This window comes from Pseudoalteromonas rubra, assembly GCF_000967655.1.
In the GTDB taxonomy this organism is placed as follows: domain Bacteria; phylum Pseudomonadota; class Gammaproteobacteria; order Enterobacterales; family Alteromonadaceae; genus Pseudoalteromonas; species Pseudoalteromonas rubra_A.
In genome coordinates this window covers 57672-115342 of sequence record NZ_JXYA01000002.1, presented here as the reverse complement: position 1 = coordinate 115342, position 57671 = coordinate 57672, and the positions used below count along the sequence as shown (strand labels likewise).

The window sequence follows — 57671 nt, the reverse complement described above, 5'->3', positions numbered from 1 at the left end:
TTAAAGACATGATCAAAGACTCTGAGCAGACACTACTGCGCGTTTTACACTACCCACCAATGACAGGTGACGAAGAGCCGGGTGCTATTCGTGCAGCAGCACATGGCGACATTAACCTATTGACTGTTTTGCCAGCTGCGAATGAGCCTGGTCTGCAAGTGCAAAGACAAGATGGTAGCTGGTTAGACGTGCCTTGTGATTTCGGTAACCTGATCATCAACATTGGTGACATGCTGCAAGAAGCGTCTGGCGGTTATTTCCCATCAACTATTCACCGCGTGATCAACCCAACCGGTAAGGCCAGTGACAAGTCTCGCATCTCGTTGCCATTGTTCCTGCACCCACGACCGGATGTGGTTTTGTCTGAGCGTTACACTGCAGACAGCTACCTGCAAGAACGTCTCAAAGAGCTGGGTGTAAAATAAATACAGCTTGTTTATTGCATTGGGGCATGACCAATTAGCCGGATAAATTGGCTGTGAAATGGTCTTAGCGACAATGAAGACGTCATAAAAAACGGTGCGAAAGCGCCGTTTTTTGTTGCTAAAAGAGGCTTATTTCGTGTTTATTTCTGGTTTTGGATAATTTTAGGGCTAGCGATAAAAAAAGGACAATATTCAGGTCCTTGCAAAAATTTTTCTGACAATTAAGCAAAAGTGTGCAATATTAAAATTTTTCACACTGAGAAAAAATAATAAAAAACTTAATGACAACGCTGTCATTTGTTGTGTAACATCAAATCAACATGACTGAACACCGGTTGCCTTTGAATGAGGAGGCACCAATCACAACTTTTAGGGGTCGCTACATGATGGCTAAACAGGTTGAACATGACCAGTTATATATAGGTATAGATGGTGGGGGGACGAAATGTCGTGCCACCATATACTCTGCAATACATGGCGTACTAGGCACTGGTCTTGGCGGTCCTGCGAACCCGCTGCACGGGTTTGAAAGAACCTTAGAGTCTATCATGGTCTCAACTCAGCTGGCGTTGCAGGACGCAGGGCTTAGGGTTGAGCAAGTTCACGAGCTCAATGCAGGCTTAGGCCTTGCCGGCGTTAACCTGCCAAGCTTATATGACAAAATCATGCGCTGGGATCACCCGTTTAAACAGATGTTTCTGACCACTGATTTGCACACGGCATGTATTGGTGCTCACGAAGGCGAAGATGGCGCAGTGATCATCACCGGAACTGGCTCCTGCGGGTTTGTGCTGGTGGAAGGTAAAAGTGCCAACTATGGTGGTCATGGCTTTGCACAGGGCGACATTGGCAGTGGCTCCTGGATGGGCCTGGAAGCGGTTAAAGCGGTATTGTTAGACTTAGATGAGCTTGGGCCAAATACGGCGTTGTCAGCGGTTTTGCTCAAGCACTTTAATACGAATACGGCCATGGGCATTGCCGAACAAATGGCGGGGCAGCCTTCAAGCAGCTACGCCAAACTGGCCCGTTATGTGCTGGATGCAGCAAAAGCCGGTGATGTAATTGCACTGGAGATTGTTAAAACCGGCGCTGACTACATCAGCCGACTCGCGCGCAAGTTACTGCAGCAGAATCCGCCCAGACTATCTATGATTGGCGGCTTGTCGGAGCCGCTAAGCGAGTGGTTAGACCCACAAGTGGCAAAACAAGTAGAACTGCCAAAACAACCACCCGAAATGGGCGCTATCTACTTCGCCATGCAGAGTATTCGACGTCAATCAGAACATTTGGTGTAATACATGAACAGATTTATAGCCAGCCGTTTGTTTGACGGCACCCAGTTTAAAAACGACGTAGAGTTTGTTGTCGACAATGGCCAGCTTCGTTTTGAATCACACCCGTCAGGTAGTGACATCACACGCCTCGAGGGCATAACCGCACCTGGTTTCATTGATGTTCAGGTAAATGGCGGCGGCGGTGGCTTTTTAAATGCCGATCCATCACTATCTTGCCTGACGACAATCGTTGCAGCCCATGCAAAGTTTGGCTCAACCGCCTTAATGCCAACGCTCATTACGGATCAGATAGCCGTTATGGAGCAGGCGGCAGATGCAGTTGCCCAAGCGATTGCAGGCAAAGAGCCCGGTGTGGCGGGGATCCATTTTGAAGGCCCGCACCTGTCTCATCCCAAGAAAGGCACACACAGCGAGCAGTTTATTCGCCCAATCTCAGAGCGCGAATTTGCCATTTATGGCCGTGAAGATTTAGGCATAAAAATGGTAACGCTGGCACCTGAAACCGTACCGCTGAGCGATATAAAACGTCTGGTCGAGCTGGGTGTGAAAGTATCCATTGGCCATTCAAATGCCAATTTTGAAACCACCATGGCCGCACTGGAAGTGGGGGCCGATGGCTTTACGCATCTGTTTAATGCCATGTCGGCGTATACCTCCCGTGAGCCGGGTGTGGTGGGCGCTGCACTGTGGGACGATAACGCCTGGTGCGGTTTGATTGTCGATGGCCACCATGTTCACCCGGCGTCGGCCAAACTGGCTATTCGCAGCAAACAACGTGGCAAAGTCATGCTGGTAACCGATGCAATGCCGCCAGTTGGCACGGATGATCAGGAGTTCGATTTCTTTGATGGTCGCAAGGTGATCCGCACCGGTGACAGGCTAAATTCAACCACAGGCGAGCTGGCAGGCAGCGTACTGGATATGGCCAGTGCGGTGCGTAACAGCGTCAATACGCTGGATGTCACCTTATCAGAAGCATTGCGTATGGCCTCTTTATATCCGGCTCAGTATTTGGGCCTGACTAACAAAGGGCGCCTGCTTGATGGCGCGGATGCCGACTTTATTGTGCTCGACGACAACCTTGATGTGTTGCAGACCTTTATTAACGGGCAACGCGTATAATTTTCCCTGGGTAAAAAACCCCGCTGCAGTTTAGCGGGGATTTTTTGTTTGTGTAGGTAGTAACTATGTCAAATAATAAGAAAAGGCTGGCATCGCTCGATGCCTTGCGTGGCATGGATATGTTCTGGATCCTTGGTGGTCAGTCCATATTTGCCGCATTGTTTGTATTAACCGGCTGGCAGGGTTGGAAGATATTCGAAGCGCAGACGCTACACAGCGCCTGGCATGGCTTTACTTTTTATGACTTAATTTTCCCCTTATTCATCTTTTTATCTGGTGTCGCAATGGGGCTCAGGCCCAAGCGCATTGATCACTTGCCACTGGAAGAGCGCAAGCCCATATACATCAAAGCGATTAAGCGTCTGGGTTTACTGTGCCTGTTTGGGGTTTTGTATAATCATGGCTGGGGCACAGGTATACCGGCTGATTTAGGTGAGATCCGCTATGCCAGTGTACTTGGTCGTATCGCCATCGCCTGGTTTTTTTGCGCCATGCTGGTGTGGCATTGCAGCCTGAAAACGACGGCGCTCACGGGTGTTGGAATATTGCTCGCGTACTGGGTGTTGCTGTGCTTTATCCCCGTGCCTGGTGGCAGTGCAGGGGAGCTTACGCCGGCAGGTAGCTGGAATGCTTGGGTAGACCAAGCGTTGCTGCCCGGTATCACTTACCAGGACCGCCCGGTTGACCCGGAAGGGATTTTGTCTAGCTTCCCGGCGATTGTGAACGCCATTGCCGGTGTGTTTGCCGGGCAGTTGATTGCTCAGACAGATAAACTCGGTCAGTGGCAGGTGGCAGGGCGTTTGTTCGTTGCTGGTATCATTAGTCTGGCTTTGGGCTGGTTGTGGGACCTTCAGTTCCCGGTAAACAAAGAACTGTGGACCAGTTCTTTTGTACTGGTGACTGTCGGCTGGAGCGCCATTTTCCTTGCTGTTTTCTTTACGCTGGTCGATATACTCAACGGCCAGAAGCTGGCTTATCCCTTTGTGATCATCGGTGCCAACTCCATTATCATTTATCTGGCATCAAGCCTGGTAGATTGGGCCTTTATCAGCCGCAGTGTGTTCGGTGGCATCATCAATGCGGTGCCAGAGCACTGGCAGGCTTTGATAAGCGTTTGTGCCTTACTGGCGGTCCAGTTGCTGGTATTACACTGGATGTACAAACGTAAGATTATTGTGAGCGTATAGCGCATGGATATTTAGAGGCTTGCGCCTTGTCAGACTTTTAAAAATGGCCTGCTCAGCAGGTCATTTTTATTTTGGCCATAAAAAAAGTACATTTTTTTATCACTTTTACTTTACAAGCGCGTTTTTTTCTCTAATAATGACAGCGTTGTCATAATGGTAATAACCTAAACAGTGTATCCCAGTTAGGTTTTGATCTGACCTTGTTTTGATTGCACGCAGAGCAAGGCTCAGATCCCATTTTTCCTGTTTGTTCACAACCTTGAGCCTTACATTATGCAAATAGTCATTCTAAAAAACGCAGCTGAAGTTGCAGCATATGGTGCCGATATTTTCACTCAGCAGTTAGCACGTAACCCAGGCTCTGTACTTGGACTGGCGACAGGATCAACGCCAGTTGCTTTGTATCAGGAGCTGATCCGTCGCAACCAGGCGGGCACGGTAAGCTTCAGCAAAGCCAAAACATTTAATCTGGATGAATACCTGGGCCTGAATGGCGAACACCCGCAAAGCTATCGTTATTTCATGAACGAGCAGCTGTTCAATCACATAGATATCAATAAAGAAAATACCCATGTTCCGCCGGGTGATGCTAAGAACCCAATTGAAGCCTGTAAAGAATATGAAGCCCGGATTAGCGCCGCCGATGGCATCGATGTTCAGCTGCTGGGTATTGGTCGTAATGGCCACATTGGCTTCAACGAGCCTTCGTCCGGTCTGACATCGCGTACTCGGGTAAAAACCCTGACTAAAGCCACTATCGACGATAACGCGCGGTTTTTCGCAGCGGATGAATACCAGCCACACTTGTCGATCACTATGGGGATCGGCACGATTTTAGACGCCCGCAAAGTGGTCTTACTGGCAACCGGTGAAAATAAAGCCGATGCGGTACACGCCATGATTGAAGGCCCACTGACCGCCGCTTGCCCGGCATCAGCATTGCAAATGCATCGTCATGCGGTGATTGTGCTTGATGAAGGCGCTGCCAGCAAACTCAAAGACATTGAATTTTACAAGCACATTGAAGCTGAAAACCAAAAGCTTCAGGAATATCTTGCCTCTCTGTAGTGTGTGATCACACTGTAGTTCAAGCCCGTAAGGGCTTTTTTTTTGCCGCAAAGCTATTGGCATTCGGGCCAGCTATGTTAGCGTGTCGTCATAGAACAAGAAAAGGATAAATGTCTTGCTGCATTACACGCAAATGAACCTCAACAGGGCTTCGGCTGAACGAAAAGACCCCAACTGGTTGCTTGGCCAGTACGGTGAAAAAAGCCGCTGGTTGCTGATATGGAATAACAAAAATTTGATTGTAAGCAACGAGCGCCAGCTGGCTTTGTTGTCGCAATCACAGGTTGACACGCTCGACCGCGCCGAAGCCGTGTTTTTAGGCATTGACGACACACATAGCTACTTTGCACTCGACGTCAGCGAAGTGGAGCAGGAGCTGCTTCAGGGCTGTATTGATGTCAGCTTTGACGAGCACACCTTTGAGCAGACCTTCCATTTTGAAGACATGCGCACAATTGGCCCAAAGCTGGACGCCGAGCTGGCGTCGGTAGGCGTGCTGGCGCGCGGGCTGTGTTACTGGCATAAAACGCATCGTTTCTGTGGCCGTTGTGGCAGTGCAAATCGCCCTGTGGAAGCCGGACACGCGCGTTTGTGTAACGATAAAGCATGTCGACACATGACTTTTCCACGCACCGATCCAGCCGTGATCATGCTGGTCACGCACACCTTCCCCGATGGCATTGAGCGCTGTTTGCTGGGTCGTCAGGCGCAGTGGCCCGAAGGCGTTTTCTCGACGCTGGCGGGGTTTGTTGACCCCGGTGAAACCCTGGAGCGGGCCGTGATCCGCGAAGTAAAAGAAGAAGCCGGGGTTGAGGTTGACCAGGTGCGCTACCTGACCTCGCAACCCTGGCCCTTTCCGTCGTCTATTATGCTAGGCTTTATAGCAACTGCAAAAAGCACCGACATTTTTGTTGAGCAGGACGAACTGGAGCAGGCACAGTGGTTTTCCCGTGAAGACCTCGACGGGTTTGCCGAGTGGGGAGACGATGTACCTGGCTACAAGCTCACCCGTCCAGACTCTATCTCCCGGTACCTGGTTGAATACTGGCGTCAGCAATGATGCACTAAGTCCAAAATTGAGCACATTATGAAGAAGAATACTAAACTGGTGGCCGCTGGCCGCAAAACCCAGTACACCAAGGGCGTTGTTAATCCGGTGGTGCAGCGCGCATCGACCGTTGTTTTTGATTCTGTCGCTGATATGCAGGAAGCCATTTCCGAGCGCGGCAAACGCACCTTATTTTACGGCCGTCGTGGCACCAATACGCATTTTGCTCTGCAAGACGCCATTATGGAGCTTGAAAATGGCGCCGGTTGTGCGCTGTATCCGTGTGGTGCAGCCGCTATTTCGCAGGCGCTGTTGTCTTTTTTGAAAACCGGCGACCACCTGCTCATGGTGGATACTGCGTATGAGCCAACACGAGATTTCTGTGACAAAATCCTGGCAGGACTGGGGATCACCACAACCTATTATGATCCACTGATTGGCGCTGATATCGAATCGCTTATTCAGGACAACACCAAAGTGCTGTTCCTGGAATCACCGGGCTCTATCACGATGGAAGTGCAGGACGTACCCAGCCTGGTCAAAGCAGCCAAAGCGAAAGGGGTGATCACTATGCTGGATAACACCTATGGCAACGGCTGGCATTATCGTCCGCTGGAGCATGGGGTAGACATCAGCATTCAGGCTGCCACTAAATACATAGTGGGCCACTCCGATGTGATGATGGGCGTGGCCGTGGCGAACGAAACCCTTTGGCCGACGCTGCGCGAAAACTCTTACCTGCTTGGCCAGTGCACCTCAGCGGATGATGCTTATCTGGCATTACGTGGTTTGCGGACCATGCCGATGCGCCTGCAACAGCACGAGAAATCGGCACTGCAAGTGGCTAACTGGCTGGCGGGCCATCCGCTGGTCGACCATGTGCGCCATCCGGCGCTCAAAAGCTGCCCCGGACATGAATTCTTTAAGCGCGACTTTAGCGGCAGTAATGGTTTGTTCTCTGTGGTAATGAAAGAAGGCCACCGTAAAGCCATTAACCGTTTCCTCGACAGCCTGCACCACTTTAAAATGGGCTTTTCCTGGGGCGGCTTTGAAAGCCTGGTAACGGCGAATGCCAGTATGGCGCCGCTGCGCAGCACCACCGGCTGGCAGTACGGCCCGGTGATCCGCTTACACATAGGTCTGGAAGATGTGGAAGATTTGATTGCCGACCTGGAGCAGGCGCTCAAGGTGTATCAGGAAAGTTTGTAACAGCAAGGGCGGTGAGCAGTCACCGCCTTTTTTATACCCGTTACAGGCTCTGGGCGTAATGATATAACGCTTTGAGTACCGCCAGGTTCTTTTCATTCCCTTCGTGCTCGTACACCAGGTTTTCCAGCGTGATCATAAAGTCCTGAGCGTTAATCGACGGGTTGTCTTCTCCATGCATCAGTTTATTCTGACAGTATTTACGCCACTGTTCCAGCTCGCTGGCAGAGAGGCTCTCGGGCCAGTTTCTGGCACGATAACGAAACAGCAGGGTGTGGAATTTAGGGTCTTCAAACTCCAGGTTTAGCGAGCCTAATTCATGCGGTGGCGCTTCGCGTACAATGGCCAGCTTGGCTTTGTCGGCTTTACTGATAAAGCCATTATAAAGCTGATAGTCGGGGTTAGTGGTGTCACTGAAATCGCCCTGATCGTTGAACACCTCTGCAACTTTGTCGCGAAGCTCCGGGTGCGATTTCAAAATTTTAAGATTAGCCAGACACTGCTCACGATCAATCCCCAGGCGGGCTGCATTTTCGGGCAGCAAAGTTTTCGCCGGTGCTAATATCGGACATTTGTTCAGGTGAACCAGTTTCAGGCCAACCGGCAGTTCATCTTCGCCCAAATCGTTGTGTTTGGTGTATAAGCGCGCACGCAATTCTTCCACCGACAAGTCCAGCAGTACTTGCGGATCGTCGGTCAGGTTAAAACACACCACGGCATTTTTGTTCACCGGATGAAAACTCATCGGTGCAATCCAGCTGGTACACCCCTGGGTAGCCGGAATACGCGAAGAAGTATGCACCAGAGGCTGCATGTTAAACACATCAATCAGCTCTGCCAGTGCTTTTTTACCGCGCAGTGAGAAGAAAAACTGATACAGTTTCGGTTGTTTTTCTTTGATAAGCTTTGCCAGTGCAATGGTTGCGGTGACGTCGCTCAGTGCATCGTGGGCATCGGCGTGCTCAATGCCATTGGCCTTGGTCAAATCTTCCAGGCGAAAGCTTGGCGTGCCATCATCTTTTTCTGGCCACACAATGCCTTCAGGGCGCAGCGCATAACAGGCACGTACTAAATCAATGATGTCCCAGCGGCTGTTGCCATTTTGCCATTCGCGCTCATAAGGGTCATAAAAGTTGCGATACAGGCTGTAACGGGTCACTTCATCATCAAAACGAATGCTGTTATAACCGGCCACACAGGTATTGGGTTTACTGAATTCGCGATGGATCTTGGCCATAAACTCACTTTCCGGCAATCCATGTTTCAGCGCATGCTGCGGCGTGATTCCAGTTACCAGGCAAGCCTCCGGCTGAGGCAAATAATCCGCCGCCGGACGACAATATTCAATCAGCGGCTCACCTATTATATTCAGGTCCAGGTCGGTACGGATCCCGGCAAACTGACTCGGCCGGTCCTTCTGCGGGCTGGCCCCCCAGGTCTCATAATCGTGCCAGTACATTGTCGGGATATTATCAGTTAATTCTTGTGTCGCCATCAGGCTATAAATCCTATTTCAATCAACCTGTTATTCTTATTCAGTGCAGCAGGCTGCTGTTCAGAGTTTGCTGTTTTTAAGCCCAAGTGTGTATACCACTGTGTGTACCGCACGCAATCAGTGTGTACGAATGCGTATTCAGCTAAGGCTTGTACAAACTCAAAAGTCTGGAAATCTAAGTCGTTACGTTATTGTCTCATAGTGATGGGTTGGGAGTAAACGGAAGAGGATTGATTCAGAGTTACTGTATTTGCCTATTCTCAAGAATAGAAATCGCTTCATTCAGCCCGTTAATTAACTCGTAAAGTGCTCCTCTGATCAATCTTCCTGTTTTCACTTCTCGTTCTCGCTTCAAAAAAATAACAAGGTCTTTGAGCGCAGGGAGTTCTTTTTGGTCTTTAACTGGGTTATTTTCTATTCGATATCTGTCCACTATGAAATGTAAGAATTGATTGATATTTTGGGCATCCCATTGTGTGATAGCTTGCGCAAAGAGTTCGAGGTCAAAAACATGAAAGAATGGTTCACTTTGAATATCAGACCTTGCACTTTCGTAGGCACTTTTCCAATCCATACGGAAGGCTTCCTCAAGCTTTTTCAGTAGGTTACTCTTGTTGCGAGCATATACCTTGTTGAGTACTTCGTTAAATTGAGGACTTACCATTAGACTCGAATAGAATCTAATGTCAAGAACAGATTCCCGGTCGACAGTATCCAGATTTATCACTCCATCCATCAACACTCTATCCAGAACTTTCTTGGAAGTGCTCTCTATATCACTGGGGGGGAGGTATCCCTTTTCGTGAAGCAGTAAAAATCGATCACAGCACGTTAGCCAATCAAACCAATTTAAGCTCGTACCTTTGAAAAGAAGCTTTTCAACCTCTTTAATTGCAAGCTCAAAGTCATCTTCTGATTTGAACGAGTAAATACTTCCTGTTCTATAGATGTCGAATGGGTGCCTGATTCTTGGGAGGCTGAAATAAGTAATGTACTCTTTATCAGTTAAATCAGGAATTACGTTAGTAAAGCAATATTGGGCAAAACTCCAATTGATAGGAGAGTGAAGAAATAGAGAATTGAGTTGCTCATATAAATCATATTGATGCTGTTCATCTTTGGTAAGTTCTTGCTTCTCATCCTTGTTGCCAGTAGCTGTCTGATATGATTCCAGCATACTACGCACAGTCCACTTTGTTGCATTCTCTTTGATGGATAGAAGTGTATCAAGGTCAAGTTTGTGACTGTAGCAGAAGAGAGAAATTGTAACTATTTGTTGAGCTATAATTTCAGTTGTTCGGTCTTCGATTATCTCCTCAATGTCCTTGAGCTTGTTATTTAACTTTATGGTTCGATTAATCGCGCGTTGTATTACTCGCAAGTTTGCCGCATCAAGCTTCTTAGCACCTGCCTCTTGCAGGGTCTGGAATAAGGCTTGTTTGAGAGGTGTATTTAATTTTCCTTCATAAATTTCTTCAACAATACTAAGCAGCTCATCAGTCGTTCTTGTCAGTTTGATTACGTCACTGAATACTTTCTCTACTTTAGCTTTATCTTCAAGAGCTTTGGAATTTGCTACAACTATCACTTTAATGCCGTTATGCTCGGCAAATCGCAAGCAGCTACCCATTATGGTTTCTAGCAATTTCTTATCGCTCAATCGTTCCAAATCATCCACTACAAGAGTGAAGTTGGTCATATCCTCTAAAGCTTTTTGACGTACATACTTGCTGACACCTGATATAGCGCCCTGAATCAAGCCCGATGCGTTACTATCTGCACCAAAAAACTTTGCGACTTTTCCAGAGTATTTTTTAGCACTTTCAAAATAGTCAGAGGTTTCGGCATTGTTCGATATATGCAGAGAAATTACCTTGTCCTGGAATTCCGAAACACTACTTATCCCAAAAGCTGAAATGTAATGATAGTCTCCAAAGGTGTTTTCGTCTGATTTAATCATCGGTCGCAACTCATTCTCAATCAAGTGAGTTTTGCCAATACCCCAGTCACCATCAAGTAACACGATGGGCGGGTGACTGGTTTCTTTTAACTGCTCTATGATTTGACGTGTTGTTTGGCTTGTCATGGTTACTCGCATTTAGTTTTTGATAGACGCCGACGGACTACCCCATACCAAAGAAAATTGGGTCAGGCACACTACTATATCGTCCTTTCATGCCATTAAGAGCCTTGGCTACGGGATTGTTTGGCTTGTCTTGAAGTCGATTTATGAGTATATTTATATCCCGAAATTAACATTAAGGAAAAGATGTGGCAAATAACAACAATAATATACTCACTTCTTGGTTACTCTAGTGCGCTCGTTCCCAATTCCTCGATAGATTTTCACTGGCATTTAACGTCAGAGAATGCAGAACTAGTGCGATTTGGCTCCTTCTTGTCGGGAAGGATAGGTTGAGTAAGTTAACATGCTATTAAATTTGAATGATTAAAATTAATTTGGTGTGTTGGCTATTTATCAATAAGATGGGCAGGTGATGGAATCATCAAAAAGGGGTCGTCTTCTGGGCAGGATCATTGAAGACTTCCAGAGGTCGATCCGGCCTATGAGGCAAGAGAGAAAAATGTCTCAAAAAGAATTAGCAAAAAAAATGGCAGATCCCGTCGATCAGTCGACGATTTCAAACTGGGAAAGCTGTAAAACGCCGATGACACTTGAGCAGGCACTTGATGTGCTTATGATATTCGGTAAAAACTGGGATACATTTTTCAGTGTTCTTTCGTCAAAGGTTCATGAGAAAAACACAAAAATTACTCATTGCACTATTGAAGATAAGTGCAGTGATGAAAAGGGAAAGGTCGAATAAAAATGATATCAGATACAATACTTTTGCTAGTTTTGTTACCTGCTTTGTTAATAGCATGGAAAGATGCAAATGCAAGGTGGCTAATGATGACTTTGTTAGGTATACAGATTTTAGATATGTCCATGTATCAAGTTGCTATAACTTGGGTACATCATTATTATCTTTGGTGTTTAGCCTTAAACTTATTGTTCATCATTGTTGTTTTAGGCCGTAAACAGTGGGCTGGAGCTGCTTATTCCTGTTCAAAATTACCTTTCTTTAAAGAAGTAATCTTAAAGTACAATTTGACCACACTTGAATGTGCTCTCATTCTTATGTACATGTGCAGCGGAGTTGTTTGCGCTCTTGTATGGATAGAAGTTCAATTGTACTCCTTTAAAATAATCACTACTCCTTATTTATATCATTATGTTTTTACCGCTGCGCAATCAGTGATCCATGCTTTGGAAGTTTGTGCTGTTGCCAGCTACATAACCAGATTACGTGATCAACTTAACAATGGAGCTCTACATGGAAATCATTAACGAAAAACTCTTGTCTCTAGTTTCTGGCGGTGCAGGAGGTGGAGAAGGCAAGCCGGCACTTCCTGCTAGTATGATTTTGCCACCACCACCCGTTGAAAAAACTGATGACTAGCAATCTTTAAGCATTGCCTTAAGGTATGAATATTTTAATATTTATGCTCGGCAAGTTGCATCAAAGCTTTATAAAGGGGCTATTTTAGGCAAGAGTAGTCAGGTTTGTTATACCAATGTGTGGTGATAGGGAACTCGACGCACATAGTCACTAAAGCCAGGGGCAAGACAACATTCTGAACATTGGAGGTCTATATGCAAGTAATACCAAGAAGCGAGCTGAACAAAGTGCATGGTGGGGCTGGTGGTAATGAAAATAAGCCGCCTCTTCCGCAACAGTGAGAAGTTAATAGGTACATTGAAGAATCAGTGAGTATGGGTCTGTCTGTTTGACTGAGTTCACACTGCGCAATCGCCTTTTTACTAAAGAGTCAGTCGCCCGGCTGACTCTGCTTTGTAAAAGATCACCGTGGACCAATTTACTAATGCAATATTGCGTTAGCTCCCCATATTGTCTTTCAAGCTCCCTGGTTATCTAATTCACCATACCAAGCGCTCTAATCAGTATCATTCCATCTTGCGCCAAATCCGAACTAAAGCGCGGCTTTGCACCTCAGTATTAGACTAAGGTCGTAGAGTATGTTGCCTGTATGATTTTTGTTCTCCCTGTTACTCTGAGAGGGCAGGTCATCAACTCGTTAATCGTCGGCGCGGCCTGTGTTTGCCGACCAATACAACATGGAAAAGGTAATGAAATATAAAAATTTATTAATGGCGCTGCCGTTGCTTGGTGCAATGGAAGTAGCGCTTGCGGTAGACTGTAGTAACTTAACTGACTGGCAGGCTCAGAGCGTGTACACCAAAGGGGACTCGGTTACTTATCAGTCGGTAAGTTATACCGCCAAATGGTGGACTCAGAATCAAAACCCCGCCAACAACTCGACCACTTATGCTGTGTGGAATAAGGATGGCAACTGTGACGCAAGTGAGCCGGTGCCACAAGTGACGGTGACCTCTCCGAGCAACAACACGAGCATTATTATCGGAACACCCATCGACTTGGCTGCATCCGTTTCTCATCCGCAAAATATTGCCATTGAGCGGGCGGAGTTCTTTATTGATGGTACGCTGATCGCGACCGACAATACCGCGCCATATTCTGTGCCCTGGCAAGCCCAGGGGTTAGGCAGTCATCAGTTGCAAGTGTTTGCAGTTGATGCAGCAGGTGGCAGGGGAGAGTCCAGCGCTGTTAACTTTACTGTCGCTGCAGATGACTTCCCACCGGGTGATCCGAACTTCAAAATTGTTGGCTACTTCCCAAGCTGGCAGGGGGCGGTCAGTGATATTCAGTTTGATAAGCTCACCCATATTAATTATTCATTCTTACTGCCCAACGCGGATGGCACACTTCAGCCGCTCGAAAATTTAAGCAAAATGACAGCGCTGGTAAATTCTGCCCACGCCAACAACGTTAAGGTTGGCATTGCCATTGGTGGCTGGAATGGTGGGGATGACAGCGCATTTGAAACCTTTGCGGCGTCGGCACAAGGTCGCGCGACATTTGTGCGTGAAGTAATGGCCTTTGTAGAGCTGCATAACCTGGACGGGGTAGATATGGACTGGGAATATCCTGATCCCGGCACCTCAGCCAATAACTACGCGCTGTTGATGAAGGAGCTGAGCGTTGAGCTGCGTGCTCGCGGTAAGTTTCTGACTGCGGCTGCGGTGGCGCTGGGTTATACAGGCGGCGGCGTACTGGAGTCGGTTTTCCAGGATATCGACTTTCTGAACCTGATGGCCTACGACGCCAACAATGCTGATCATGCATCTATGCAGTATGCCAAAGACTCCATTGCATACTGGCAGAGCCGTGGACTGAGCAAAGAGAAAACGGTGCTGGGCGTGCCTTTTTATGCACGTCCAACCTGGAAGAGATATCGGACCTTGGTGCAGGAAAATCCGGCGAATGCCTGTCGGGATAGTGATGGCACCAGTTACTACAACGGTATTCCAACCATCCGTGCCAAAACCGAATATGCGAAGCTCAATGCCGGTGGGATCATGAACTGGGAGCTGTCTCATGACAGCAAAGGTCCGGCTTCAATCTTAACCGCAAAGTGGGAAGTCGCAAACGGGTTAGCACCAAGCTATACCTGCCAGTAGGGCCTTTATAATCACACAGTTCAGCAGCTAAACCGGCTGCTGAACTGATTTTCACTTAGTAAAATTGCTTCAGCACGTCCATATCTGGCAGCAAAGGCAAGTTAGCCAGCCGGTTTTGCCAGTGCTGGATAACCTCGGGTATCTCTTCGTAATGCGGGAGCAGCAAATAGCCGCCCAGCAGCACCACGCCTAACTGCAATATGGAGGCTAACGGTGCGCTCGTTGCAACCGGCTTGAGCGCGCTGCCAAATGAGGCTTTCAGCTCATTGTTGTTTATGTCTACCGCGTAACATTCATCCAGAATGAGGTGGGTTAGCATGCCGAAAATAACCATTACGCCACACAGCAGAGCAAAAGGCAGTGCTTTACCCACATATAAGGCAAGATTAACCGCGATGACGGCAAACATGATCACAGACAATAGCGAGTGGCTTGCACCGCGGTGAATGGTGTAGCTTTCAAAGAGTGGTTTCAGGGCGTACATAAATAACAGATACACGCCTAGGCCAGACAGCCAGATGGTGGTCAGAGAATTAAATTCAACCGCCAGAGGCAGGCCGATCGCGCTGCACAATGCAAATATAGAAAACAAGCTGTTGAGTGAGCGAGACTTATCGGCATCGAGATCTGGAAGCAGCCCGGCCAGCGCGCCGAGGATAAATAACACTAACATATCGCCCATACCGGCAAGATTGGTTGCCAATATCACAGATGATGCGCCGGCACTGACTACCACGGATGCTTTAAAATGAGTTGCAAAATTGGCCACTACATACCTTTTTGAATAAATGGAGACTACATCAGCCACACTTTTCCTCTGCGGCTGCTCTATCACCCTGATCATAATGGCATTTTAAGCCCATGCCTAGCCATAAAAAAGCTTAGTTATAACGATTGCCACAGCAGCGTAAACCAGGCAGCAAACAGGCTAAGGCTGCTAGGGCAAACACCAGTGTGCTCATTTTGAGGTTGTGACCGATAATGTGAACATAGCAAGCGAGAAATTTAAGTCGGTTTTACAGCTGCTAGGCAATCACCATAGCCGTACAGATAAGCATGTCGAGAATAATAGTAATTTAGTATATGTTTGTGGTGATTACTCTGTTATAAAAGTATTAAATGCTATTGCGAGTAATGCAATTATGAATACGCACCTGACCCTGGCGGCTTTTTGCTTGACCACTTTGGTTGCCTGTGGCGGCGGCTCGTCGGAAAGCAACTCAACCGCGAGTGACACCACATCAAATACAACGACAGACTCACAGACTTCTTCGCAATCTGGCGGCAGTGCCACTGAGCCTTCATCGGAGCAAGGAGGTAGCGAAGATCCACAAGCGGGGGATGGGGGAGAGGGCGAAGCGCCTGAGCCGCAAAACACCCCGCCTGAGGTAGTCGTCGATATCACTCAACCTGAGGTGGTAAAAGGCGCGCCATTGACCTTGTCTGCTAATGTGGCGGACTCCGAAGATACGACTTTTAGCTACCTCTGGCGGCAAGTAAGCGGACCCGAAGTTGCGCTGGGCGATGTTACGGGGCCAACCCTGACAGTGACTTTGCCTGACACTTACCAGGCTGCGGCGGATAGTTATCAGTTTTCAGTTACAGTGACGGATCCTCAGGGCGCTGACACAACCACAATGATTGACGTAGAAGCCAGTAATGCGATGTCACCCAACCAGGCCGCGATGCTTTTGCACCAGGGCACAATGGGGCCAACACTTGAAGAGGTGAATGCAGCCACGGGGATCAGTGAAACGCAGTGGCTGGATGCGCAAATGGCGCTACCAGCGACCTATCACTTACCGTTATTGGAGAATTATCCAGACAGAGATACGCCTTATCAGATAAACCGGATTGATGCCTGGTGGAAAGCAACCCTGAATGCAAATGACCAATTAAGGCAGCGGGTGGCTTTTGCCTTAAGTGAGATACTTGTGGTCTCGGATGCAAACAATGCGCTCAAAGGCGAGCCTGAGGGCATGCTGGCATATTATGATCTCTTACTGGAACATGCATTTGGCAATTACCGGGCGCTGTTAGAGGCTGTCACCTTATCGCCGGTGATGGGCACCTACCTCAGCCATCTTGGCAATGAAAAAGCGGATCCTGAACGTAACATACGGCCCGATGAGAATTACGCACGAGAGGTCATGCAGTTGTTCACCATTGGGTTGGATATGTTGGATCAGGACGGCAGTATTATGCAAGGCGACAATGGCCAGCCAATCGCAACCTATTCTCAGCAAGAGATAACCGGGTTTGCACGTGTGTTTACCGGCTGGACGTTTGCTTATTCGGCGCGCTGGGACCGCCCGAGCCGCAATTATAGTTTGCCCATGCAGGCCTTTCCCGCATACCACTCTGAACTCGATAAGACGTTGCTCAATGGTGAAGTCATCCCGGCCGGCGTAGGGCCAGAAGACTCTATGCAGCTCGCACTGGACAACTTGTTTAACCACACCAATGTGGGCCCGTTTATCAGTAAGCAGCTTATTCAGCGTTTAATTACCTCCAACCCAACGCCACAGTACGTAGAGCGAGTAGCAACCGTATTCAATGACAATGGCAGCGGTGTGCGAGGCGATTTAAGTGCTGTGATCCGCGCCATCTACCTTGACGACGAGGCGCGCCGTTATGGCTCAGTGCTGGCATATCAGGGCAAAATTAAGGAGCCTTTACTAAAAGGAGTTCAGCTTTGGCGTACATTGAATGCGCACAGCGAAGCGGGTAACTATTTTACCTGGAACCTGGATGACAGATATGGTCAGGGCCCGATGCTATCGCCTTCGGTATTCAATTTCTTCAGGCCAGATCACCAACCGGCGGAGCTCAGTGAGCAGGGCCTGTTCGCCCCGGAACTTCAGATAGCAAACGATGCCGCGATGATAGGTACATTGAACCAGCAATATGGCGATCTTATCTGGCGTATGGCTGAGCGTCACGACACCTTAAATCCTTCGGCAATCTATCTGTACGGCCAAAGTGACATCAGTTTGCTCAAAACAGGTGGTCTCAGTGCGCTACTCGACAGGTACAATCTGTTGTATTTTGCGGGCAACATGTCACAGGCAAGCCGGGATGCGTTCATTGAGCTGGACCAGTACTTTGCCAATAAAAGTGCAGCAGACAGAGTCGGACAGCTTTTGTTTATGGTGTCATTATCACCCGAATTTAACGTGCAGTATTAGGAGCCAGACATGATGAATAAAAGCAGAAGAGAGTTCTTATCATTATGCCTGAAGGGCGGTGTATCGGCGGCGGCGTTGACCAGCTTGCAGCTTCAGGCACTGTCGGGCAGTGTTGAGCAGCGCAGTTTTTCGGACTATAAAGCCCTGGTATGCGTGTACCTGTACGGCGGAAACGACTCCATGAATATGCTGGTCCCGCTGTCGGGCGAGCAACGCAGCTGGTACGAAGCAAGTCGGCAAAATTTGGCGGTGCAAGAAGCAATTTCGCTCTCTACCGCCAGTGAATTTGAAGGCGGGGTTGGTCTACATCCGGCTATGGCGCCTTTACAATCTTACTTTGATCAGCAAAACCTGGCGTTTGTGGGTGGTGTAGGTACGCTAATTGCGCCCACGTCATTGGCGGCGTACCAGGCCAAAAGTGTACCGCTACCGCAGCACTTGTTTTCGCACAATGATCAGCAGGCAACCTGGATGCATGGTCAGGAAAAGCAAACGCTGAATACCGGCTGGGGAGCAAGATTGTTAGAGCGCCTTGAGCAGGGCAACGTATTTGGTAGTAACATCACCATAGATGGGGCTAACCCCTGGCAAACCGGCACGAACACCAGTGCATTTGCCCTGAGCAAAAGTGGAGTCAGTAAAATTAATGCGCTGAGTGGCTATGAGCCAAGGGTGGAGCATGTCAGGCGTGTTATGCAAACCTTGTTTAGCCAGGCTTCACACCCTTTGGCATCGGCTTATGCCAGCCGATTAAGCGGGTCTATCGAGCATACCTTATACATGAACACCCTGCTGGAGCAGGCGCCAACCTTAACCACGGAGTTTGGCGAATCGAGCCTCTCAGCCCAGTTAGCTGCGGTGGCAAAAACCATCAGTATTCAGTCACAGCTCGCTGCTCAGCGGCAAATTTTCTTTGTGTCTATGGGTGGTTTTGATACCCATGACAACCAGGAGTCGACGCATCCTGCGTTACTGGGTGCGTTAGCAAACAGCCTGGGAGAGTTCCAAAATGCGCTGACTGAGCTGGGAGTGGCCGAGCAGGTCAGTACATTTACTATGTCAGACTTTGGCCGCACTCTTACCTCGAACGGCGATGGCACCGACCATGGTTGGGCGGGTAACCAGTTGGTGCTGGGTGGCGCCGTTAAGGGGGGCGATTTACATGGTGCCATGATGGCGCAGCGGCTGGATGGCCCTGATGATGTCGGCGGTGGACGACTGATCCCGGCCTACAGTAACGAGCAATACTTTGCCCCGCTTGCACGTTGGTTTGGTCTTGCCGAGAGTGAACTGACGGATTTATTCCCGAACCTCAGCAACTTCGATGCACAGGCGCTCTCTTTATTTAAGGCTTAGCCTGTGGTTTGTCTTGCGTCCCAGTCATGTTAGATTACCTCGTGAAATGTCACGAGGTAATCTATGTCTTCTGTAATTGCACAATTTTTAAATGATCCCCGCTTACTGCTCAACGCCGTTGGCGAGGGCATTTATGGCTTTGATTTGTCCGGCAATGCTGTTTTTATCAACCCGGCGGCTGAAAAAATGACCGGCTGGTCTGCTGATGATTTGCTCGGCAAGAAAATCCACCAGTATCACCACCATAGTTACGCAGACGGCACACCTTACCCCGCCGATCATTGCCAGATCTATCGTACTATGTTTGACGGGCAAACCCGTCATGTCACTGATGAAGTATTCTGGCGCAAAGATGGTAGCTGCTTTGCGGTGGAGTATACCTCGACACCTGTGTTCAAAGAGGATCAGATTGTTGGTGCGGTCGCGATATTTCGCGATATTTCAAAGCAAGTTGAGGCCGAGCGGGCATTGCGGGATGCGCTTGAGCAGGTTCAGACGCTCTCCGAGCAGCTAAAAGAGGAAAATAGCTACCTGCTGGCAGAAATTAACGAAGACTGGCAAGACTCCGGCCTGGTTGGCCAGAGTCATATATTTCAGACCATGCTGGAGCAAATTAAGCTGGTCAGCCAGACCGACAGTACCGTGCTGATCCTGGGTGAAAACGGTACGGGTAAAGAGCTGGTTGCGCGCAACCTGCACCGACTGAGTTTACGCAGTACCCAGCCGTTTGTGCGGGTTAACTGTGCGGCCTTTTCACCGAGTTTATTAGAATCCGAATTATTCGGCCATGAAAAAGGCGCGTTTACGGGCGCCAATGAAAGGCGCAAAGGGCGCTTTGAGCTGGCCCATCAGGGCACCTTGTTCTTAGATGAAATAGGTGAGTTACCTTTAGAGGCGCAAAGTAAGCTGCTGAGAGTATTACAGGAGCAGGAGTTTGAACGTGTAGGCGGCAGCAAAACAATATCGGTGGATATTCGCGTCATTGCTGCAACTAACCGGGATCTGTGGCAGATGGTTGAAAAGGGCGAATTCAGGATGGACCTGTACTACCGGCTTAATGTCTTTCCTATCAAAGTGCCGGCGCTCAGAGAGCGGCTGGAAGATATACCCTTGTTATGTGCCAACATGCTGTCCCGGCTTAATGCCCGGCTGGGCAAGCAATTACGCGGCATTGCCAAGTCATCGCTGGCGAAACTCCAGGCCTATGACTGGCCCGGCAATATCCGGGAGCTGCAAAATATTCTCGAACGTGAAGCCATTTTAGCCAGCGGCAGAACACTGCGGCTGACGCAGGCGCTGGCTGCTAATGTGGGTGAGGCGGCGGTGTCTCAGGATCTGTCGCTTGCCCATGCCCAACGGGAACACATAATATCGGTACTGGAGCTTTGTCAGTGGCGGGTTGCCGGGGAGCAGGGCGCAGCGGCATTGTTGGGTATGCCAGAAAGCACTTTGCGCTCAAAGATGAAGAAGCTAAATATACAGCGAGAACGCGATATATAGCGAGTGTTCGTGATATGTCGCGACTTCGTGTTTTAGTGTGATTTATAAATTCAACAAAAACATATAGTTAAAAACTTTCAGTTTGGTCTGAAACTTGCAAATTGATAAGTGTGTTTCACTGACAATAAGCAAGTATTATGAAGTTCGATATTAAAGAAGAAGATATGATCATCAAGCCCTATAAGCAGGATGGGCCGATCTATATCCGTGAGCAAAAGGGACCCTTCCAGCAGATCCGTCGCTATCTGGGCTGGTTCCTGATGCTGGTTTTCATTGCCATTCCCTGGATCCCCTACAAAGGCCAGCAGGCCGTATTGCTGGATGTGGCTTCTCAGCAGTTTCGTATTTTTGGTGTTACTTTATTACCGCATGATTTCATGATCCTGGCCTGGGTATTTATGGCTGGCGCATTTGGCTTGTTTTTTGTCACTAACTGGCTGGGCAGGGTATGGTGTGGCTACACTTGCCCACAAACGATTTGGATGCTGATGTTCACTTGGGTTGAACATCGGATCGAAGGGACTCGAAACCAAAGGATTAAACTGGATAAAAGCAACTGGGATGGTAAAAAAGTCTCCAAAAAACTGGCCAAGCACGCGGTGTGGTTGCTGATCTCTGTGTTTACCGCGACGTCTTTTATGGCCTATTTTGTACCGGCCAAAACGCTATATACCGAGATGTTTACACTGCAATGGTCTGGCCTGGTGAGCTTTTGGGTGTTTTTATTTGCATTTTGTACCTACGGGAATGCCGGCTTTTTACGTGAGAAAATGTGTAATGTGGCCTGCCCCTATTCACGTTTTCAGTCGGTGATGTTTGATAAAGATACCTTAGTTGTCTCTTACGATGCTGCACGCGGTGAAAACCGTGGCCCACGAAAACGCAAGGCAGATCATAAAGCCATGGGGTTAGGCGATTGTGTTGACTGTAATTTATGTGTTGAGGTGTGCCCGGCGGGGATTGATATCAGAAATGGCCTGCAATACGAATGCATTAACTGCGGCCTGTGTATTGATGCCTGTGATGAGACCATGAACAAGTTTGGCTATGATACCGGGCTGATTAAATATACCAGTGAAAATACGCTGTCGGGCAAAAAGACTAATCCGTTCAGGTTAAAGCTGGTCGGTTATGCCGCCTTATTTGCAGTGATAGTGGTGACTATGGTTGTCTGGGCCATGAATCGCACGCCCATCGAAGCTTCCGTTATTCGCGACAGAAATGCTCTTTACCGCGTGAATTACGAAGGGCTGGTAGAAAACCCTTATACCCTGAGCATCATCAACAAAACCCAGCAAACGCTTCATTATCGCATCGGGATCAGTGGTATAGAACATGCCAGCTTATCAGCGCCGGATTCAATTAAAATTGAGGGCGGACAAATGCTACTGGTGCCGGTGACTGTGACTGCAGACGGCTACGATTTAAGCCGCACAGCAACGCCGCTCAACTTTGTGGTAACGGCTGAGGAAGACGCCAGTATCACGATAGAAAAAGAAAGCTATTTCTATAAAAACCGTTAACAGAAGGCTATTTTTGCTCTTTTGTTGTGGGCACCTCATTGCTGAGTAACCTGATGTCAGTAGTGAGGTGCCTGTTAAGCTTTCGCCGTAAGTGATCTGGCAGCCATTTTAACATAATACGCCGGTATTCAGCCGTTGCCACCAGCCGGGGTAAAGCATCATCGAAAACCGTAACTGCCTGTCTACCTTGAGCGTTTTTGGTGCAGCCAATGTAGCCTTTGGCAACCAGTGGCACACCGGCCAGAGAGACTTGGATCAAATCGTCTGAACCAATACGTTTGCTCAGATAATAGTGCTCACTTGGGTAGCCCAGGACCAAGTCAACGCGTTTTTTGATGAGCATGTTGGTCAGGCTTTGCAATGTATCCCATCCGGGGCGCACAACCACCTGGTCGGGAGGTAAGCGAGCGATGAGCTGGTCTAGCTTTTCACCATAGGAACGACTTTGTGCAACGCCCAGCGTGAGCTGATGCTTTAACATGAGCTCGACAAGTGACACGGCTTGATGAATATCCAGCCCCAACTTTTGCACTGTCTCTTTACGAAGTGCCAAACCGGGCGAGAGGCCAACGGTGGCATAACGCTTTGTATAGGTTATATGTTTTTTTCTTTGGGCGGTTTTATACAGAGAAACCATACAGTATGCGGTGTCGCTGTGACTTAATTCGTGGATTGCGCGACTGGCGGGAAACCCCTGACGCTGAAAAGCCAGGTGGGGCAGCTGGGCATGAAGCAACGAAATTAATTGTTCATCCCGACCTTCGCCTTCATCTCTGTCTGCATAGATATAATAGGGTGGAAAATCTAACGTGATCCACGATATGACAGGCGCACTGCTGTGAGCATAACTCAATGAACTCAAATACGTTAACAACAGCAAAATAAGTCTCACGTACTTCTCCGCCAACACCTGTTAACTAGTGAGTTTAGCAAAGGTGGCAAAAAAGCCGAGTATATGGTCACTTTGGCTTAGTATTTAAGGGAAAAGATGCAGTGTGACTTTTGCTTTTAAATTATTTTTACAAATGGTAATGGTTTGCTACATTTTAGGGAGCCCCTTCTCAGTGTGCACCATTAAAAAGCATGGAAAGACAAACTGAGTTACGCTGCAACCGGTGCACTTTTCGGTTAAGATAGGAGGTTGGCGTAACGATTAATACAATAAATATTGTGGAAATAAGAGAAGACAATCATGGTTACGCTTATCGTCAGTGATATATTCGGTCATAGCGACTACCTGGAAGACTTTGCACAAAGTCTGGACAGCGATTGCAAAGTCAGCTCGCCTTATGGCGAATTCCAGGCTAAAACACACCTGCCTGAAGCGCAGGTCTATCAGGCCTTTGTTGATGAAGTTGGCCATGACGCCTACATGCGAAAGGTGCTCGATGACATCCTGGCATATCAGCCGGAGCTGATCATTGCGTTCAGTGCAGGCGCTGTGGCTGCCTGGCGTGCTTTGTCTGCCATTGCACTAAAGAGCTCCGTAAAGCTCATCGCATTTTACCCCGGCCAGATCCGCAACTTCTTACATCTGAACCCAGGTTGTCGGGTAGATGTATTTTTTCCTTATCAGGAAAGCCACTTTGACATTGTCCCCGTGATGGAAATACTGCAGCAGCAGCCTAATGTTGAATGCTTCCGCACACGGTATGAACATGGTTTTATGAATCGTTTGTCCGAGCATTACGACAACGACGCCCATGAGCACTATCTGGCAAGGTGTCAGGGAGAAGTTGAGCAGCTGGCTAAGATCAAATTTAACTATCGACGTATCAAAGATGAACTAAACTTAGTGTCATCTTAATCATTGCGGGTATTTAACACCCCGGTTATCGGTCATGGAAGTACAACCTTAGGTTGTGAAGTGGTGGTTGCTGATAGCGCAAGGGCAGTGGTAACAAGTTTTTCTTGGTGCCGCTGTGTTTCTGTCGCCGCATATTACCACCGCTTTATAGAAGGAGTTTTCTATGTCTGAAAAACTGACTATCCCTTATCGCCATTTTTTGGGTAACCCCATCGCAAAACCGCCCTGCAGAATGCTCAATGCAATGATGTATGGATTCTTTTTAAAAGGGAAAATAGAGAAAATACAGGCGTTTTTTGATGCTACATTAAACTCCGTACCCAATGAAACCAATAGCTATAAGGCGATTTCTTCCCATTGCCTGCTGACATTCACCGACATCGAGAATATCGCTTCTAAGGTGCCTCCCTTTAGCAATTACGGTTACATGCAAGAAACGGATATCATTATTTGGGTGCCGGTTGCAGAGGTGTGCAAGAACACCAATCGTATGACTCATCTTTACTGGTATCCAGCATTTATCACCGTTAATAACATCAATGCCTTGATCAACGGGCGTGAAACCTGGGGTTATAACAAATACCTGTGTCGTTATGAGATGCCTGCGGATCGCCGTCATGCGGATCATTTTTCACTGAGCCTTGAGACATTCCAGCCCTACGATCCCAATAAAAAAATGGCCTGGTATGAGTTACTGTCAATTGATCGGGTGGCTGATGACGATACCTGGTTTGAGGAGGCGGTAGAAATCAGTAAGGAAGTGGCTGAGCTATTGCATGAAAGTGCCAGTGAAATCGACATCAGCAGCGAGTTTATTAAGCAATTACTGACCGGCTTTACCAATCCCATGCTGGACCAGATCTTCTTTAAACAATTCCCCGATGGCTTTGCCACTAACAGTGTATACAGTGCGGTTGTTCACTCGCCTTCAGAAGTGAAGAAGCTGCACAAACTGGGTTTTTTGAAAGACGAATATAAAGTCACCATTAACCAGGTTGCTGCATTTCCGCTAGAGGACATGTTTGGGATTGCAGTGGGGGAGCAGTTTGCAAAACTGCCTTACTATTTGTGCATGGACTTTGATCAGGACGGGGCACATGAAATCGTCAGAGCGGACTTGGGGTAGGGGCCATTATGAGTAAAGAAAAAATTGCGATTCTGGGTGGTGGCGTATCTGCCATGACGGCCGCTGTTTACCTCACAGAAAAAGAAAACTGGCAGCAAGAGTACGATATTACGGTTTATCAGCTTGGCTGGCGCCTCGGTGGCAAGGGCGCCAGCGGGCGCAACCCGGATTTCCATGAGCGTATTGAAGAGCATGGCTTGCACGTTTGGTTTGGTGCTTATGTTAACTCGTTTCGGGCCATTGAGACCGTCTACAATAATCTTGACCGGCCCAGTTCAGTGCCTATTGCGACCTGGCAACAGGCATTGAAGCCACACAGTTTTGTGGTGTTGCAGGAGTTTATCGACAACGAATGGGAAACCTGGCCAGTAGACTTTCCTTTGATCCCTGGCAATCCGGCTGACGGTACACTGGATCTGCACTTCTGGCAGCTGATCCAAATGACCATAGCCTGGCTGCATAAGTGGATTGACGGACTGGAAGACGAAGTGGCGGCGGCACACCGGGAAATTAAACTGCAAACCCGAAAACGGCGTGACCGTGGTTTGTTACAGCACCTTGCTAGCGAAATCACTTCAGCGTTTGATAGCCTTGAAGACAAGGTCTCGGACTTTTTTGACAGTGCACAAGATGAGGCCAAAGAAATTTGGTCGACACCCAGACTATTGATAACCCAACTGCATGAGTTGCTGAACCTGCGCGCGGCAGACAAAAACTTGTCTAACAGTCGTGACCGACTGGTGACCTGGTATATAGTGCGCAAACTTAAACGCTGGCTCAGAGCCGAAGCGCGGGATTTGCTGGATGATCACCCGGGCATCCGCCGCTTGTACATTTGCGCTGATCTGGCCATTGCGATGCTCATTGGTTTGCTTCGCGATCATGTCCATTCCGATGGTTTTGAAGCAATCAATAAATATGATTTTAAGGCCTGGCTGAAGCGCAACGGTGCGGATGAAAAGTATGTAGTGGAGTCGGCCCCGGTACGCGGTTTTTACGATCTGGTTTTTGGCTATGTGGATGGCGATTTTGACAACGGCAACGTTGAAGCAGGGGTAGCCTCGCTGGCGATGTTGCGGTTGATGTTATGTTACCGTGGCGGCGTGATGTGGAAAATGCAGGCCGGTATGGGCGATATTATTTTCTCTCCTATCTATGAGCTGTTGGCAAAGCGCGGCGTAAAGTTTGAGTACTTCCATCAGGTCGATGAACTCATACCTGCGTCTGTGGCTGGGCAGTACGTCGTTGACGAGATTGCCATGACGCAACAAGTAAAGCTGAAAAATGGCCATTACGACCCGTTTGTTGATGTCAAAGGCTTACCCTGTTGGCCAGACAGGCCCAACTATGAGCAAATTGATGACGCGCAGGCTGCGCTGTTACTACAACATAACGTGAACCTGGAATCTTTCTGGAGTAACTGGCCTGCACTTTATGAGGCTGAGTTTGGCGCACCATTGCCAAAATTGTCGCTTAAACGAGGGCGAGATTTCGATAAAGTGATTTTCGGTATCTCTGTCGGTGGGCTGGAACACTTATGTCCACAGTTATTAGCATTGGACAGCGCGCTTCGTTTACAAAGCAGCGAAGTTAAAACCGTTGCTACGCAGGCATTTCAGTTATGGCTTAACCAGACAGATGAGCAGCTCGGCTTCAATTACACGCCACCGAGTGAAGAGCGGCCTATCCTGAGTGGGTTTTCGCAGCCTTTTGATACCTGGGCCGCCATGTCTAACTTGCTGCCACATGAAGATTGGCCTACAAATGGGCCAAAAAATATCGCCTATTTTTGCAGTGCATTTGGGTGCGCAGAATATCCACCCAGCAGCAAACACGGTTTTCCGGCAGAGCAAAAAGCCAAGGTGAAAGACAATGCCATCAATAAGCTGGCAACGGAAATGAAACCGTTATGGCCAAACGCCTACAATGCCGCGGATCAGTATAACTGGAACACACTTTATGACGACAGCACTGCGCAGGGAGAAGCGCGATTTGACAGTCAATACTGGCGTGTCAATGTGGACCCGAGTGAACGGTACGTGTTGTCTGTCGTTGACAGTAGCCAATATCGGTTGCCGACCGATGGCACTGTGTTTAAAAACCTGTATCTGACTGGCGACTGGATTAGCACAGGGGTTAACGCCGGATGTGTTGAAGCGGCAGTGATGGCCGGTATGCAGACCTCCCGGGCAATTTGTGGATTGCCGGAAAATATCAGTGGTGAGGACGGCTTTAAACCGGATTAACCCAAAGTGCGTTATTGGGGCGTTCGCCGTTCGGCCAACTCAGTCAGCTAACTATTGATATAATAGATAAAAGACCTTCAATTTTATTGGAGGTCTTTGCATTTCGACTATACTCAAACAAGCACAAGCGTGAAGCAGAATAAGAGCATGGATATGTTTAAACTCTCAGCGATATCAATTTCATTAATTACAGTATTTTTCTCTCCCGTAAGTGTTTTTGCAAATGATGAAGGTATGGAAGTCATCGAAGTGTATGCGCAAAAACGTAAACAAACCTTAGAGGAAGTGAGTATCTCAATTGCCACACTCAATGGCGACAATATTACCCGTCAGGGCATTAAGGACGTCAGTGAAGTGAGTGGCTATGTCGCCAACTTTAAAATTAGTCAAAATGCAGCCGAAGGTACACCGCCTGCGTTGAACATTCGTGGTGTGGGCTTAATTGACTACAACACCGCTAACACCTCGCCCATTGCAATGTATATTGACGGCAGACCTGTTGGTTCGGCAAATAACCAGATTGCGAATTTGTTTGATGTCGAGCAAATTGAAGTACTCAAAGGGCCGCAAGGCACCTTGTTTGGCCGTAACAGCACAGGTGGTGCTTTACTTGTCAGAACCAAGCGCCCGGAAGACGGCAATTATGGTTTTATTAAAGCGGGTGTTGGCACCGATGAGTGGCGCCGGGTACAGGGAGCCTATAATGCGCGGGTGAATGAGCAAAGTGCACTGCGCTTTTCTTTTAACCATACCGATTATGAATACACCAGCTATAACGTATTTGAACCCTCACCGGAAGCCGGCCTTAAGCAGCAAGACGCTCGACTCAGTTATTTAGCTGAGTGGGACGCTTTTTCACTGTATGCCAAGCTTGAATACGGTCACTGGGATGGGATTGTTCAGCCTGTAGGCAGTATCGGTATTTTTAAAGATCCGGTCAACGGAGTGCGTTGTACGCCTGCTGAGGCTGGGGGCCCAGGCTGTTATGACGCGTTTGGTTTCAATGATGGTAGTTCGGATTATTGGGCCGTCAGCGTCAACAATGATTCGCCACATTTGTCAATTTATAAAGGCTGGACAGTGCAGGGAGACTGGCAAATATCAGACAGCCAGCAATTAACTTACATCAATGGTTTTAACCGTCTGGACAGGCGCCATGCCTTTAACTGTGATGGCAGTCCTGCTCGATTATGCGAAGGGGAGCTCGGCCTTAAAAATGAAATACTCTCCAACGAATTGAGGTATAGTAGCGCCCTTGATAGCGACCATTTAACGCTGGGCTTGTTCCATATTGAAGAGCGCATCTACCAGGATAATTTTAATGACATTTTACGCGACATGCGTGGCCTGTTGGACACTTCTCTGACTAACACTTTTTTCTATGATAACGAAATTATCGTTAAGTCTGTGGCGGCGTTTGCGCAATACGAGTGGCAGCTTAACGATGCACATCGCATTACCGTGGGGCTGCGTTACAGTGATGAAACGGTTGAATACGACTCAATTTCTCGACTGAATACCGTGTTAGATATTAATCAGCTAGAGGGGGTCACCATTCCATACTACCAGGTAATGGGTGAAGTGAAAGATGATGGCCTGTCAGGTCGTGTTGCCTGGAATTATCAGCACTCAAAGTCTCTGATGCTGTATTATAGCCTGGCCAATGGTACCAAAAGTGGTGGATATAACGGGGGGCTGCTGGCCACCGGTGAACAAGCCAGAATGGCCGACTACGACCCCGAAGAGCTCTATGCGCATGAGATTGGTGCGAAGTACAATAACGCCGATAACTTGTCGTTAAATGGTGCCGTATTTTTCTATGATTACAGCAAGCAACAGGTATTTATGAACCAGGCGTCAACTACTCCTGGTGCTCCACCGCTGCAATTGCTGGAAAATGTAGGTAGTTCAACAATCTACGGCGCAGAGCTGGCTATGCAATACAAGCTCAGTGAGTCAGTTAAGTTCAGAGGTGCGGCGGGGTACATACCAGAAGCCGACTTCGACGAGTTTATTGATCCCGTGGGCAATGTACTTACAGACAATCGTTTGCCTTTCACACCGAAGTGGAACATCAATAGCGATATCACTTACTCTTTACCTCTTGGGCGCGCAGAGCTGGTTTCAACCATAGGGTTTGAATATCAGTCGGAATATTACTTCGACCAAAACCAAAATGCCTATGCGATGCAGTCCGGGTATACCTTGTGGCGCGGTAGCGTGCACTATGAACAAGGAGACTGGCGTATTGGGGTATGGGGAAAGAACCTGTTTGATAAAGAGTACAGTCATTTAAAATTTGATTTGAGTGCTTTTCTGGGCATGCTGGAAGACTTTAAAGGAGAGGGGAGACGCCTTGGGGTGGATGTTTCGTATCGATTTTAGCCAGGCACTTGCCCTAGGCTGTCACAATTAAGGTCTCAAATGGGTAGTGTAAGACTATTAAGTGCCGTGCTGCTGTGCCTGTGTACTTTTTTTGCGAGCGCCAGTGTGTACGTGTTTGATGGCTCAGAGCGTGGGCAGAATCTGCATGACGTCGGATTGGTGCTGTCGGCTCAAAATAATGCGCGTTTTCCGGATAATTTTGCCCAGGTTGAACAATGGGCAAATACCCATCCGGAGCAGACCAAACGCGCACTGTTTTCTGGCCGATATTGGCTGGTGACAGAAATTGAAAACCACTCCAGGTATCAGGACCTGGTGCTCTATCCGTATAATACGGTGCTATCTAATGTTGAAACCCGGATTTACTCACAAACGGGGGTAGAAAGATTCTTTACCGGGGGGATGCATGCAAATGAGTACCCCTTCCACTATGGCAATAAGATCCATTTGTTACCCAAACAACGCTACTTCATCGTAACTTTGTTTGAAAGCGATTACTTTTATACGCCCATTAAGCTGGAGCTGGTCCCGGTCAAAGAGTTTGAGCGGCAGGTTACCTTTGATAACCTGCTTATGTCGCTGTGTTTTAGCGTTGGTATCGTACTTGGCTTGTATAACTTACTGATTTATATCGGCTCTAAAGAAATGACACACCTGTACTATGCCATGTTTGCCGCAACCTGGGTGTTCGCCTGGAGCCACTTCTTCCATATTTCGGATCAACTCTTTGGCTTTTATTCAGCCCATTTGCACTGGCTGGGCTTTGCGCTGACGCCGATAACCAATGTGTTGTTTTATAACCAACTGCTTAAGCTCAAAGAGACACATCCTGCATTGTCCACGGCGTCGCTTTGGGTTGGTGCAATCGGCGCAATTGGCACACCGTTTTGTATTTTGTTTCCCGGGTTTGGCTTTTTATGGGCAACATTAGCCACAGGCTCTGCGTTATGTATGGGCCTTTACGTTGGCGTGCTGCGCCTGATGGAAGGCTTTAAACCGGCACGCTATTTTGTTTTGGCCTATGTCTGCATGGCCATACCTAACATGGTTGGAAATTTCACTAATCTTGGTTTACTCCCGCCTATCGCGGTCAACCTTTACTTAATTGGGCTGATAGGTACGGCTCTGGATGCTCTATTACTGGCATTCGCGGTGGCTGATAAATACCGGCTCACGAATGAAGAAAACATAGAGCTGAATAAAAACCTCGAGGCTAAGGTACTCAAGCGGACTTATGAGTTAGAGCAGTTGGCGTCGGAATTACGCGACGCCAGTGAAGCGAAAAGCCGTTTTCTGGCAAATATGAGCCATGAGATCCGCACCCCGATGACGTCCATCATTGGTTATGCAGATGGCATTATGCTGGGTGATATCAAACCTCACGAACGCAATCATGCAATTTCAGTGATTTTACAAAACTCTCGCCACGTCCTTGGTTTGATTAATGACATTCTTGATATGTCTAAGATAGAGGCAAATCGCCTGGAAGTGGAGCTCATCGAGGCGAACCTGTTTCAATCTATTACTCATGTTGAATCATTGCTGGGCAAGCAGATCAAAGACAAAGGCCTAGAGTTTGAACTGAATTATCATTTTCCGCTGCCAGATTATATTGTGATTGACCCAACCCGGCTGCGGCAAATACTGCTCAACCTGACATCAAATGCGCTTAAGTTTACCTCTGTGGGTAAAATATCCATCGATGTTAGTTGTACGCAGGAAACGCTGTCGGTCCGGGTTCAGGATACCGGGATTGGCATGACGTCTGCGGAGCAAAAAGAGCTGTTTAATGCGTTTCATCAGGCCGATTCGTCCACTACCCGAAAATATGGCGGCACGGGTTTAGGTCTAAACATCTCGAAAAGCTTAGCGCAGAAGCTGGATGGTGATATTACGGTAGAAAGTGAAGTAGGTTCAGGTACAGCGTTTACTTTGTCTGTGGGTCTATACACAACGCAACGCACTAAATGGCTGAACACCTTCTCGGAAATTCACCAAACTGAGGAGCCCGGTAAAGAGGCTGAGAGTTTTGAGTCCGAATCATTAAAAGGCGAGGTGCTGCTTGCCGAAGATCATGTGGATAACTGTCGACTGATCACGCGTATTCTGGAGCGAATGGGGCTCAGTGTAACGGCAGTAGAAAACGGCCAGCTTGCCGTACAAGCGGTACTAGATGATGAATTTGATCTGATCCTGATGGACATTCAGATGCCGGTGATGGATGGAGAGCAGGCGTTTAATTTTATCCAGGCAACAGGTTGTACGGCACCAGTCATCGCGTTAACGGCAAATACCATGAGCCATGAAGTTGAGCGCTATCTCAAGCTTGGTTTTACCGACCACCTTGCTAAACCGATTGACAGAGCTGAGTTTGCCAAAAAAGTCAGCCACTATCTGAATATCACCGTTGAGGACGACCTGGCTTTACCGGATGAAGAGTTCTCCATGCTGAAATCCCAGTATATCGCCGGACTCCATGAACAACTGGTGCAATTACAAAATCAGCTTAAGTACCACGATTTTGACGGACTGGCACGCTCAATACACGCGCTTAAAGGCACATCAGCGATGTTTGATTGTCATGATATTTATCAGACGGTCACAAAAATCGATACGCTGCTGAAAGAAAAAGACTATGACAAAGTTGAAGAGCCAATGGCTGAGCTATTTGAACTGATACACATTGCAATTCAGCAGTCTGAGTGTAATCAGGCTATCTGAACGGTGAAAGGCACATCAGCGATGTTTGATTGTCATGATATTTATCAGACGGTTACAAAAATCGATACGCTGCTGAAAGGAAAAGACTATGACAAAGTTGAAGAGCCAATGGCTGAGCTATTTGAGCTAATACACATTGCAATTCAGCTGTCTGAGTGTAATCAGGCTATCTGAATGGTGAAAGATAGCGTGTTCGGATACAGTCTGCTGGGCTTAATTGTAATAAGTTGTTCGATATTTGTTCTTTGACGATGACAGTTTTTTATTCTGGAAAAGTCAATAAACTGTAATCTAATCACTACACTAGTCAAATTTGTTAAATCTAAATGAGAATACATGCTTTTACTGGTTTTGTGTAAAAGCAGGAACATCAAAGGGTTAGCTGCAAAAGGTAAAACATATTTTCACACTTCAGGGTCGCTGTTTTTTGAGCTACGGGTCTTTTTGGCTTACCTTTAAAGCGGGTTAGACAACAAGGTATGCAACTATGAAAACATATATTCCTTATCTTTTACTGGCATTACTAGCGGGGTGCTCGTCATCGGACAATGATGAGCCTGGCAACACCAATACACAGGGCCAGCAGCAATCACCTTCAAATGACGATTCGTCCAGTGATACACCATCAGGTGATGGCACAGACAATAGCAGTGATAATACGGATTCTGGCGATGGCAATACCGACTCTGGTGATAATGGCTCGGATGACAGCGGCGATCAGAATGAACCAGATGATTCGCGCGGCGCTTATTTCCCCCGAGAGGTCATGGCATCCTCACCCTTTGGTGACAGTAGCAATGAAGTCGATCGTGGCTTTGGGTCAAGGCCTGCCGTAGAGTATGGCCCCGCTGTTCCTACGTATTTGTGGTCGACGCAAAGAATTGGCCGGATCCTTAACGGTACAGTACCTTTGCTGGATGTGTTTCGAGTTCATTCATTCTATCGCAACAGCACGAATGCCAGTTGTTTTGGGCCTCAGGTGGCCTATACAGGACATCCGGATGCAACTAATCCCGCTTCAGCTTCTGGCACTTTACCGGGTGGTGATTTAGGGCTGTGGCTGGAAAGTGACACTGACGGCAATGCCTGTGCAGTGGCGCAGACTAACGCTTTATTGAGCGGACTCAGAGAACAGTCGAGAATGAGCCTGATGACCTTAGCCAGCATGGTATCAGCAGCGCTCGATTCGGGTATGAGCCTGCCCGCAGATGGCAGCAGTATTGATGTAACCGGTGAAATGAATGCCAAAGGCGTTGCTGGCGTAACATTCAGCACTGCCGCCATCACACGCGCTGGCAGTGAATGGCAATATACCATTTCGCTCACGTATACGGTGAGTGGCACCGACTATGATATTTCGTTATCTATGGCCCATACTCCCGGCGCCGATCTGTTAAATTACTCGGGCCATCTGACCTATCAGGTTGAAGGCGAGCAGGGCGTGAGCGGCCTTGAATTTCCTGGCGGAAATTGCGCGCAAAATGAGCGTACCCGAGCGGGCTCATTGGCCTATGAGCGTGCAGGCGACAACATGTCTTTGCAAGCCCGGGTTGCGACGCTGTGTGGTCACGGTAACAGCGGTATGTTCAACAGCGACAACCAGGTTGACGTGAACAACAAGTACCACAGTGTCGATAATCCGGATGGCTGGAGCGAGAACTTTTCTATATTTGGTGCCAACTTTGATCTGACGACGCTGGCAGGGCAATATGCCTATGTTTGGCAGGCCGGGGTGAACGACAGTAACAGCCGAATTTTAAATATCGGATTTAACTCTCCCAGCCTGGACAACGGTGAAGCGCACTTTGGTTACGGCACAAAAATAGAGGATACAGACGGCCTGATCCAGGGCTTTATTTGCAACTGGGCAGGACCGGGCAATGACCACAGTATGCAGGCATTCTCACAGCGTCAGTTCTTCCAGTACGACGCTGCAACGGCAACCTATGACGGCAGCGGCAGTAAAGCAAATATTGAATATGCGCCCACCGCTTCGTGTAGCTATGATGGTACGGGCAGTTTTGTGTTCGACATTGATGCCAGTGGCGTGCTGGGTGATATTACACTTGAAGATGCATCGCTGGCGTTCAGTCAGGACCTGTGGGCACCCACTGATCCAAGCAAGACGGTAGCAGAATCTATCACCGACCGTGGCTTGTCTGTGCCAGCAGTCCCTTATACCTGGCCAGTTGATGAATAAATCAAGCTAAAGGCCCTCATCAGAGGGCCTTTAAACTTTACGCATATTGAAAACTTGCGACAGATCAAATTCCTTCGCGTCATCGACCAATGTCTAGTGTTGTCTTTATTTCAGTAATTCTATGTTTAATAGGGTACTGGCCGTTTACCGGGTATTTACCAGCTGGCAGGGTTTCATACCTGCTGAACCCGGCCCAACAGGAAATCATTATGACAACAACCGCATATCAGGCCTATCAACAGGCATACGAACAATTTGAGCAAAGCCCGGAGGCATTCTGGCTAAGCCAGGCAGGGCGCCTTAACTGGCATACCACACCTAAAACGGGCGTCAGCATTGATGAAGAATCACTTAGCCATTGGTTTGCAGATGGCAAACTCAATACCTGCTATCTGGCGCTGGACCATCAGGTCAATGAGGGAAGAGCGGATCAAATCGCTTTGATCTATGACTCACCTGTGACCGAGCAAAAACACAGCTACACTTACGCACAACTATTGCAGGAAGTGAGTCAATTTTCAGGCGTGATGAGCAATCTTGGCGTGGTAGCCGGCGATCGAGTCGTGATTTATATGCCCATGATCCCGCAAGCCGTCATCGCCATGCTGGCCTGTGCACGGATCGGGGCGATCCATTCTGTGGTATTCGGCGGCTTTGCTCCTAAAGAACTCGCCGTACGCATCGATGATGCGAAACCTAAATTGGTGCTGAGCGCATCCTGTGGCGTTGAGATAGGCCGGGTGATTGAATACAAGCCCATGCTGGACGAAGCGTTAGAACTGGCGGAGCATCAAATAGAGCATGCGATTGTCTGGCAACGCCCTCAATATCGCGCGCACATGTCTGCGCCGCGTGATCTTGACTGGTGCGAACAGGTTGCAGCGGCCCCACAGGTCGATGCTGTGCCATTGAGTGCAACGCACCCCCTTTATATTTTGTATACCTCAGGTACGACTGGCACCCCAAAAGGTGTTGTGCGTGAGCACGGTGGCCATGCTGTCGCATTGCACTACAGTATGGAAACCGTGTACGGCATGAAACCGGGGCAGGTATTTTGGGCCGCGTCAGATATAGGCTGGGTCGTGGGGCACTCTTATATTGTTTATGCGCCACTCTTGTTCGGCTGTACCACCTTGTTATACGAAGGTAAGCCTGTCAGAACGCCCGATGCAGGCGCATTTTGGCGGGTGGTCGAAGAATATCAGGTGAATGCGCTGTTCAGCGCACCGACTGCATTTCGTGCCATTAAAAAAGAAGACCCAGACGGAAAACTGTTTGCTCAGTATGACACTCGCTCATTGCAAACCTTGTTCCTCGCAGGTGAGCGTCTGGACCCGGCAACCTATGACTGGCTGCAATCTGTCACACGCCTACCGGTGATTGATCACTGGTGGCAAACCGAGACTGGCTGGCCCATTGCGGCAAACCCAATGGGATTATCGCCTTTGCCCACCAAAGCGGGCAGTGCATCTGTGCCAACTCCTGGGTATCAGCTGAGTGTTCTGAATGCGGACGGTGAGCCCTGCGGCGCCAATGAACAAGGCCTTATTGCACTTAAAACCCCATTGCCGCCAGGGTGCCTGAGCAACATTTGGCAAAATAGTCGTCGCTTTAAACAAGGGTACCTATCAGAATTTCCGGGCTATTACCTGTCCGGAGACGGCGGTTACCTGGATGAAGAAGGCTATGTGTTCATTATGGGGCGCACGGATGATGTCATAAACGTAGCTGGTCATCGCTTATCAACCGGTGAGATGGAAGAGGTGGTTGCAGCGCATGAGGCCGTGGCTGAGTGTGCCGTATTTGCAGCGAAAGATGAGCTAAAAGGCCAGGTGCCCGTGGCTATGGTGGTGCTTAAAGATGGTGTGGATCTTACCCAGGAGCAGCTGCGCGCAGCACTTGTTCAGTCTGTACGAGGCAAAATAGGCGCAATTGCTTGTCTGAAGCAAATTCTGGTTGTCGAGCGTTTACCAAAAACACGCTCGGGAAAGATATTACGCAAAAACTTACGTCAGCTGGTGGATGGTGAAGCGATGACAGTCCCGTCGACCATTGACGACCCTGCCACGCTTGATGAAATCAGTGTGCTGTGGCATGCCACACAGCAACAAGCCTAGGGTGACTTAGATACACTTAGCCGGTTTTGGCAGGCCGGCTATTTTAGTGGCCTGTTTTGCCGGACCTTTCGGAAACAGCTTATACAGGTAAATGCTTTTACCCTTATCTTCCCCCAGCTTCTGCCCGATGGCCTTAACCAGCATGCGAATGGCCGGGCTGGTATTGTATTCTTCGTAAAAATCGCGCACAAAGTTGACTACTTCCCAGTGGGCGTCTGTCAGCGTTATATTCTCTTGCTGGGCCAGCAAGGGCGCCAAGTCTTTATGCCAGTCCTGATGATTGAGCAGGTAGCCTTCTTTATCTGTTTCGATCTGTTTATCTTGAAAAACGAGCATAGTTACCACGTAATAGTTTTATGACATTGCTCAACCAGCAAGACCCACTGCTGGTCGCTGAGCGGTTCGATATTATCTTGCGCGCTGATCCCGCGTGCCTGAGCACAGACACTGAGCATACAGGTACGGTTGGCGCTAAGCTTGCGCCACGCCGCCTGATCATAACAGGCGTCCCGAGTGAGCAGCAGCACATCCTGCTCACCGAGCAAGCTTGCACTGAATACATCATGATAGTAGCTCAGTGGCTTAGAAAAAATATGTAATGTAGGAAGGCTCATAAACTGACCACCTTACTTTGTTGTGCGAGTAATGCCTGTTGCGCCTCCAAAGTCAGGACCTGAGCGTCAATATTCAGCGCTTCAGAGGTAAGCGCGAAACGCTGCATGGCTTGAGCACAGACATAGACTTGCTCAACATCATAGATCTCAAGCGTTTTAAGCTGTTTAAAGTAGTTCTTGATACCTAACTGGGATGCATCGTTACCTTGTTTTAGGGCCAGTACCGCAGGACCCTTAAAAAGCCAGGAGACATTTTGATCCAGCGCAGCAAAAATTAAGGCCATGTCTAATCCTTCCCGGATATGGGCGCCGTCGAATGGAGCGGTGTGGTTGATCACCAAAATGTTTTCACTCATTTGAATTGCACCCATTTATCCGCTTTCGTCGCCAGCATGGCGAACTCTGCCAACCCGGCAACCTCAAAAGGGCCACATTGGGTGGTGTCCAGGCCATGCTTTTCTGCCGCGGTAACGCACAGTTTTAGCGCAATACCTGCGTCATGCAGAGATTGCCACAGCTGTGTTGGCTGAAGTTCATCGCTGGCCAAATTAAAATGCTGACTGGCAAACAAAACGGCTTGCTGATAAAGAAAGATACAAGCGACTTGATGCTCTTGTGCCTGTAAAGCTTGGGTAAAGCGCAGCAACTGCTGTAACGCATCGTGGTTACTGACATCGCTGTGCAGGGAAAGTACGTACTGGCTCAAAAGTTACTCATAAAAAAAGCCCCGAATGGGGCTTATTTTAGCAAACTGAGCAGATTAGTCATCACTTGAGCCAAGTAGCGCAAGAATGGCTGTGAACAAGTTATAGATGCTCAGGTACAGGCTGACCGTTGCCAGGATGTAGTTTGTTTCACCACCGTTAACGATACGGCTTGTGTCGTACAGGATAAAACCAGACATAAGCAATACAACTGCCGCGTTAATCGCGATAAAAGCAACTGAGCTGCCGATGAACAGGTTAACCAGGCTAGATACAATCACGACCAGCATACCAACAACCAGGAAACCGCCCATGAAAGAGAAGTCTTTTTTAGTTGTTAAAGCGTAAGCAGACAAACCAAAGAACACCAGCGCCGTCGAACCAAGCGCTTGTGCAATCAACAGGCTACCATTTGGCATCGCCGCATAATGACTAAGCATTGGGCCTAAGCCAAAGCCAAGTAAACCTGTGAACAGGAAAACCAAGCCAATCGCTGAGCTGGAATTCGCTTTTTTCTGGATAACAAATAAAAGACCAAAAGCAATTAATGAACAGACAAGACCGGTAAAGCGCGGTAGTGCCATAGTCATAGAGATGGCAGCAGTAATCGCACTAAATGCCAGTGTCATTGCCAGTAGGAAGTAGGTGTTTTTAAGCACCTTGTTAGTTTCGACCGTCGACATAGCCACTTTTTGGCCAGTGTACGAATGATTGAACGCCATTTTCAGCTCCTTATTAGAAACACAATGTTCCGAAAATTATTCTAGGCCAAGATTACCAAGAGTTAAATCACTCGGCAAACCTTTCTGAGTAAGTAGACCTTAAAACCACCGTAAAAGTTCTTTAACTACTGAAATTAGCCTCTAAAATCTTTCAATGTGTCCGATGTTTGTACAAATCAAGTGAATTTTAACCAATTAAACAAAAAAGCGAAAAAAAAGCTTCACAAGGGGGCCGGGATTCTCTAATATTCGCCCCGCTGCGGAGAGATGGCTGAGTGGTTGAAAGCACCGGTCTTGAAAACCGGCATACGTTAATAGCGTATCTAGGGTTCAAATCCCTATCTCTCCGCCACTTTATTTTACGCAGGCTTGCCCATGATAGTTCACCGGCGAGCAGCGACAATTCGATTTGGAGAGATGGCTGAGTGGTTGAAAGCACCGGTCTTGAAAACCGGCATACGTTAATAGCGTATCTAGGGTTCAAATCCCTATCTCTCCGCCACATTAAGGCCGCAAGTCTCAGACTCGCGGCCTTTTTCTTTTCCACCATTTGACTGTGCTTAGCCCGTAAACCGCAATGCTCTTTTTACGTAGCGCTTGGCGCGATGCGCGCAGGCATTAATGGCGTCAGACGCCTTACCCGCCACCTCTTTGACTTCTATGGCCTGAAAGCCCTTCAGTCCAACCCGTATGGTGCAATGATATTGGGGACTGGCTTGTACCATATCCTCATCGGTTAAAAGATATACTTCGACTTTGTCTATTTGCCCTGCATAGCGGCCAAGCATTAGCCTTATTTGCGCATCGACATGATTATCCTCGGCTTCTGTTGTGTCACTATGGGATGAAAACACATCTACCCACATATTCTACTCTCGTTGATTGCTTTATCACTCGCCTGTCTTTTAGGCATACTCAAACGTTGCCTTTAGTATGAAGTGCTACCTGATCAAGCCTATCAATCGAAAAGAATTAAGAGAAATCGTTTGTTCTATATACTACAGTTCGGATTATTCGAAGTGTCTTTGACTATGAGGAAGCCCCATGCAGGATGTCATTAACTACAAACACTTAAAATATTTTTGGGCGGTGGCCCATGAGGGCAGTATCGCCAAAGCCAGTGCCAAACTTAATATTACCCCGCAAACCATCAGTGGCCAGTTGTCTTTGCTCGAAGAGCGGGTAGGCAACGAGCTACTGCAAAAAGAGGGGCGCGGGTTGCGCTTAACCGATACCGGCAGAGTCGTATTGCGTTATGCCGACGAAATCTTTGAGTTGGGCAATGAGCTGAGTGATGTATTAAAAGGCAACAGCGCGGTGGGGCCGGCGGAGTTTATTGTGGGAGCGTCGAGCGTACTACCTAAAACCATAGTCCATAAGATCATTGAGCCGGCCATGCATATTGAGCAGGACATTCGGTTGACCAGTTTGGAAGGGCCTGTTGATAGTATGCTCGCCGATCTGGCGATACATAAAGTGGACCTGGTTTTAAGTGATGTGCCCGTGACGGGGGCTTTCAGTGTTAAGGCCTATAATCATCTCCTTGGAGAAAGCGGTATCACCTTTTTGGCCGCGCCGGCGCTGGCCCGTCAGTATGCCAAAAACTTTCCTATGTCATTGAATAACGCGCCCTTGCTGCTGCCGACACAGCAACATGAAATTCGCAAAGAGTTTGATTTTTGGCTGAGCGACCAAAATATTCACCCCAATATTGTCGCCCAGTTTGACGACAGTGCATTGATGAAATCGTTTGGCCAGTCTGGCCTGGGGCTATTTTTTATGCCCAGCACGATTGCCAAAGATGTGTGTGATGCATTTCACGTGCGCCCGGTTGGAGAGCTGCCTCACGTCAAACAAAAGTTTTATGCGATTTCGGCAGAGCGTAAGATCCGCCACCCGGCCATTGCGGCTATTTTTAACGCAGCTAAGGCGTCTTTATTCAAGTAATATGCGACGCTAAAGTGGCATAAGATCAACTTTGTGCCAAACTTACTGTTCGTATTTTTCGACTCTTTAAGTTTAATAATTCGAGTTTTACATATTGTTGCTGCACCCTAGTATAGTTTTAGTACAACTAGTTCCCGAGGTGTTTTATGCAAGATCTGAAAGACTGGCACAGTCAACACTCAGAAGCAGTACTCAAGCAGTTCGAGGCCAACCCGGAACGGGGCTTATCCCCGCATCAGGTCGACAGGCAACAAGCCCAGTTTGGGCCGAACGCCATTACTAAACACGATGGCGATGGACCACTCAAGCGGTTTGCCCTGCAGTTCCATCAGCCCTTAGTCTATATTCTACTCTCTGCGGTAGTCGTTACGCTGGCCCTCCAGGAGTGGGTCGACTCAATCGTTATTTTCGCTGTGGTGTTACTCAACGCCATCATTGGCTTTGTACAAGAGTCTAAAGCGATCAATGCCATCAACGCCTTGTCGGGCAGTATTAAATCAACCGCAACCGTGATCCGCGACGGGGTAAAATCCACCATTCCCGCTCAACAACTTGTGCCCGGCGATATCGTATTGCTGCAGGCGGGCGATAAAGTGACGGCGGACATGCGCCTGGTAAAGGTCAGAGACTTACAGGTTGATGAATCGGCATTGACCGGCGAGTCGGTCCCTGTCGAGAAAAACCTCGAGGTGCTTGCCAAAGAAGCCCTGCTGGGCGATCGCCAGAATATGGCATTTTCGTCGACACTGGTAGTGTATGGTACCGGCGTTGGGGTAGTCACCGAGACCGGTGACAATACCGAAATTGGCAAAATCTCCGAGATGATAGCAACTACGCCAACACTGGATACCCCATTAACCAAGCGCATCAAGCAATTCAGCCATGTATTGTTGTATGCAATTGTGGGTCTGGCAGCCATCACCTTATTGATCGGATATCTGCATGGTCAGCCTTTGCTTGACTCCTTTATGGCGGCGGTTGCTTTGGCGGTGGGCGCGATCCCCGAAGGCTTACCTGCGGCGGTTACAATTATGTTGGCCATCGGTGTCTCGCTGATGGCTAAACGTAAAGCGGTGATCCGTAACTTGCCAGCGGTTGAAACACTGGGAAGCACTACTATTATCTGCTCTGACAAGACGGGCACCTTGACCAAAAACGAGATGACGGTAGAGCAAATCTACAGCGGCGGGCTGCTCTATGCGGTATCTGGCAATGGGTATGATCCAGAGGGTGAAATCCAGGCTCAAATGCCACAGTCCGAGCTACAGAGCGCGGCCGTTGACCCCAGCACTCAGCCGGGTCTTTATGCAACGCTCAGAGCGGGGGCTTTGTGTAATGACGCTCAGCTTATGGCACCGGATACGCAAAACGCACAGTGGCGCATTAGCGGCGACCCGACCGAAGCGGCATTACTGGTGTCGGCACATAAAGCCAATATGGCCTCAGGCAGCCTGAATGCCAAACGGGTCGATTGCATCCCGTTTCAATCTGAATATCAGTATATGGCTACTCTGGATGACGTTGACGACGCGCGCATAATCCATATGAAAGGTTCCATCGAGAGTATTTTGCCTAAGTGTCAGTTTATGCTCAATGAGCAGGGCGCGTGTGTCGCGCTTGATCAGGAAGCCATTGAACAACAAGTGGAGCGCCTTGCCGCTAAGGGCCTGCGGGTACTTGCTTTTGCCAGTAAAGCGACTTCCCAGGAGCAAAGCACGCTGAGCCATGAAGATGTGGCCGGTGAGCTGGTGTTCCTCGGCTTACAGGCAATGATAGATCCGCCTCGCCCGGAAGCCATTGAGGCCGTTGCAGCCTGTCACCGCGCAGGGATCCGGGTCAAGATGATCACCGGCGACCACGCACTGACCGCTACCAGCATCGCCAAACAGCTTGGCATTATTCAGCCGCAAAGCGCGGGTAAAACCGTCACTGGCTATCAGTTAGGGGATTTGTCGGAGCATGAGTTCAGTGACATTGCCAGTTACAATGACGTGTTTGCACGGGTTAGCCCTGAGAACAAGTTACAGTTGGTAAAATCGCTCCAGGCTGAAGGCCATGTAGTGGCGATGACGGGGGATGGGGTAAATGATGCACCAGCGCTCAGACGGGCCGATATTGGTGTGGCGATGGCGCTCAACGGAACCGAAGTGGCCAGAGATGCATCGGATATGATGCTGACCGATGATAATTTTGCCACTGTGCGCGCCGCGGTTGAGGAAGGCCGGGGGGTCTTCGATAACCTCAAAAAGTTCATTGTCTGGACATTGCCGACTAACGGCGGGGAAGGCCTGGTTATCTTGCTGGCCGTACTCTTGGGTGTCTCTTTACCATTGTTACCCGTACATATTCTATGGGTTAACATGACCACCGCGATATTACTCGGCCTGATGCTGGCGTTTGAGCCTAGAGAAAAGGGCATTATGGAACGTCCTCCATACGACCCGGACGCCCCCATCATAGACAGGATCTTAATGTGGCGTATTTTGTTGGTGTCGTCGTTATTGTGTATCACAGCCTTTGGCCTGTATGAGCTGGAGCTGATGTGGGGTGCAACAGAAGCACAAGCCAGAACCGTGGCGGTTGCCATGTTTGTCGTCGGCGAAGCATTCTACCTGTTTAACTGTCGCTCGCTGGACCGCTCTGTGTTTTCAGTCGGGATGTTCTCAAACCGCTGGATCTGGATTGGTATCGCATTGATGATGGCGCTGCAGCTCTTGTTTACCTATCAGCCTCTGATGAATGACTGGTTCCAAAGTGCGCCTATCTCGCTAGAAGCCTGGCTGCGTGTTATTGCCTGTGGTTGGTTAATCTCCCTGATTGTTGGGGTTGAGAAGCACCTGCGCGGCAGAAATAAAACGTCTCAGGCCACGTCAGATACAAACACTAACAGAGTGAGCGAATCAGTATGAACTCAAAGACACATTCTCACACTTCAGACAAACGGACCTTGCTTATCCGAGCATTGATCTTCAGTGCACTTTGGTTGCTACTCACGAAAGGGGCGTGGTCCTCATGGGTGGTAGGCATTGTCGTTGTACCTGTGTCTGTCTGGATGAGCATGTGTCTTTTTAACAGTACACCGAGTACAGCAGGGAATAATGGCAAACCTGTAACAGGCCGGCTGCATTATGGTCGCTTGTTGCGTCTGTTGCCGTATTTTCTGTTGAACTCGTTAAAAGGGGGAGTACAAACCGCAAGCCTGGCGTTTTCGCCGCGCGTTGAAATGCGTCCGGGCACTGTCTTTTACTCGGTACAATTACCAGCAGGGCATACACAGTTGTGGTTTATACACCTGATCAGTTTGTTGCCGGGTACTTTGAGTGCCCATCTGAAAGGAAAGCAACTACAGATCCACATGCTTGAGGTGACTGAACGCAATTACCGGGATGTCATTGACTGTGAACAAAAGATAGCCTATTTATTTGATTTAGAAATAGATAAAAAATCGGTGCCGGTTTTGAAGGAGCAATTATGAGTGACTATTTGAATCTGGCCGTTACAGTTTTAACTTTGACTTTATTAGGGGGGCTGTGGCGGCTTTGGTTGGGCCCTTCCAAACTTAACCGGATACTTTCTTTGCAGCTGTTTGGCACCATAGGTGTGGCCATTCTGGCACTGCTTGCTGTGGTGTACCAGCAAAGCGCATTGTTTAATGTGGCACTGGTGTTGGCTCTGCTGGCCCCGACCGCAACGGTCATCCTGGTTAAAATGGGAGAGACTAAATCATGACGCTTTTCGACTGGTATAGCCTGGTGATGGTGACACTCGGTGTGTTCTTTTTTGTTGCAGGCTGCGTTGGCTTATGGCGCTTTCCAGATGAGCTATCAAAATTGCACGCTCTGACCAAGGCCGATAACTTGGGACTGGGGTTTATTGTATTAGGCGTGATCCCCCAAGTTGGCGAAGTGGCTGATGCTATCCAGCTCTTGGTGATCTGGGTTGCGGTTATGCTGGCCGGTGCAGTTTCCTGCTATTTGTTGGCCAGCCAAACAGAGCCAGCAAGTAGCGAGCAAAGCGGCAATGAGCAGGGGCGCGAATGTAAGGAGCAGACGTATGATAAGCGGTGAGTTAGTTATCGACCTGCTGTTGGGAGGCGGCGCTGTCGTTACGGCCGTATTGTGCCTGACTGCCAAAGACTTATTTCAGGCAATTTTATTGTTCATCAGTATGGGCTTGCTGGTCACACTTGCCTGGGTCAGGCTTGGTGCCTGGGATGTTGCGATTGCAGAAGCGGCCATTGGTGCCGGATTAACGGGTGCTTTGCTCATTGCTACACGCAGGCAGCTCAATCAATAACGCAGATCGGAACATTCACCACAGGGGTAATATATGTTTAATGACTTGACGCTGGGTCGTAATACGCAACAACAGGCAAGTTTGCCGGCCGGCGTCTTGATTATGCTTGTTCTGGCAATCGCCGCAGCCTGTCTTTTTTTGATTAAAGCGCTTATCGACTTTGGACCTGCTGAGCAGCCCCTAGTGGCACTGGTCGCATCCAACCTTGCACAAAGTGGCGTCGACAACCCGGTCACAGCGGTGTTGCTCAACTTTCGCAGCTACGACACTTTGCTTGAGGTTGCGGTGCTGTTGATTGTGGCACTGGCGGTGGTGCCTGCAAGCACAGATCAAAGCAAGTTGCGGTTTATTAGTGTGTCGGTACCGACCGAGCGCAGCTTTGTGTTGGAGGCATTTCTGCGTTGGTTACTACCCGCGATAGTGGTGACCTCCGGATACCTTTTATGGACCGGTGCGGCCTTGCCTGGCGGGGCGTTTCAGGCAGGTGCTTTACTGGCGGGCGCCGGTATTCTATTACTACTGGCCGGCCATCATAATTTTAATTTTAATGCGCCAGCCGCGCGATTATTGTTAGTCGTAGGTTTGGCTGTATTTTTACTGGTTGGCGCAGCTGTGATCCTGTCAAGCGGCACAGCATTAGCTTACCCGCAAGCCTGGGCTGGAATGTTAATTCTGATAATAGAAGTCGCGGCAACGTTAACCATAGCGGCTATTTTAGTGTTGCTGTTTTGTGCGTTGCAAGTTGAACCACCACGTGCAAAGTACGAGGGCCCAAAAAAGGAGGAGCACTCATGACGCAAGCGATGTTATATGCCGTTTTTGGCATTGTTTTATTCGGCGTGGGGCTGTTTGGCGTGCTGGCAATTGCTCACGTTATGAAAAAGATCCTCGCAATAAACATTTGTGGCGTTGGCGTATTTATGGTGTTTATCGCCAATGCCTCATCTGGCGTTGCCGCTGATTTTGTGCCACATGCGATGGTGCTGACTGGCATTGTGGTGGCCGTTGCTGGTACTGCGATGGCTTTGTCTTTGGTGGTCAGAATTAACGCACTTGAACAGCAAGAGGAAGACGCTTAATGCCGATATCTGACGTATCCTCTTTACTTCCTCTGCTGGTCGCTATTCCCCTGACAGGCGCCATCTTTTCTGTATTGATAAACTCTAAACATGGGCAGGTGCTGACAGGGCTGCTTGCGGCATTGAGTTTGGCGCTAGTGATCTGTGCTATCTTACTAGGTCTACCTTCTGAAGGGCTACAGAGCACAACGGCATTCAGATACCCTCTTGCTGGCTGGGAGGCGCCGTTAGGTATTGCACTGAGTCTGGACGGATTTTCAGCATTGCTGCTGACGTTGACGACTTTCTTAGTCACTGTATTGACCTTTTATTCTGCTTATTATTTTTCGGCTTCGCCTGCTCGTGTGCGCTTTTGGCCGCTTTGGTGGTTGCTGGTGGCCGGAATTAACGCGCTATTTTTATCGGCTGATGTCTTCAATGTGTATGTAACACTCGAGATCATCGGGCTGGCTGCGGTTGCGCTGGTTGCACTGAGTGGTAACAAGGCTGGCCTGACAGCGGCGCTGCGGTATCTGTTGGTGGGCTTGCTTGGGTCGCTTTGCTATTTAATGGCTGTGGCTTTGTTGTATCACCTTTACGGCACACTGGACTTTGCTCAGCTTGCTGCGAAAGCTGAGTCGAACCCATTAAGCTGGGCTGCATTGGCGCTCATTACTGTGGGTCTTGTGTTAAAAACGGCGCTGGTTCCGCTACATTTTTGGTTGCCCCATGCGCACGGCAGTGCTCCGGCACCGGTCAGCGCTATTTTGTCTGCACTGGTTGTCAAAGCCTCGTTTTATCTGCTGGTGAGATTTTGGATGGAGATTTTAGCACCGGCTGTCACCAATGATGCATTGATGCTGCTGGGTATTCTTGGGGGCCTGGCGATTTTGTGGGGGGGCATTCAGGCACTCAGAGCGACACGCTTAAAACTGATGGTAGCCTATTCGACCGTCGCGCAGATTGGGTATTTGTTTCTACTGTTCCCGCTGTTGATGAGCGCGGAAGGGACATCAGCATCGCAGCTGGCTGCACAGCATCAAAGTGCACTGGCAGCGGTGTGCTACTTTATTGTTGCGCATGCCTGTGCCAAAGCGGCAATGTTTATTGCTGCTGGCAATATCATCCATTCATTGGGGCACGATGATATCGCCAAGTTGCAGGGCATGGCCAAGTATATGCCGCTGAGTTTATTCACGTTTGCGATAGCCGGTGGCAGTTTAATTGGCTTGCCACCCAGTGCCGGGTTTATTGCTAAATGGTTATTGCTTAATGTTGCCATAGATACTGGGCAATGGTGGTGGGTCGTGATCATTCTCACCGGCGGACTATTGGCGGCACTGGCCATATTCAGAGTACTGGACCTGGCATTTATTAAACCAGAGCAGGCGTCTGAGCAGGTTGCCCCCGATAACTGGCAGAAGGTGCCTGTTGCGATGCCGCTTAGTGGTTTGGCACTTGCGCTCTGTACGATGGCGCTGGGCTTTAACGCGGATCTGATCATTGATCTCATCACGATAGGAGGCGGCGAATGATGTGGCAAAGTACTCTGCCTTTATTGATTTTATTAAGCGCGTTGGCATCGGGCATTGCGATCTTCTTTGTCAGTGACGACAAGCCCATACTCAGAAAGACCTTGAACTTTTTGGGGGCTGGCAGCTGCGTGGCTTTGATCCTAGTGATGATCTCGGGCGTGTATCAGGGGCAGGTGTTTGAAACGCGTTTACCTTTGCTGCCTAATATGGATTTGGTGTTGCATGCGGATGCGCTGTCATTGCTATTCGTCGCCTTATCCGGTTTTTTGTGGTTGCTGACCACGATTTATGCCATCGGTTATCTGGAGCAATCTCCCAATCGCAGTCGTTTTTTCGGATTCTTTAGCCTGTGTGTATTTGCGACCATAGGTGTTGCGCTGGCGGGCAACCTGATCACCTTTTTGATTTTCTATGAGTTGCTGACGCTGACAACCTATCCGCTGGTTGTGCATAAAGGGAACAAGGCATCGCTGGCGGCCGGGCGTAAGTATCTGATTTACACCATGCTGGGGGGAGCCAGCCTACTGGCCGGTGTTGTCTGGCTTAAAGCCCTGGCGGGCTCACTGGATTTTACCGCAACCGGGATTTTGGCCTCTATGCCGCACCTGGACCCGCTTCATCTGAAAGTGATCTTTGCTCTGATCATCATTGGTTTAGGTGTCAAAGCGGCGTTGGTACCGTTGCACGGCTGGCTACCGTCTGCCATGGCTGCACCTGCGCCGGTCAGTGCCTTGTTGCATGCCGTTGCTGTCGTAAAAGCGGGCGCATTTGGCATAGTGCGAGTAGTATATGATGTTTACGGTGTTGAGTTTGCGCAGGAGCTGGGGCTGACCATCATACTGGCCGTAATGGCCTCTATTACCATTGTGTATGGCTCGACCCGAGCGGTGTTTCAGGATGATTTAAAGCGCAGGCTGGCTTATTCGACGGTCAGCCAGGTGTCTTACATTGCGCTTGGGACTGCCATTGCCGGACCGATTGCGACGATCGGCGGGATTGCACACCTGGTCCACCAGGGGTTGATGAAAATCACTATGTTCTTCTGTGCCGGCAGTATTGCAGAAACACTTGGCGTCACTAAGGTGAGTCAAATGAATGGTGCTGGTAAGCGCATGCCGCTTACTATGCTGGCGTTCAGTCTGGCGGTGCTGGGGATGATAGGGATCCCGCCCGCTGCGGGCTTTATTTCCAAATGGTATTTGGGTACCGGTGCATTGGAGGCGGGGTTTTATTGGGTGCTTGGGGTGCTGATTATTAGTAGCCTGCTTAATGCTATCTACTTTCTGCCCATCCTGTATGCCGCCTGGTTTAAGCCACAGCAGGAAGCCTGGCCCAAAGAGCAACCGCGCGGGCGCTTTGAAACGCACTGGATGCTGATGTTGCCGCCAATTGTAACGGCGTTACTGGCATTGAGTGCTGGCTTATTTGCAGACGCTCAGTTTAGCCCACTCAACTGGGTTAAGCTAATAGCAGCCCGGGAGTATGGTAGTGAGTTTGTGTCGACACTGGCATTAAGTTCGCAACAGATCCCCTGGATGTGGCTGGCAATTATTACGCCCATATTGTGCGCGCTGCTGCTCGTGCGCAAGCGGATGCAGGAAATTGCTCATTGGTTTTTGCCTGTGTCTGCCGCTATAGCACTGCTGGCATTTAGCGTGTCATCGCAAGGCACAAATACCACGCCGTGGCTGTTCTTTGGTAGTATCATGACGCTCAATGAGACGACCTCGACCTTTTTCCTGCTCGCGGCCTGCTTATGGCTTCTGGCGGCGGTCTTTGCCGTCAACTTTGCCAAAGACGATGCGCGAAAAGTGCGTTTTTGCCTGTTTTTCCTGCTCGCCATGTGTGGCAACTTTGGGCTTATACTTGCCGAGGACATGTCAGGTTTTATCAGTTTCTTTACTTTGATGAGTCTGGCCTCGTATGGCCTGGTTGTGCACTTTGATACAGAGGAGGCACATCAGGCCGGTAAGTCTTATATGCAATGGGCTGTGCTGGGAGAGTTGTTGCTGTTTACCGCTTTGGCTGGTCTCGCTTTTGGCTCAATTGATCCGTCCTCAGCAGGGAATCCTGAGCAGGCTTACCCGGCCTGGGCAATTGGGTTTTTGCTTGCCGGGTTTGGCGTAAAAGCAGGATTGTTTGGCCTGCATGTGTGGTTGCCACTGGCGCACCCGGTTGCCCCCGTTGCTGCCAGTGCGTTGCTGAGCGGCATCATGGTTAAAGCCGGTTTGCTGGGCTGGCTGAAGTTTATTCCGTTTGGAGAAGTCGCGTTTGCAACCTTTGGCTCTGTACTCGTGGTGCTCGGGCTGTTTGCGGCATTTTTTGGTGTTTTAGTGGGCGTGACGCAGGAAAACCCCAAAGCTTTACTTGCATACTCAACCATGAGCCAGATGGGTATCTTGATAGCCGCAGTTGGTGCGGGGCTCAAATATCCCGAGATATGGTCTGTGCTGTTGCCAGCGATAGTATTATACGCAGTGCACCACGGACTGGCTAAAGCGGCGCTGTTCCTTTTTGCAGGGATGAATAGCACCCTGGCATGGCAGAAGTATCCCTGGCTGTGTTGGGTGGCAGTAGCGCTGCCTGCTGCTGCACTGGCCGGGTTGCCGTTGACCAGTGGCGCGGTTGCCAAGGTAGCGCTAAAAGATGTGGTCGGGCGGGATCTGCTTATGGGCACTGTATTGCCGTTAACCGCAGTCGGTACCACCTGGCTGATGATGCGATTCTTACAATTGATTGGGCAAAAGCGCTCAAACGCTACAAAGAGTCAGCCGGATAGACTTCAGTTAGGCGCATATGCGCTATTGCTGGTCCTGGTTTTAGTTATGAGTTATCTGATCCCTCAGGCTGAGGCGGCATGGTCTACGCAACTTACCTTGGCGAGTGTATGGGGGAGTGCATGGACAGTGTTACTTGGGCTTGGCCTGTACCTCGCAACCCGTCCCTTTGTAAACAACATGGAGCCGCTGCCACCTGGAGATATCAATCTTGCCTATGTGGAGGCTGGCACGTTTGTGCGTCTTGGTGCAGATACAACGGCAGATGGTTTGCAATTGCTGAAGGGTGAAATAAAGAGCACCTCCTGGCAGCTGCCTCAGCGGGTTGTACAAAGGCAGGCACGGCTGATAGGCATGGCTACTGCGACCATACGCTCTGCGGCGACGCCGGGTGTGTTGTTTGCTGTACTGCTGAGCATGCTGTTATGGTTTATGGCTATCTAAACCTATTAGACCAAAGTTGACTTGTGATACATGCGTTTGCCGTTAACACTGAACATGTCTATGCAAAGTGTGAAAAGGTGAAAGAGATGATCAAAAGACAAGTAGCTAAAGCTGTGGGGTATTCGTTACTGTCTCCGCTCATCATTGGGCTTGTGCTGGGCAGCTATTACGCGCTGATAAGTGGCCAGAGCAAAGTGTTGTTTCAAATACTGATGACGGCGGTGGCGAATGCTCATATCGTTGGCTTATCCATGGCATTTTTTGTTTTACCAGCCTATTTACTGCTGCAGCGCTATAACAAGCTAAGTTATTCAGGAGTTTTGACGGCTGGCATGCTCGGCGGAGCGCTGTTTAGCTTTTTATTCGTTGCCAGTTCCGGCATGGTTTTTATTATCAATGCGGTGATGGCGGCACTGGGAGCAGGGCTGTTTTTGTTCAGTTTGCGTCGCAATGCGCACAGGGTGTGATGGCTTTTTATACAGCTCGGTGGTGTTTTACACTAATTTAATAGTTTTTCTGTCTAAAAGGTTTCATTTAGCTGCACGAAAGAGTACCTTTACTTCTTATGTAAATTTGTTGAATGACCGCAATGCAGAAGAAAAAGTTCTACGATACTCTCAGCCTACAAGCTCAGGCCCTGATTGGTGATGAGCACAATTACATCGCCAATATGGCAAACCTCAGCGCCCTGTTATTTACCTCATTAGAAGACATAAACTGGGCTGGCTTTTACCTTTTAGATGGTAAAGATGAGCTCGTATTAGGCCCTTTCCAGGGCAATCCCGCCTGCATTCGAATTCCGCTTGGCAAAGGCGTATGTGGCACTGCGGCCGCTGAGTTAACCACTCAACTCGTCGAGGATGTGCACAGCTTTGATGGTCATATTGCCTGCGATGCTGCATCAAACTCCGAAATCGTCATCCCTGTGATGAGAAACGGTGAATTATTTGCCGTGCTGGATATCGATAGCCCGAGTTTGGCAAGGTTTGACGATGAAGATAAAATAGGCCTGGAAGCACTGGTTAAATGCTTTGAAGGTACATTGTAAATGAAAGAATTACTCAACGTTCAGGATTACCTGTTTTCAAACTTCGATGTCGGAGACTGGGAAGGGGACGAAGAGCGTGTCGCAGAAACGTTGAATGAGCTTATCCACGTAGCCTGGGAGCAAATACCTGACGATCTGGCGTGCGAGAAAATTGATTTAATTATAAATGGAATATGGGAACATCTGCGCGGCGATTTAGCACTTGTTGAAGCCGAGTATGATGAACTCGTTGACTGGGTTACACATTACATTCAGTCATCTCTTGATGATAATATTGAACTATAGGTTTAGACATGGAAACCACAAACAAGCTAAAAGATATCAAAGAGGTTCTCGACTTTTTATATGCCGAGTTTCCTCAGTGTTTTAAACAAAAAGACGGTATTAAACCGCTTAAGGTCGGTATCTTCAAAGATATTGCCGCCAGAATTGAAGGATCTGAAAAAGTCAGTAAGACTCAGGTTCGCCAGGCGCTGCGCAAGTACACTTCTTCGTGGCGTTACTTAGAAGCCGTAATTAACAATGAATTTCGTGTTGACTTGGACGGTAATGACGCCGAGAAAGTTGAGCAGGAACATGTAGAACATGCGCAAAAAGCACTGGAAGAGTCACGTGCTAAAATGGCTAAACGTAAGAAGCCGCAACGTCCAAGACAAGATGGTCGTGGTGAGCGCCGTCGCGACGGTGACACAAAATCTTACAAATCTCGCGGTGAGAACAAGCACCGTCACGGCAATAAAAACGCTAAAGTTAATGCTAAGCCAGAGCAACAGCAACGTCGTAGCTCAGGTAAAGTTGAACCTCTGCCGGCAAATGAGGTCAAGGTAAATAATAAGGTTAAAGTAAAGTTGGGACAGGCCTTAGTTAATGCAACCATCACTGAAGTCAACAAAGATGAAGTTCATGTTGAATTGGTGACAGGTATGCAAGTTAAAACAAAAGCTGAAAGCCTGTTTATTCTTTAAGGAGTAGTGTATGAGTAATAAGTTACCTTTAGTTGGTGCAATCGCACTGTTTGTGTCTGGCGTGTGTTCAGCTGCAACACAGACTGTCACGGAAAAAGACATTCCTGTACTGGAGCCTGAAATCCAGCATGCGACGGCAACCAAAAGGGTAACCAGTAAATTTACTCGTGAGCACTACAAGCGCTTTAAACTCGACGATGCGCTGTCTGAGCAAATTTTTGACCGTTATATCGAGAATCTCGATTATAACAAGTCACTGTTTCTTCAGTCAGACATCGACAAGTTTGCGAATTACAGAAAGCAATTTGACGATGCATTGAAAAAAGGCAAACTCGATTTTGCCTTTGACATGTTCAACGTCAGTATGCAACGTCGCTACGAGCGCTTTAACTATGCTATTTCTCTGTTAGATACAGAAATGAAGTTTGATAAACCGGACGAGTTTGTATTTGACAGAGAAGAGATGCAATTTGCCAGCACTCAAGCCGAGCTGGATGAGTATTGGCGTCAACGCGTTAAGTCTGACGCTTTGCGCTTAAAACTTACAGGCAAAGACTGGGCCGGCATCAAAGAAGTGCTGACCAAGCGCTATAAAAACACCATCAAACGTTTGGTACAAACTAATAACGAAGATGCATTTCAGATTGTGATGAACGCCTTTGCGCGTAGCATCGAAGCGCATACTTCCTACTTATCGCCCCGTCGTGCTGAGCAATTTAAAATGGACATGGAGCTTGAGCTGGAGGGTATAGGCGCCGTGTTGGGTTATGACGAAGACTACACGATTATCCGCAGTCTGGTTCCTGGCGGCCCTGCCGACAAAACAGAAAAAATCAAACCGGATGACCGCATTGTAGGTGTGGCGCAGGAAGGGGAAGAGTTTGTCGATGTGATTGGCTGGCGTCTCGATGACGTTGTCGACCTCATTAAAGGCCCTAAAGGGACCAAAGTACGGCTTCAGTATCTTAAAGGCAGTGACACCCATGGTACACCCAAAGTGGTGGAAATCGTGCGGGATAAAATCCGTCTTGAAGACAGAGCTGCGAAGTCAGAGGTTTTTGAAGCCAAATATTCAGATCTCACCAGCAAAGTCGGTGTGATTGAAATCCCCAGCTTCTATAACAACTTGTCGAAAGATGTGAAAAAGGAGCTGGAAAAGCTCAAAGAACAAAAGGTGGATGGTATTATCATCGATCTCAGACAAAACGGTGGCGGCTCATTGTATGAAGCCACTCAGCTGTCTGGGTTATTTATCGATAAAGGCCCGATAGTGCAGATCCATACTGCCTACAACCGCGTTGAAGCGCAAAAAGACAGTGACGGTGTGACTTATTACGACGGGCCGCTAACTGTATTGGTTGACCGTTACAGTGCATCAGCATCAGAGATTTTTGCTGCTGCAATGCAGGATTATGGACGTGCAGTGGTGATCGGGGAGCAAACGTTTGGTAAAGGTACGGTACAGCAACACCGTGGCCTCAGAAAAACTTATGATCTGTTTGATAACGCACTTGGCAGCATTACCTACACCATTGCTAAATTCTATCGAATCGACGGTGGTAGCACCCAGAACAAGGGCGTTATTCCGGATATTTTACTGCCTTCTGCGATTGATCCGGCAGAGTGGGGTGAGAGCCAGGAAGATAATGCGTTACCATGGGATAGCATTGTAAGAGCCAAATATCGCCAGTTAGATGACTTGAGTCCGACGATCAAATATCTGAGCGAGCGTCATGGGCTTCGTATTGCGAAAGAACCTGAGTTTGCATACGTTTATGATGACATTGCGCGATACAAAGAACAGAAAGACGACATTGCCATTTCGCTGGTTGAAGCAGAGCGTACCAAAGAGCGTGAAGAGCGTGACGAGCGTGCGCTGAAGCGTACCAATGAGCGTCTTAAGCGCCTAGGTCAGGAGCCGGTGAAAGACCTGGACGATGTACCAGATATCATCGCAGAGCTGGACCCTTACCTGGAAGAAGCGGCGTTGATCACACAAGATCTGATCAACTACGGTCGCCTGGCCAAGAACAATACGGGTGATTGAGCTAAGGTTATAAAGCCAGGCTTACAGCAGGCTAAACGATGAAAAGGCGCATTGAGCGCCTTTTTTCGTTACCAGTGCGTGGGAAATTTGTTATTATTGACAGCTGCAATATTAAAAATAGTCAGGCAAGAACATGCCTGGCGCTGTCTTGGGCGCAGATTCAGGTGTTGTGCTTAACCATTGAACTGACCCGGCAGAGATAATAATAAAGCACTCCATTAAGTGCGAAGGAGTATTCTGGTTTGAGACAACAAAAGCAAGCATCCTATCTGGATGCCTTTATTCCAATTGTGGTACTAGTCAGCCTGTTAGGCGCTGCTGTATACCTGTACGGTGATAACTCTTCTTCAGGGCCGAACCAGATAGCCCTGCTGTTTGCGACCTTTACGGCCGCATTAATTGGCCTAAAAAATGGTTTTACCTGGAAAACGCTCGAAGAAGCCATGATCAAAGGGATCACGATTTCTTTAGGGGCAATCCTGATCCTGCTGATGGTCGGCGCTTTGATCGGAACCTGGCTGTTGTCTGGTACGGTGCCAACCTTAATCTATTATGGCTTGCAGATCATTCATCCGTCCTGGTTCTATGCTGCAGGCTGTTTGATCTGTGGCATAGTTGCCATGAGTATCGGTAGTTCCTGGACGACAGCCGCGACCATAGGTGTTGCCTTATTAGGGGTGGCCAATGGCCTGGGGCTCGACCCGGTTGTCACGGCCGGTGCGGTGATCTCGGGTGCTTACTTTGGTGACAAACTTTCGCCACTTTCAGAAACAACCAATCTGGCACCCGCAGTGGCAGGCAGTGATCTGTTTGAGCATATTCAGCACATGCTGTGGACCACAGTCCCAAGCTTTGTCATTGCTTTGATAATTTTTATCTTTATGGGATTCAACGCGGATGTGTCGAGTGAATCGAGCAAAATTGATGAAATTGCCACTATCCTGCAAAGTAACTTCAACATCAGCATTTTTAACCTGGTGCCGCTTGCTATTTTACTGGGTCTTGCGATTAAAAAAATGCCTGCTTTTCCGGCTATTTCAATCGGCGCCGTCATTGGCGCGATTTGGGCGTTGCTGTTCCAGGGAGATTTGATAGCGAGTCAGGTGAACCCTGACGAGGGTGTGCTGGTGAGTCATTTCAAACTGGTTTGGGCAACCTTCTTTGACGGGTTCAGCCTTGAAACGGGTAACGCCAAAATGGATGACTTGCTAAGTGGCGGCGGTATGTCCAGCATGCTGACAACAACCTGGCTGGTCATGACGGCGTTGATGTTTGGCGCCATTATGGAAAAAACGGGACTGCTTGAACTGTTTGTTAAGAGCATTCTCAAAGTGGCAAAGAGCACAGGCTCTCTTATTGCCTCTACGGTTGCGACTTGTTTTGGTACTAACCTGGTGGCGGCAGATCAGTATATCGCCATTGTGGTACCAGGCCGTATGTTCAAAGAAGAATATAAGCAACGTGGCCTGAGAAGCGTGAACTTATCCAGAACGCTGGAAGACGGCGGGACAATCACCAGTCCTCTTATTCCCTGGAATACTTGTGGTGCCTATATGCAAAGCGTACTGTTGATTAATCCACTTGATTATGCCGTTTATGCTTTCTTTAACCTGATCAACCCGTTCCTGGCGATCGTATACGCTTACCTGGGCATTAAGATTTTGAAAATCAAGCCCAAAACAATGCAGCAGGGCACACCAGCTTCCGATGCGCCCTAAGCGCTTAACCTGAATGAAACTAAAGCGCCTCATTAAAAATGAGGCGCTTTTACCTGTTTCCTAGCCATAAATCCCTTTGCCCTTAGCGCGGGTCGTTCTACAATAAAGATATTGATTTGCACTCATTTTTTCATTTTGCTTAGTCGGGCCACACTGACATTTGCAAATGAATTTGATAATAGGAATTGTCATGACCTCAAAACCCCAGGCTAAATACCTGCATGATTATCAGCCTCCCACTCATGCAGTTGAAAACCTCTCCTTAACATTCGAACTGGATCCACAAAATACTCAGGTAACTGCGCGTTTTACATTGACGGCGCAAAGTGGTGCAACGTCAGTGATGCTTGACGGTATAGAGTTGACACTGAACTCTGTGAAAGTGAATGGACAAAACCATTCAGACTACACACTACATGATACGGGTCTTGAGTTACATGGGCTGAGTCCACGCGCTGAAATTGAAATCGTCAATACCATTTCACCCGGCACCAATACCTCCCTTGAAGGTTTGTATCTGTCAGATGGGGCGTACTGTACCCAGTGCGAGGCTGAAGGGTTTCGGAAAATTACCTATTTCCTGGATAGACCGGATGTACTGACGACCTATCAGGTCAAGATAATCGGGCCCAAAGAAATGCCTTATTTGCTCTCCAACGGTAATAAGGTCGACAGTGGTGAGCTGGCAGATGGCCGCCATTACGTATGCTGGGAAGACCCTTTTAAAAAGCCATCGTATTTATTTGCGCTGGTCGCCGGCGACTTTGATGTGCTGTCTGATAAGTTTGAAACCCGCTCAGGCCGCCAAGTCGACCTGCAACTTTTCGTTGATAAAGGTAATTTGAGCAAAGCACCGCACGCGATGACGTCTTTGAAGAAGGCCATGGCGTGGGACGAAGCGCGCTTTGACCTTGAGTACGATCTTGATATTTACATGATAGTTGCTGTGGACTTTTTCAACATGGGGGCGATGGAAAACAAAGGCCTCAATGTGTTTAACAGTGCCTGCGTACTGGCCAACCAGGAAACCGCAACCGACAGAGATTTTCACGTGATTGAGTCGATTGTTGGACATGAATATTTCCATAACTGGACAGGCAATCGTGTAACCTGTCGCGATTGGTTCCAGCTGAGCCTCAAAGAAGGCTTGACGGTATTTCGTGATCAGGAATTCAGCAGCGATTTGGGATCGCGCGCATTAAACCGGATCGATGC

The 57671-nt window shown here is 48.6% G+C and carries 50 protein-coding genes and 2 tRNA genes (2 of these 52 cut by a window edge); 42 read left to right on the top strand and 10 right to left on the bottom strand.

Features of this window, described 5'->3' with window-relative positions; translation table 11 throughout:
* The 7 genes from TW77_RS01365 to TW77_RS01335 form a co-directional block, all read left to right on the top strand.
* On the top strand, positions 1 to 425 hold the 3' portion of the coding sequence (locus tag TW77_RS01365; RefSeq protein ID WP_046003165.1) for an isopenicillin N synthase family dioxygenase. The gene continues 418 nt to the left of window position 1, outside the view; the window shows 425 of its 843 coding nt (coding positions 419-843); its start codon lies off the left edge, out of view; its stop codon occupies positions 423 to 425.
* A 383-nt stretch (positions 426 to 808) separates the two neighbouring features.
* The gene (nagK, locus tag TW77_RS01360; protein ID WP_046003164.1) at positions 809 to 1720 is read left to right on the top strand and encodes an N-acetylglucosamine kinase; all 912 of its coding nucleotides are present in this window, start codon (positions 809 to 811) and stop codon (positions 1718 to 1720) included.
* A 3-nt stretch (positions 1721 to 1723) separates the two neighbouring features.
* Positions 1724 to 2842 carry an N-acetylglucosamine-6-phosphate deacetylase gene (gene nagA, locus TW77_RS01355; RefSeq protein WP_046003163.1) on the top strand — a complete coding sequence of 373 codons (1119 nt, stop codon included), beginning with the start codon at positions 1724 to 1726 and terminating at the stop codon, positions 2840 to 2842.
* 65 nt (positions 2843 to 2907) lie between these two features.
* Complete coding sequence (nagX, locus tag TW77_RS01350; protein ID WP_046003162.1) at positions 2908 to 4029, top strand: transmembrane glucosamine N-acetyltransferase NagX; 1122 nt, start codon at positions 2908 to 2910, stop codon at positions 4027 to 4029.
* A 273-nt stretch (positions 4030 to 4302) separates the two neighbouring features.
* A complete protein-coding gene (nagB, locus tag TW77_RS01345) occupies positions 4303 to 5097 on the top strand; it encodes a glucosamine-6-phosphate deaminase (RefSeq protein ID WP_046003161.1) in 795 nt (264 codons plus the stop codon).
* A gap of 133 nt (positions 5098 to 5230) precedes the next feature.
* Positions 5231 to 6157, top strand: a complete 927-nt coding sequence (gene nudC / locus TW77_RS01340) for an NAD(+) diphosphatase (RefSeq protein ID WP_046003160.1) — start codon at positions 5231 to 5233, stop codon at positions 6155 to 6157.
* Positions 6158 to 6184: 27 nt separating this feature from the next.
* On the top strand, positions 6185 to 7354 hold the full coding sequence (locus TW77_RS01335) for a cystathionine beta-lyase (RefSeq protein WP_046003159.1): 1170 nt from the start codon (positions 6185 to 6187) through the stop codon (positions 7352 to 7354).
* Positions 7355 to 7394: 40 nt separating this feature from the next.
* Here the strand turns inward: TW77_RS01335 and sbcB are convergent, their stop codons facing one another.
* Positions 7395 to 8846, bottom strand: a complete 1452-nt coding sequence (sbcB, locus tag TW77_RS01330) for an exodeoxyribonuclease I (RefSeq protein WP_046003158.1) — start codon at positions 8844 to 8846, stop codon at positions 7395 to 7397.
* A 241-nt stretch (positions 8847 to 9087) separates the two neighbouring features.
* Positions 9088 to 10932, bottom strand: a complete 1845-nt coding sequence (locus tag TW77_RS01325; RefSeq protein ID WP_046003157.1) for a P-loop NTPase fold protein — start codon at positions 10930 to 10932, stop codon at positions 9088 to 9090.
* A 412-nt stretch (positions 10933 to 11344) separates the two neighbouring features.
* Here TW77_RS01325 and TW77_RS01320 point away from each other — a divergent pair, with 412 nt between their 5' ends.
* The 4 genes from TW77_RS01320 (at position 11345) to TW77_RS01310 (ending at position 14412) form a co-directional block, all read left to right on the top strand.
* The gene (locus TW77_RS01320) at positions 11345 to 11674 is read left to right on the top strand and encodes a helix-turn-helix domain-containing protein (protein ID WP_052712995.1); all 330 of its coding nucleotides are present in this window, start codon (positions 11345 to 11347) and stop codon (positions 11672 to 11674) included.
* A gap of 2 nt (positions 11675 to 11676) precedes the next feature.
* Complete coding sequence (locus TW77_RS01315; RefSeq protein ID WP_046003156.1) at positions 11677 to 12198, top strand: hypothetical protein; 522 nt, start codon at positions 11677 to 11679, stop codon at positions 12196 to 12198.
* Entirely contained in the window at positions 12185 to 12310 is a 126-nt protein-coding gene (locus tag TW77_RS25905) for a hypothetical protein (RefSeq protein ID WP_275041920.1), read from the top strand. Before TW77_RS01315 ends, TW77_RS25905 begins: the two co-directional genes overlap by 14 nt.
* A gap of 689 nt (positions 12311 to 12999) precedes the next feature.
* Positions 13000 to 14412, top strand: a complete 1413-nt coding sequence (locus TW77_RS01310) for a glycosyl hydrolase family 18 protein (protein ID WP_046003155.1) — start codon at positions 13000 to 13002, stop codon at positions 14410 to 14412.
* A gap of 55 nt (positions 14413 to 14467) precedes the next feature.
* On the opposite strand, the gene TW77_RS01305 is transcribed toward TW77_RS01310, so the two are convergent.
* Positions 14468 to 15181, bottom strand: a complete 714-nt coding sequence (locus TW77_RS01305) for a metal-dependent hydrolase (protein ID WP_052712994.1) — start codon at positions 15179 to 15181, stop codon at positions 14468 to 14470.
* Between the two features lie 373 nt (positions 15182 to 15554).
* Between TW77_RS01305 and TW77_RS01300 the strand changes: the two genes are divergently transcribed.
* The 4 genes from TW77_RS01300 (at position 15555) to ccoG (ending at position 21979) form a co-directional block, all read left to right on the top strand.
* Entirely contained in the window at positions 15555 to 17600 is a 2046-nt protein-coding gene (locus TW77_RS01300; protein ID WP_046003332.1) for a DUF1800 domain-containing protein, read from the top strand.
* Positions 17601 to 17612: 12 nt separating this feature from the next.
* On the top strand, positions 17613 to 18956 hold the full coding sequence (locus tag TW77_RS01295; RefSeq protein WP_046003331.1) for a DUF1501 domain-containing protein: 1344 nt from the start codon (positions 17613 to 17615) through the stop codon (positions 18954 to 18956).
* A gap of 63 nt (positions 18957 to 19019) precedes the next feature.
* Positions 19020 to 20456, top strand: a complete 1437-nt coding sequence (locus TW77_RS01290; protein WP_046003154.1) for a sigma-54 interaction domain-containing protein — start codon at positions 19020 to 19022, stop codon at positions 20454 to 20456.
* A gap of 137 nt (positions 20457 to 20593) precedes the next feature.
* Entirely contained in the window at positions 20594 to 21979 is a 1386-nt protein-coding gene (ccoG, locus tag TW77_RS01285; protein ID WP_046003153.1) for a cytochrome c oxidase accessory protein CcoG, read from the top strand.
* Between the two features lie 7 nt (positions 21980 to 21986).
* Here ccoG and TW77_RS01280 read toward each other — a convergent pair whose 3' ends face one another.
* Positions 21987 to 22871, bottom strand: a complete 885-nt coding sequence (locus TW77_RS01280) for a transporter substrate-binding domain-containing protein (protein ID WP_052712993.1) — start codon at positions 22869 to 22871, stop codon at positions 21987 to 21989.
* 300 nt (positions 22872 to 23171) lie between these two features.
* Between TW77_RS01280 and TW77_RS01275 the strand changes: the two genes are divergently transcribed.
* The 8 genes from TW77_RS01275 to TW77_RS01245 all read left to right on the top strand — a co-directional run bounded on the left by TW77_RS01275 (position 23172) and on the right by TW77_RS01245 (position 36581).
* Complete coding sequence (locus TW77_RS01275; RefSeq protein ID WP_052712992.1) at positions 23172 to 23786, top strand: hypothetical protein; 615 nt, start codon at positions 23172 to 23174, stop codon at positions 23784 to 23786.
* A 163-nt stretch (positions 23787 to 23949) separates the two neighbouring features.
* Positions 23950 to 24912 (top strand): acetoacetate decarboxylase, encoded by a 963-nt coding sequence (locus TW77_RS01270; protein ID WP_046003151.1) that lies wholly within the window; start codon positions 23950 to 23952, stop codon positions 24910 to 24912.
* A gap of 8 nt (positions 24913 to 24920) precedes the next feature.
* A complete protein-coding gene (locus TW77_RS01265) occupies positions 24921 to 27158 on the top strand; it encodes an NAD(P)-binding protein (RefSeq protein ID WP_046003150.1) in 2238 nt (745 codons plus the stop codon).
* A gap of 234 nt (positions 27159 to 27392) precedes the next feature.
* Positions 27393 to 29543, top strand: a complete 2151-nt coding sequence (locus TW77_RS01260) for a TonB-dependent receptor (RefSeq protein WP_240479443.1) — start codon at positions 27393 to 27395, stop codon at positions 29541 to 29543.
* A gap of 39 nt (positions 29544 to 29582) precedes the next feature.
* The gene (locus tag TW77_RS01255; protein WP_046003149.1) at positions 29583 to 32264 is read left to right on the top strand and encodes an ATP-binding protein; all 2682 of its coding nucleotides are present in this window, start codon (positions 29583 to 29585) and stop codon (positions 32262 to 32264) included.
* 21 nt (positions 32265 to 32285) lie between these two features.
* Positions 32286 to 32438: a hypothetical protein gene (locus TW77_RS25020; RefSeq protein ID WP_156158569.1), complete on the top strand. Its 153-nt coding sequence runs from the start codon at positions 32286 to 32288 to the stop codon at positions 32436 to 32438.
* Between the two features lie 313 nt (positions 32439 to 32751).
* On the top strand, positions 32752 to 34464 hold the full coding sequence (locus TW77_RS24075; RefSeq protein WP_052712991.1) for a hypothetical protein: 1713 nt from the start codon (positions 32752 to 32754) through the stop codon (positions 34462 to 34464).
* A gap of 209 nt (positions 34465 to 34673) precedes the next feature.
* Complete coding sequence (locus tag TW77_RS01245) at positions 34674 to 36581, top strand: propionyl-CoA synthetase (RefSeq protein WP_046003148.1); 1908 nt, start codon at positions 34674 to 34676, stop codon at positions 36579 to 36581.
* Between the two features lie 6 nt (positions 36582 to 36587).
* Here the strand turns inward: TW77_RS01245 and TW77_RS01240 are convergent, their stop codons facing one another.
* The 5 genes from TW77_RS01240 to TW77_RS01220 are packed head-to-tail and all read right to left on the bottom strand — an operon-like array spanning position 36588 to position 38621.
* Positions 36588 to 36917, bottom strand: coding sequence for a TusE/DsrC/DsvC family sulfur relay protein (locus TW77_RS01240; protein WP_046003147.1), 330 nt, complete (start codon positions 36915 to 36917; stop codon positions 36588 to 36590).
* Positions 36918 to 36919: 2 nt separating this feature from the next.
* Positions 36920 to 37195 carry a hypothetical protein gene (locus TW77_RS01235; RefSeq protein WP_052712990.1) on the bottom strand — a complete coding sequence of 92 codons (276 nt, stop codon included), beginning with the start codon at positions 37193 to 37195 and terminating at the stop codon, positions 36920 to 36922.
* Positions 37192 to 37551: a sulfurtransferase complex subunit TusC gene (tusC, locus tag TW77_RS01230; RefSeq protein ID WP_046003326.1), complete on the bottom strand. Its 360-nt coding sequence runs from the start codon at positions 37549 to 37551 to the stop codon at positions 37192 to 37194. Before tusC ends, TW77_RS01235 begins: the two co-directional genes overlap by 4 nt.
* Positions 37548 to 37901, bottom strand: coding sequence for a DsrE family protein (locus TW77_RS01225; RefSeq protein ID WP_046003146.1), 354 nt, complete (start codon positions 37899 to 37901; stop codon positions 37548 to 37550). The genes tusC and TW77_RS01225 overlap by 4 nt, the downstream gene beginning before the upstream one ends.
* A 54-nt stretch (positions 37902 to 37955) precedes the next feature.
* The gene (locus tag TW77_RS01220; protein WP_046003145.1) at positions 37956 to 38621 is read right to left on the bottom strand and encodes a Bax inhibitor-1/YccA family protein; all 666 of its coding nucleotides are present in this window, start codon (positions 38619 to 38621) and stop codon (positions 37956 to 37958) included.
* A gap of 261 nt (positions 38622 to 38882) precedes the next feature.
* Here TW77_RS01220 and TW77_RS01215 point away from each other — a divergent pair.
* Together TW77_RS01215 and TW77_RS01210 are read left to right on the top strand one after the other, a co-directional pair.
* Positions 38883 to 38973, top strand: a tRNA-Ser gene (locus tag TW77_RS01215).
* Between the two features lie 59 nt (positions 38974 to 39032).
* Positions 39033 to 39123: transfer RNA gene (locus TW77_RS01210), tRNA-Ser, on the top strand.
* Between the two features lie 58 nt (positions 39124 to 39181).
* Here TW77_RS01210 and TW77_RS01205 read toward each other — a convergent pair.
* Entirely contained in the window at positions 39182 to 39487 is a 306-nt protein-coding gene (locus TW77_RS01205) for a hypothetical protein (RefSeq protein WP_046003144.1), read from the bottom strand.
* A 178-nt stretch (positions 39488 to 39665) separates the two neighbouring features.
* Between TW77_RS01205 and nhaR the strand changes: the two genes are divergently transcribed.
* The 17 genes from nhaR to pepN all read left to right on the top strand — a co-directional run.
* On the top strand, positions 39666 to 40568 hold the full coding sequence (gene nhaR, locus TW77_RS01200; protein WP_046003143.1) for a transcriptional activator NhaR: 903 nt from the start codon (positions 39666 to 39668) through the stop codon (positions 40566 to 40568).
* 146 nt (positions 40569 to 40714) lie between these two features.
* On the top strand, positions 40715 to 43477 hold the full coding sequence (locus TW77_RS01195) for a cation-transporting P-type ATPase (protein WP_046003142.1): 2763 nt from the start codon (positions 40715 to 40717) through the stop codon (positions 43475 to 43477).
* Positions 43474 to 44043 (top strand): Na+/H+ antiporter subunit E, encoded by a 570-nt coding sequence (locus tag TW77_RS24070; RefSeq protein WP_082078783.1) that lies wholly within the window; start codon positions 43474 to 43476, stop codon positions 44041 to 44043. Before TW77_RS01195 ends, TW77_RS24070 begins: the two co-directional genes overlap by 4 nt.
* Positions 44040 to 44297, top strand: coding sequence for a monovalent cation/H+ antiporter complex subunit F (locus tag TW77_RS01185; protein ID WP_046003141.1), 258 nt, complete (start codon positions 44040 to 44042; stop codon positions 44295 to 44297). The genes TW77_RS24070 and TW77_RS01185 overlap by 4 nt, the downstream gene beginning before the upstream one ends.
* On the top strand, positions 44294 to 44635 hold the full coding sequence (locus TW77_RS01180) for a cation:proton antiporter (protein WP_046003140.1): 342 nt from the start codon (positions 44294 to 44296) through the stop codon (positions 44633 to 44635). Before TW77_RS01185 ends, TW77_RS01180 begins: the two co-directional genes overlap by 4 nt.
* Positions 44622 to 44864 carry a DUF4040 domain-containing protein gene (locus tag TW77_RS01175; RefSeq protein ID WP_046003139.1) on the top strand — a complete coding sequence of 81 codons (243 nt, stop codon included), beginning with the start codon at positions 44622 to 44624 and terminating at the stop codon, positions 44862 to 44864. The genes TW77_RS01180 and TW77_RS01175 overlap by 14 nt, the downstream gene beginning before the upstream one ends.
* A gap of 33 nt (positions 44865 to 44897) precedes the next feature.
* Entirely contained in the window at positions 44898 to 45659 is a 762-nt protein-coding gene (locus TW77_RS01170; protein ID WP_046003138.1) for a Na(+)/H(+) antiporter subunit B, read from the top strand.
* Positions 45656 to 45943: an NADH-quinone oxidoreductase subunit K gene (locus TW77_RS01165; protein WP_046003137.1), complete on the top strand. Its 288-nt coding sequence runs from the start codon at positions 45656 to 45658 to the stop codon at positions 45941 to 45943. Before TW77_RS01170 ends, TW77_RS01165 begins: the two co-directional genes overlap by 4 nt.
* Positions 45943 to 47457 carry a complex I subunit 5 family protein gene (locus TW77_RS01160; RefSeq protein WP_046003136.1) on the top strand — a complete coding sequence of 505 codons (1515 nt, stop codon included), beginning with the start codon at positions 45943 to 45945 and terminating at the stop codon, positions 47455 to 47457. The genes TW77_RS01165 and TW77_RS01160 overlap by 1 nt, the downstream gene beginning before the upstream one ends.
* Positions 47454 to 50678: a complex I subunit 5 family protein gene (locus tag TW77_RS24565; protein ID WP_071211943.1), complete on the top strand. Its 3225-nt coding sequence runs from the start codon at positions 47454 to 47456 to the stop codon at positions 50676 to 50678. The genes TW77_RS01160 and TW77_RS24565 overlap by 4 nt, the downstream gene beginning before the upstream one ends.
* An 86-nt stretch (positions 50679 to 50764) precedes the next feature.
* On the top strand, positions 50765 to 51145 hold the full coding sequence (locus TW77_RS01150; protein WP_240479446.1) for a hypothetical protein: 381 nt from the start codon (positions 50765 to 50767) through the stop codon (positions 51143 to 51145).
* A 122-nt stretch (positions 51146 to 51267) separates the two neighbouring features.
* On the top strand, positions 51268 to 51726 hold the full coding sequence (locus TW77_RS01145; protein ID WP_046003322.1) for a GAF domain-containing protein: 459 nt from the start codon (positions 51268 to 51270) through the stop codon (positions 51724 to 51726).
* On the top strand, positions 51727 to 52011 hold the full coding sequence (locus TW77_RS01140) for a hypothetical protein (RefSeq protein ID WP_046003135.1): 285 nt from the start codon (positions 51727 to 51729) through the stop codon (positions 52009 to 52011).
* A gap of 8 nt (positions 52012 to 52019) precedes the next feature.
* Positions 52020 to 52691 (top strand): RNA chaperone ProQ, encoded by a 672-nt coding sequence (gene proQ / locus TW77_RS01135; RefSeq protein ID WP_010386041.1) that lies wholly within the window; start codon positions 52020 to 52022, stop codon positions 52689 to 52691.
* Between the two features lie 10 nt (positions 52692 to 52701).
* The gene (gene prc / locus TW77_RS01130; protein ID WP_046003134.1) at positions 52702 to 54738 is read left to right on the top strand and encodes a carboxy terminal-processing peptidase; all 2037 of its coding nucleotides are present in this window, start codon (positions 52702 to 52704) and stop codon (positions 54736 to 54738) included.
* Positions 54739 to 54980: 242 nt separating this feature from the next.
* Entirely contained in the window at positions 54981 to 56456 is a 1476-nt protein-coding gene (nhaC, locus tag TW77_RS01125) for a Na+/H+ antiporter NhaC (protein ID WP_046003133.1), read from the top strand.
* A 190-nt stretch (positions 56457 to 56646) separates the two neighbouring features.
* A protein-coding gene (gene pepN / locus TW77_RS01120; RefSeq protein WP_046003132.1) for an aminopeptidase N crosses the window boundary here: on the top strand, positions 56647 to 57671 show its 5' portion. It continues 1567 nt past the right edge of the window; the window shows 1025 of its 2592 coding nt (coding positions 1-1025); the start codon lies at positions 56647 to 56649; its stop codon lies beyond the right edge, outside the window.

Excerpts from the sequence above, each read along its gene's own strand:
- nagK (WP_046003164.1), top strand. The coding sequence starts at position 809 with ATGATGGCTAAACAGGTTGAACATGACCAGTTATATATAGGTATAGAT.
- nagA (WP_046003163.1), top strand. The coding sequence starts at position 1,724 with ATGAACAGATTTATAGCCAGCCGTTTGTTTGACGGCACCCAGTTTAAA.
- nagX (WP_046003162.1), top strand. The coding sequence starts at position 2,908 with ATGTCAAATAATAAGAAAAGGCTGGCATCGCTCGATGCCTTGCGTGGC.
- nagB (WP_046003161.1), top strand. The coding sequence starts at position 4,303 with ATGCAAATAGTCATTCTAAAAAACGCAGCTGAAGTTGCAGCATATGGT.
- nudC (WP_046003160.1), top strand. The coding sequence starts at position 5,231 with ATGAACCTCAACAGGGCTTCGGCTGAACGAAAAGACCCCAACTGGTTG.
- TW77_RS01335 (WP_046003159.1), top strand. The coding sequence starts at position 6,185 with ATGAAGAAGAATACTAAACTGGTGGCCGCTGGCCGCAAAACCCAGTAC.
- sbcB (WP_046003158.1), bottom strand. The coding sequence starts at position 8,846 with ATGGCGACACAAGAATTAACTGATAATATCCCGACAATGTACTGGCAC.
- TW77_RS01325 (WP_046003157.1), bottom strand. The coding sequence starts at position 10,932 with ATGACAAGCCAAACAACACGTCAAATCATAGAGCAGTTAAAAGAAACC.
- TW77_RS01320 (WP_052712995.1), top strand. The coding sequence starts at position 11,345 with ATGGAATCATCAAAAAGGGGTCGTCTTCTGGGCAGGATCATTGAAGAC.
- TW77_RS01315 (WP_046003156.1), top strand. The coding sequence starts at position 11,677 with ATGATATCAGATACAATACTTTTGCTAGTTTTGTTACCTGCTTTGTTA.
- TW77_RS25905 (WP_275041920.1), top strand. The coding sequence starts at position 12,185 with ATGGAAATCATTAACGAAAAACTCTTGTCTCTAGTTTCTGGCGGTGCA.
- TW77_RS01310 (WP_046003155.1), top strand. The coding sequence starts at position 13,000 with ATGAAATATAAAAATTTATTAATGGCGCTGCCGTTGCTTGGTGCAATG.
- TW77_RS01300 (WP_046003332.1), top strand. The coding sequence starts at position 15,555 with ATGAATACGCACCTGACCCTGGCGGCTTTTTGCTTGACCACTTTGGTT.
- TW77_RS01295 (WP_046003331.1), top strand. The coding sequence starts at position 17,613 with ATGAATAAAAGCAGAAGAGAGTTCTTATCATTATGCCTGAAGGGCGGT.
- TW77_RS01290 (WP_046003154.1), top strand. The coding sequence starts at position 19,020 with ATGTCTTCTGTAATTGCACAATTTTTAAATGATCCCCGCTTACTGCTC.
- ccoG (WP_046003153.1), top strand. The coding sequence starts at position 20,594 with ATGAAGTTCGATATTAAAGAAGAAGATATGATCATCAAGCCCTATAAG.
- TW77_RS01275 (WP_052712992.1), top strand. The coding sequence starts at position 23,172 with ATGGTTACGCTTATCGTCAGTGATATATTCGGTCATAGCGACTACCTG.
- TW77_RS01270 (WP_046003151.1), top strand. The coding sequence starts at position 23,950 with ATGTCTGAAAAACTGACTATCCCTTATCGCCATTTTTTGGGTAACCCC.
- TW77_RS01265 (WP_046003150.1), top strand. The coding sequence starts at position 24,921 with ATGAGTAAAGAAAAAATTGCGATTCTGGGTGGTGGCGTATCTGCCATG.
- TW77_RS01260 (WP_240479443.1), top strand. The coding sequence starts at position 27,393 with ATGGAAGTCATCGAAGTGTATGCGCAAAAACGTAAACAAACCTTAGAG.
- TW77_RS01255 (WP_046003149.1), top strand. The coding sequence starts at position 29,583 with ATGGGTAGTGTAAGACTATTAAGTGCCGTGCTGCTGTGCCTGTGTACT.
- TW77_RS25020 (WP_156158569.1), top strand. The coding sequence starts at position 32,286 with ATGTTTGATTGTCATGATATTTATCAGACGGTTACAAAAATCGATACG.
- TW77_RS24075 (WP_052712991.1), top strand. The coding sequence starts at position 32,752 with ATGAAAACATATATTCCTTATCTTTTACTGGCATTACTAGCGGGGTGC.
- TW77_RS01245 (WP_046003148.1), top strand. The coding sequence starts at position 34,674 with ATGACAACAACCGCATATCAGGCCTATCAACAGGCATACGAACAATTT.
- TW77_RS01240 (WP_046003147.1), bottom strand. The coding sequence starts at position 36,917 with ATGCTCGTTTTTCAAGATAAACAGATCGAAACAGATAAAGAAGGCTAC.
- TW77_RS01235 (WP_052712990.1), bottom strand. The coding sequence starts at position 37,195 with ATGAGCCTTCCTACATTACATATTTTTTCTAAGCCACTGAGCTACTAT.
- tusC (WP_046003326.1), bottom strand. The coding sequence starts at position 37,551 with ATGAGTGAAAACATTTTGGTGATCAACCACACCGCTCCATTCGACGGC.
- TW77_RS01220 (WP_046003145.1), bottom strand. The coding sequence starts at position 38,621 with ATGGCGTTCAATCATTCGTACACTGGCCAAAAAGTGGCTATGTCGACG.
- TW77_RS01205 (WP_046003144.1), bottom strand. The coding sequence starts at position 39,487 with ATGTGGGTAGATGTGTTTTCATCCCATAGTGACACAACAGAAGCCGAG.
- nhaR (WP_046003143.1), top strand. The coding sequence starts at position 39,666 with ATGCAGGATGTCATTAACTACAAACACTTAAAATATTTTTGGGCGGTG.
- TW77_RS01195 (WP_046003142.1), top strand. The coding sequence starts at position 40,715 with ATGCAAGATCTGAAAGACTGGCACAGTCAACACTCAGAAGCAGTACTC.
- TW77_RS24070 (WP_082078783.1), top strand. The coding sequence starts at position 43,474 with ATGAACTCAAAGACACATTCTCACACTTCAGACAAACGGACCTTGCTT.
- TW77_RS01185 (WP_046003141.1), top strand. The coding sequence starts at position 44,040 with ATGAGTGACTATTTGAATCTGGCCGTTACAGTTTTAACTTTGACTTTA.
- TW77_RS01180 (WP_046003140.1), top strand. The coding sequence starts at position 44,294 with ATGACGCTTTTCGACTGGTATAGCCTGGTGATGGTGACACTCGGTGTG.
- TW77_RS01175 (WP_046003139.1), top strand. The coding sequence starts at position 44,622 with ATGATAAGCGGTGAGTTAGTTATCGACCTGCTGTTGGGAGGCGGCGCT.
- TW77_RS01170 (WP_046003138.1), top strand. The coding sequence starts at position 44,898 with ATGTTTAATGACTTGACGCTGGGTCGTAATACGCAACAACAGGCAAGT.
- TW77_RS01165 (WP_046003137.1), top strand. The coding sequence starts at position 45,656 with ATGACGCAAGCGATGTTATATGCCGTTTTTGGCATTGTTTTATTCGGC.
- TW77_RS01160 (WP_046003136.1), top strand. The coding sequence starts at position 45,943 with ATGCCGATATCTGACGTATCCTCTTTACTTCCTCTGCTGGTCGCTATT.
- TW77_RS24565 (WP_071211943.1), top strand. The coding sequence starts at position 47,454 with ATGATGTGGCAAAGTACTCTGCCTTTATTGATTTTATTAAGCGCGTTG.
- TW77_RS01150 (WP_240479446.1), top strand. The coding sequence starts at position 50,765 with ATGATCAAAAGACAAGTAGCTAAAGCTGTGGGGTATTCGTTACTGTCT.
- TW77_RS01145 (WP_046003322.1), top strand. The coding sequence starts at position 51,268 with ATGCAGAAGAAAAAGTTCTACGATACTCTCAGCCTACAAGCTCAGGCC.
- TW77_RS01140 (WP_046003135.1), top strand. The coding sequence starts at position 51,727 with ATGAAAGAATTACTCAACGTTCAGGATTACCTGTTTTCAAACTTCGAT.
- proQ (WP_010386041.1), top strand. The coding sequence starts at position 52,020 with ATGGAAACCACAAACAAGCTAAAAGATATCAAAGAGGTTCTCGACTTT.
- prc (WP_046003134.1), top strand. The coding sequence starts at position 52,702 with ATGAGTAATAAGTTACCTTTAGTTGGTGCAATCGCACTGTTTGTGTCT.